This is a genomic window from Paenibacillus sp. PK4536, from assembly GCF_028594455.2.
Lineage (GTDB): Bacteria > Bacillota > Bacilli > Paenibacillales > Paenibacillaceae > Saccharibacillus > Saccharibacillus nuruki.
This window is the reverse complement of record NZ_CP126313.1, coordinates 1,410,760-1,468,430: the sequence shown is the minus strand read 5'-3', so window position 1 is coordinate 1,468,430 and position 57,671 is coordinate 1,410,760. Positions and strand designations below refer to the sequence as shown.

The 57,671-nt window shown below is 39.3% G+C and carries 46 protein-coding genes (2 of these 46 only partly in view); 14 read left to right on the top strand and 32 right to left on the bottom strand.

Annotation, left to right across the window (positions count from 1 at the left end; genetic code table 11):
- Window positions 1–911, top strand: partial view of a pyruvate kinase gene (gene pyk / locus PO903_RS06735; protein ID WP_069329703.1) — the 3' portion only. Its footprint begins 505 nt before the window's first position; the window shows 911 of its 1,416 coding nt (coding positions 506–1,416); its start codon lies beyond the left edge, outside the window; it ends in the stop codon at window positions 909–911.
- 186 nt (window positions 912–1,097) lie between these two features.
- Here pyk and PO903_RS06730 read toward each other — a convergent pair whose 3' ends face one another.
- Complete coding sequence (locus tag PO903_RS06730) at window positions 1,098–2,609, bottom strand: methyl-accepting chemotaxis protein (protein ID WP_502921681.1); 1,512 nt, start codon at window positions 2,607–2,609, stop codon at window positions 1,098–1,100.
- 305 nt (window positions 2,610–2,914) lie between these two features.
- Between PO903_RS06730 and PO903_RS06725 the strand changes: the two genes are divergently transcribed.
- On the top strand, window positions 2,915–3,238 hold the full coding sequence (locus tag PO903_RS06725) for an MGMT family protein (RefSeq protein ID WP_273592949.1): 324 nt from the start codon (window positions 2,915–2,917) through the stop codon (window positions 3,236–3,238).
- A 19-nt stretch (window positions 3,239–3,257) separates the two neighbouring features.
- Here PO903_RS06725 and PO903_RS06720 read toward each other — a convergent pair whose 3' ends face one another.
- A complete protein-coding gene (locus PO903_RS06720; protein WP_273592948.1) occupies window positions 3,258–4,046 on the bottom strand; it encodes an SDR family oxidoreductase in 789 nt (262 codons plus the stop codon).
- 446 nt (window positions 4,047–4,492) lie between these two features.
- Between PO903_RS06720 and PO903_RS06715 the strand changes: the two genes are divergently transcribed.
- Window positions 4,493–5,593, top strand: a complete 1,101-nt coding sequence (locus PO903_RS06715; protein ID WP_069329713.1) for an HD-GYP domain-containing protein — start codon at window positions 4,493–4,495, stop codon at window positions 5,591–5,593.
- 50 nt (window positions 5,594–5,643) lie between these two features.
- Here PO903_RS06715 and PO903_RS06710 read toward each other — a convergent pair whose 3' ends face one another.
- The 9 genes from PO903_RS06710 to PO903_RS06670 form a co-directional block, all read right to left on the bottom strand.
- On the bottom strand, window positions 5,644–9,096 hold the full coding sequence (locus tag PO903_RS06710) for a DEAD/DEAH box helicase (RefSeq protein ID WP_273592947.1): 3,453 nt from the start codon (window positions 9,094–9,096) through the stop codon (window positions 5,644–5,646).
- A 136-nt stretch (window positions 9,097–9,232) separates the two neighbouring features.
- Window positions 9,233–9,781, bottom strand: coding sequence for an MOSC domain-containing protein (locus PO903_RS06705; protein ID WP_273592946.1), 549 nt, complete (start codon window positions 9,779–9,781; stop codon window positions 9,233–9,235).
- Between the two features lie 125 nt (window positions 9,782–9,906).
- Complete coding sequence (locus tag PO903_RS06700; protein WP_273592945.1) at window positions 9,907–10,527, bottom strand: VC0807 family protein; 621 nt, start codon at window positions 10,525–10,527, stop codon at window positions 9,907–9,909.
- 218 nt (window positions 10,528–10,745) lie between these two features.
- A complete protein-coding gene (gene lacZ, locus PO903_RS06695) occupies window positions 10,746–13,829 on the bottom strand; it encodes a beta-galactosidase, LacZ type (protein ID WP_273592944.1) in 3,084 nt (1,027 codons plus the stop codon).
- Window positions 13,830–14,628: 799 nt separating this feature from the next.
- Window positions 14,629–15,453 (bottom strand): carbohydrate ABC transporter permease, encoded by an 825-nt coding sequence (locus tag PO903_RS06690; protein ID WP_069329717.1) that lies wholly within the window; start codon window positions 15,451–15,453, stop codon window positions 14,629–14,631.
- Window positions 15,446–16,348: a carbohydrate ABC transporter permease gene (locus PO903_RS06685; RefSeq protein WP_069329718.1), complete on the bottom strand. Its 903-nt coding sequence runs from the start codon at window positions 16,346–16,348 to the stop codon at window positions 15,446–15,448. The genes PO903_RS06690 and PO903_RS06685 overlap by 8 nt, the downstream gene beginning before the upstream one ends.
- A 192-nt stretch (window positions 16,349–16,540) precedes the next feature.
- Window positions 16,541–17,824 carry an ABC transporter substrate-binding protein gene (locus PO903_RS06680; protein ID WP_069329719.1) on the bottom strand — a complete coding sequence of 428 codons (1,284 nt, stop codon included), beginning with the start codon at window positions 17,822–17,824 and terminating at the stop codon, window positions 16,541–16,543.
- Window positions 17,825–18,376: 552 nt separating this feature from the next.
- Window positions 18,377–20,167 (bottom strand): cache domain-containing sensor histidine kinase, encoded by a 1,791-nt coding sequence (locus PO903_RS06675; RefSeq protein ID WP_273592943.1) that lies wholly within the window; start codon window positions 20,165–20,167, stop codon window positions 18,377–18,379.
- A gap of 182 nt (window positions 20,168–20,349) precedes the next feature.
- Window positions 20,350–21,927, bottom strand: coding sequence for a response regulator transcription factor (locus tag PO903_RS06670; RefSeq protein WP_273592942.1), 1,578 nt, complete (start codon window positions 21,925–21,927; stop codon window positions 20,350–20,352).
- Between the two features lie 222 nt (window positions 21,928–22,149).
- Here PO903_RS06670 and PO903_RS06665 point away from each other — a divergent pair, with 222 nt between their 5' ends.
- Window positions 22,150–22,584, top strand: coding sequence for a DUF6843 domain-containing protein (locus PO903_RS06665; RefSeq protein ID WP_273592941.1), 435 nt, complete (start codon window positions 22,150–22,152; stop codon window positions 22,582–22,584).
- 113 nt (window positions 22,585–22,697) lie between these two features.
- Here the strand turns inward: PO903_RS06665 and PO903_RS06660 are convergent, their stop codons facing one another.
- Window positions 22,698–23,336 carry a LysE family translocator gene (locus PO903_RS06660; RefSeq protein WP_069329723.1) on the bottom strand — a complete coding sequence of 213 codons (639 nt, stop codon included), beginning with the start codon at window positions 23,334–23,336 and terminating at the stop codon, window positions 22,698–22,700.
- A 150-nt stretch (window positions 23,337–23,486) separates the two neighbouring features.
- Here PO903_RS06660 and PO903_RS06655 point away from each other — a divergent pair, with 150 nt between their 5' ends.
- From PO903_RS06655 to PO903_RS06640, 4 genes are all read left to right on the top strand, one after another.
- Window positions 23,487–24,035: a TetR/AcrR family transcriptional regulator gene (locus PO903_RS06655; RefSeq protein ID WP_371748123.1), complete on the top strand. Its 549-nt coding sequence runs from the start codon at window positions 23,487–23,489 to the stop codon at window positions 24,033–24,035.
- Window positions 24,036–24,203: 168 nt separating this feature from the next.
- Window positions 24,204–25,334, top strand: coding sequence for an MFS transporter (locus PO903_RS06650; RefSeq protein WP_069329725.1), 1,131 nt, complete (start codon window positions 24,204–24,206; stop codon window positions 25,332–25,334).
- Between the two features lie 177 nt (window positions 25,335–25,511).
- Window positions 25,512–26,768 carry a hypothetical protein gene (locus PO903_RS06645; protein WP_273592940.1) on the top strand — a complete coding sequence of 419 codons (1,257 nt, stop codon included), beginning with the start codon at window positions 25,512–25,514 and terminating at the stop codon, window positions 26,766–26,768.
- On the top strand, window positions 26,765–29,791 hold the full coding sequence (locus tag PO903_RS06640; protein ID WP_273592939.1) for a DEAD/DEAH box helicase: 3,027 nt from the start codon (window positions 26,765–26,767) through the stop codon (window positions 29,789–29,791). The genes PO903_RS06645 and PO903_RS06640 overlap by 4 nt, the downstream gene beginning before the upstream one ends.
- Window positions 29,792–29,901: 110 nt before the next feature.
- On the opposite strand, the gene PO903_RS06635 is transcribed toward PO903_RS06640, so the two are convergent.
- The 6 genes from PO903_RS06635 to PO903_RS06610 all read right to left on the bottom strand — a co-directional run bounded on the left by PO903_RS06635 (window position 29,902) and on the right by PO903_RS06610 (window position 37,160).
- Window positions 29,902–30,732 (bottom strand): endonuclease/exonuclease/phosphatase family protein, encoded by an 831-nt coding sequence (locus tag PO903_RS06635; RefSeq protein WP_273592938.1) that lies wholly within the window; start codon window positions 30,730–30,732, stop codon window positions 29,902–29,904.
- 263 nt (window positions 30,733–30,995) lie between these two features.
- A complete protein-coding gene (locus tag PO903_RS06630) occupies window positions 30,996–32,204 on the bottom strand; it encodes a family 8 glycosyl hydrolase (RefSeq protein WP_273594627.1) in 1,209 nt (402 codons plus the stop codon).
- Between the two features lie 164 nt (window positions 32,205–32,368).
- Entirely contained in the window at window positions 32,369–33,700 is a 1,332-nt protein-coding gene (locus PO903_RS06625; RefSeq protein ID WP_273592937.1) for a 6-phospho-beta-glucosidase, read from the bottom strand.
- Between the two features lie 66 nt (window positions 33,701–33,766).
- A complete protein-coding gene (locus tag PO903_RS06620) occupies window positions 33,767–34,768 on the bottom strand; it encodes an N-acetylglucosamine kinase (RefSeq protein WP_273592936.1) in 1,002 nt (333 codons plus the stop codon).
- 12 nt (window positions 34,769–34,780) lie between these two features.
- On the bottom strand, window positions 34,781–35,779 hold the full coding sequence (locus PO903_RS06615; RefSeq protein WP_069329734.1) for a LacI family DNA-binding transcriptional regulator: 999 nt from the start codon (window positions 35,777–35,779) through the stop codon (window positions 34,781–34,783).
- A gap of 718 nt (window positions 35,780–36,497) precedes the next feature.
- The gene (locus PO903_RS06610; protein WP_273592935.1) at window positions 36,498–37,160 is read right to left on the bottom strand and encodes a peptide-methionine (S)-S-oxide reductase MsrA; all 663 of its coding nucleotides are present in this window, start codon (window positions 37,158–37,160) and stop codon (window positions 36,498–36,500) included.
- Window positions 37,161–37,308: 148 nt separating this feature from the next.
- On the opposite strand from PO903_RS06610, the gene PO903_RS06605 reads away from it, so the two are divergent.
- On the top strand, window positions 37,309–38,814 hold the full coding sequence (locus PO903_RS06605; RefSeq protein ID WP_273592934.1) for an FAD-dependent oxidoreductase: 1,506 nt from the start codon (window positions 37,309–37,311) through the stop codon (window positions 38,812–38,814).
- A 373-nt stretch (window positions 38,815–39,187) separates the two neighbouring features.
- Here the strand turns inward: PO903_RS06605 and PO903_RS06600 are convergent, their stop codons facing one another.
- Window positions 39,188–40,324: a threonine aldolase family protein gene (locus PO903_RS06600; protein WP_273592933.1), complete on the bottom strand. Its 1,137-nt coding sequence runs from the start codon at window positions 40,322–40,324 to the stop codon at window positions 39,188–39,190.
- A gap of 228 nt (window positions 40,325–40,552) precedes the next feature.
- On the opposite strand from PO903_RS06600, the gene PO903_RS06595 reads away from it, so the two are divergent.
- Window positions 40,553–40,969 (top strand): hypothetical protein, encoded by a 417-nt coding sequence (locus PO903_RS06595; RefSeq protein ID WP_069329737.1) that lies wholly within the window; start codon window positions 40,553–40,555, stop codon window positions 40,967–40,969.
- 110 nt (window positions 40,970–41,079) lie between these two features.
- Here PO903_RS06595 and PO903_RS06590 read toward each other — a convergent pair whose 3' ends face one another.
- The 8 genes from PO903_RS06590 to PO903_RS06555 form a co-directional block, all read right to left on the bottom strand.
- Window positions 41,080–41,307, bottom strand: a complete 228-nt coding sequence (locus PO903_RS06590; RefSeq protein ID WP_069329738.1) for a hypothetical protein — start codon at window positions 41,305–41,307, stop codon at window positions 41,080–41,082.
- 108 nt (window positions 41,308–41,415) lie between these two features.
- Entirely contained in the window at window positions 41,416–41,922 is a 507-nt protein-coding gene (locus PO903_RS06585) for a hypothetical protein (RefSeq protein ID WP_273592932.1), read from the bottom strand.
- Between the two features lie 242 nt (window positions 41,923–42,164).
- Window positions 42,165–42,452 (bottom strand): hypothetical protein, encoded by a 288-nt coding sequence (locus tag PO903_RS06580; protein WP_273592931.1) that lies wholly within the window; start codon window positions 42,450–42,452, stop codon window positions 42,165–42,167.
- 446 nt (window positions 42,453–42,898) lie between these two features.
- A complete protein-coding gene (locus PO903_RS06575; RefSeq protein ID WP_285097369.1) occupies window positions 42,899–43,228 on the bottom strand; it encodes a hypothetical protein in 330 nt (109 codons plus the stop codon).
- Window positions 43,229–43,324: 96 nt separating this feature from the next.
- Window positions 43,325–43,756: a hypothetical protein gene (locus PO903_RS06570; protein ID WP_273592930.1), complete on the bottom strand. Its 432-nt coding sequence runs from the start codon at window positions 43,754–43,756 to the stop codon at window positions 43,325–43,327.
- 71 nt (window positions 43,757–43,827) lie between these two features.
- A complete protein-coding gene (locus PO903_RS06565) occupies window positions 43,828–44,328 on the bottom strand; it encodes a hypothetical protein (RefSeq protein ID WP_273592929.1) in 501 nt (166 codons plus the stop codon).
- 96 nt (window positions 44,329–44,424) lie between these two features.
- A complete protein-coding gene (locus PO903_RS06560; RefSeq protein ID WP_273592928.1) occupies window positions 44,425–44,940 on the bottom strand; it encodes a hypothetical protein in 516 nt (171 codons plus the stop codon).
- 240 nt (window positions 44,941–45,180) lie between these two features.
- Window positions 45,181–46,407, bottom strand: a complete 1,227-nt coding sequence (locus tag PO903_RS06555; protein ID WP_273592927.1) for a Zn-dependent hydrolase — start codon at window positions 46,405–46,407, stop codon at window positions 45,181–45,183.
- A gap of 356 nt (window positions 46,408–46,763) precedes the next feature.
- Here PO903_RS06555 and udk point away from each other — a divergent pair, with 356 nt between their 5' ends.
- On the top strand, window positions 46,764–47,399 hold the full coding sequence (gene udk, locus PO903_RS06550) for a uridine kinase (protein WP_069325792.1): 636 nt from the start codon (window positions 46,764–46,766) through the stop codon (window positions 47,397–47,399).
- 425 nt (window positions 47,400–47,824) lie between these two features.
- Window positions 47,825–47,980 (top strand): hypothetical protein, encoded by a 156-nt coding sequence (locus PO903_RS06545; protein WP_273592926.1) that lies wholly within the window; start codon window positions 47,825–47,827, stop codon window positions 47,978–47,980.
- An 88-nt stretch (window positions 47,981–48,068) separates the two neighbouring features.
- Here PO903_RS06545 and PO903_RS06540 read toward each other — a convergent pair whose 3' ends face one another.
- Window positions 48,069–48,638, bottom strand: coding sequence for a helix-turn-helix domain-containing protein (locus PO903_RS06540; protein ID WP_273592925.1), 570 nt, complete (start codon window positions 48,636–48,638; stop codon window positions 48,069–48,071).
- 189 nt (window positions 48,639–48,827) lie between these two features.
- Here PO903_RS06540 and PO903_RS06535 point away from each other — a divergent pair, with 189 nt between their 5' ends.
- Together PO903_RS06535 and PO903_RS06530 are read left to right on the top strand one after the other, a co-directional pair.
- Complete coding sequence (locus tag PO903_RS06535; protein ID WP_273592924.1) at window positions 48,828–49,520, top strand: AzlC family ABC transporter permease; 693 nt, start codon at window positions 48,828–48,830, stop codon at window positions 49,518–49,520.
- Window positions 49,513–49,833, top strand: a complete 321-nt coding sequence (locus tag PO903_RS06530; RefSeq protein WP_273592923.1) for an AzlD domain-containing protein — start codon at window positions 49,513–49,515, stop codon at window positions 49,831–49,833. Before PO903_RS06535 ends, PO903_RS06530 begins: the two co-directional genes overlap by 8 nt.
- 21 nt (window positions 49,834–49,854) lie before the next feature.
- Here the strand turns inward: PO903_RS06530 and PO903_RS06525 are convergent, their stop codons facing one another.
- From PO903_RS06525 to PO903_RS06510, 4 genes are all read right to left on the bottom strand, one after another.
- Window positions 49,855–51,399 carry a right-handed parallel beta-helix repeat-containing protein gene (locus tag PO903_RS06525; RefSeq protein WP_273592922.1) on the bottom strand — a complete coding sequence of 515 codons (1,545 nt, stop codon included), beginning with the start codon at window positions 51,397–51,399 and terminating at the stop codon, window positions 49,855–49,857.
- 174 nt (window positions 51,400–51,573) lie between these two features.
- Window positions 51,574–52,965, bottom strand: coding sequence for an MATE family efflux transporter (locus tag PO903_RS06520; protein WP_069325798.1), 1,392 nt, complete (start codon window positions 52,963–52,965; stop codon window positions 51,574–51,576).
- A gap of 257 nt (window positions 52,966–53,222) precedes the next feature.
- The gene (locus tag PO903_RS06515; protein WP_273592921.1) at window positions 53,223–55,754 is read right to left on the bottom strand and encodes a LamG-like jellyroll fold domain-containing protein; all 2,532 of its coding nucleotides are present in this window, start codon (window positions 55,752–55,754) and stop codon (window positions 53,223–53,225) included.
- 86 nt (window positions 55,755–55,840) lie between these two features.
- Window positions 55,841–57,671 carry the 3' portion of an alpha-L-arabinofuranosidase family protein gene (locus tag PO903_RS06510; RefSeq protein ID WP_273592920.1) on the bottom strand. It continues 1,910 nt past the right edge of the window, so 1,831 of the gene's 3,741 nt are visible here — the last part of the coding sequence; its start codon lies beyond the right edge, outside the window; its stop codon occupies window positions 55,841–55,843.

Sequence of the window (57,671 nt, the reverse complement as noted above, 5' to 3'; positions counted from 1 at the left end):
CAGAACGTGATGTTATGCATATTCACTTCGGATTAGAGCAAAACATCGAAATGATCGCTGCTTCTTTCGTTCGTAAAGGCGACGATATTCGCGAAATTCGTGGAATCTTAGCTGAAAACAATGCAGAACATGTTCAAATCTACTCTAAAATCGAAAACCAAGAAGGTATGACTAACCTGAATGATATTATCGTTGCTTCTGACGGTATTATGGTTGCTCGTGGTGATCTTGGGGTTGAAGTTCCGATTCAAGACGTACCCATGATGCAAAAAGAAATGATCGATAAATGTAACTTAGCAGGTAAACCTGTTATCGTTGCTACACATATGTTGGAATCTATGCAAGTGAACCCGCGTCCAACTCGCTCTGAAGTCAGTGATGTAGCGAATGCAGTATTGCAAGGCGCAGACGTAGTCATGTTGTCTGGTGAATCCGCAGCAGGTAAGTATCCTGTACAATCGGTTCAAACGATGGCAGCTGTTGCACAACGTGCAGAGACGATGATCGACTACTACGAACAATTTTCTAAAAAAAGAGCAGCACACTCTACCAACATCACAGAAGTGATCAGCCAGAGTGCAGTAAGTGCTTCGCTTGAACTAGCGGCTAAAGCGATCATTATTTCAACAGAGAGTGGATTTACCGCTCGTATGATCTCCAAATACCGTCCACAAGCACCTATCTTTGCAGTCACTCAACATGATTCAGTAATGGCTAAAGTATGTCTATTGTCTGGTGTGATCCCGGTTAAAGGCGATGCTGTAAGCACTACTGATGAGATGTTCGAATCTGCTACACGTAATGCCATCAACACAGGTTACATCAACAAAGGCGATGTTATCGTATTGTCTGCTGGTGTGCCAATTGGACAATCTGGTAATACCAACTTGCTCAAAGTACAACAAGTATAATTTCATCATTTAGTATGATTTGAATAAATATCAAAAAGACCTGTATCCGATACTTTGTGAAAAGTGGTCGGTGTACAGGTCTTTTTGTTTTGAGTATCTTTTGAACATCTATAGAAATAAAAAGAGTACTCTTCTGTTAGTTTATGCTATATACATAGACTAACGTAAAACTCTCTTCATCTACACTTAAATTTGTTTCGCAAAATCAACAAGAGACTCTGCCATATGATTAATCTCATCCATCGACGCATTTACCTGTTGGGTTAACGCGGCTTGGGTCTGTGTCATTGTCGTCATATTACCGATATGCTCTAGAATCTGTTCGATCAATTCTTTCATATCGCTTAAGCTGGTTTCGATATTTTCGGTAGCAGAAGCACTATTTACAGCTAACTTACGAACTTCATCGGCGACTACTGCAAATCCCATACCCAATTCGCCAGCACGTGCGGCTTCGATCGCTGCATTCAGTCCTAACAAATTCGTTTGGTTCGCAATTTCACGAATAAAGGTAGAAATGTTTTTGGTTTCGTCTGCACTGTTTTTCGCTTCATTGGCAGCTTCAGTGGATTTCTCTTGAGCCGAAGCTACTTCTTGCGCTTGTTCGGATACGGATGCCATCGCTGTTGTCATTTCGCTGATCGATTGAGACAATTGTTGCATACGGTTATTCATGCCTTCCACAACGATATCTTTATTTTTTTCAAACGTAATATCGCGAATCGTTCCTGCTACACGTACTGGTAATCCTTTGCTATCTCGAATCGTTGCGCCACCTGCATGGTACCAACGGTATTCTCCATTTTTCAACTGTAAACGGTAATCTACATCGAATGGTGTGCGTCCTGTATGATCATTCAAATGGGCTGCAAAAGCATTCAAAGAATACTCTTTGTCTTCAGGATGTAGACGATCACTCCAACTGCTTAATACGTTAGGGAAATCTTTCTCATCTTGGAAGCCCAGTGTTGAACGAAATTGTGGGGACCACCAGAATGCATTATTGGGATTCACTGGATCGCCTGCAATCACTTCCATATCCCACGGTGCTTCGATCAATGCTTTGTTAATCAGATCATAACGAGTAACAAGCGCTTGTAACTCTTGTTCTTTTAACTTTTTGTCATGAATATCGAATAGAGCTCCAGCCACACGTAAAGGCACACCTTGACGATCACGAATCGTTGTACCTGTAGCTTGGAACCAACGGTATTGTCCATTTTTCAATTTCAGACGATATTCGATATCATAAGGAGTACGACCGGAGTGATCTAGTAAATGCGCTGCAAAAGCATCTAGTACAAATTGTTGTTCTTCAGGATGAAGTAGAGATGCCCAGCTATCTAATACATTCGGGAAATCATTTTCATCACGGTAGCCGATCATATGACGGAATTCATCTGTCCATGTAAATTTGTTACTTGGGTTCACTGGATCACCAGCAACGACATTCATATCCCATAATCCAACTTGAATCGCTTCAGTCACTAGATCCAGACGTAGTGAAATATCTTTTTTCTGATTGTATAGTGTTTCTAACGCTTGATTCATATGGATAACCAATGCTTGTACGTCAGGTGAAGCGTCAGTTACTTTTAACTGTGGTAATTCTTTTTGCTGATCAATTTGGGTTAGAACTTTTTGGCTTTCTTCAACAAGGGAATGAAGCGAAAGACTTGATTTTTTCGGTGAGAAAATAGACATTTTCCGGTCTCCTTTAGATTACATATATATATAATTTGATGAACAATGATAAATATCAGCAAAAACACGACTTTTTTCTTATATCTTATATTCTTTATTTCGTACCTTTGACTCTCTTATTGTATAAGACTTTATACCCATTATATCTAAAAATCAATCTTTTTATTATAAAAAAAGTGTATTTATTACAATTTTCGACATATTATGTAGACAAAAACGACTTTTGGTGTCTGTATTTAGACCTGAGGGAATTTACTTATTTAATAACTATATACAAGAGAATGATATAGGAGGATTATATGCAACCATTTACTGAACGTGTTATTCATATTATTCAAGCTATTCCTTATGGAAAAGTGATGACCTATGGGCAGATTGCGGCAGAAGCAGGAAGTCCACGCGGAGCTAGACAAGTAGTACGCATTTTACATTCGATGAGCGAGAAGCATCATCTTCCGTGGCATAGAGTGGTGAATATTAAAGGAGAGATCGCTATCGCAGACGATGAATCTCGCTTTCTTCAGCAGATGTTACTTGAAGAAGAAGGGATTTCATTTGGTCTCCATCCGATAGTCGATCTCTCCCTATATCGTTACGAATATAAAGAATCTACGGATATCTGATCCATATTTTATATTCTATTTATATAGCTTTGATGGTTCCTCCATCTACAATTAAGGATTGTCCAGTGACATACGTATTGGCAAAAGAACCATAAAAGACAACCATTCGTGCGAACTCTTCCGGTGTACCCATTCGACCAAGTGGAATCTGTGCATTAGTTTGCGTTTGTAGTTCTTCAACAGATATCTGCTGAGATTGGGCACGTTTGCTATCTAGTTCGATAATACGGTCTGTAGCGATACGTCCGGGTGCGACGGTATTGATTAGAATCCCTTTTGACCCGTATTCTGAAGAAAGTGTCTTGGTCAATGCTTGAATACCGGCACGAAATACATTCGATAAAATCAAGCCGTCGATCGGTTGTTTGACAGAGGAAGAAGCAATATTTACGATTCGTCCACCTGTATTTGCTTGTAGTGCAGGTAAAGCGGCACGGATCAAGCGAATAGTACTTAGCAGATTTTGCTCAAAAGCTTGTTGCCATTGCTCATCTTCCATATCTGCAAATGTTCCTCCAGGAGGTCCTCCTGCATTGGTCACTAATACGTCTAAGCGACCTTTGCGTGTAATCGTCTGTTCAATGGCTTCTTTGATTTGTGTAGCATCATTTACATCCATTTGTACAATATCTACTGTTGCGCCTGTTGCTGAAACGATCTCTTCTTTCGCTTGTTGCAACTGTTCAAGATCACGACTAGCAATCGTCACTTCTGCTCCTTCTCTGGCAAATTCTAGTGCGCTGGCTCTGCCTAATCCTTTACTAGCCGCCGCAACAAATACAGATTTCCCCTGCAATCCTAAATCCATGTGTAAACCTCCTAAAATTGTGTGATTGATTTCCATAATCTCTCTGGTTCATTTTAAAAAATCCCTATATAATTCATGTAGCTTGGTGAAAAACTTTTTAGTAGGAATTTAATTTTTTAATAATTCCTCACAAATTCGCTTACATAATTTATTAAATAAGTGTGAAGTGTCGATATAATGAGTATAACCATTTTGTGCGGAATCCGATGTGATTTTCTTTTATCATATTCGGCATATTACGTATCACTTATTGAAATGATAACTCTACCGTATAGACACGAACCGAAATAACAGAAGAAAACTTACCCATCCGGCTGGTTCGAGGTTTTTTTAACCTTGTTTATTATGATTTTCGAACGATTCAATAAGACGCTCCTATAAACTCTCCGCCTAACAAGCTAAGCGGAATTGTTACCTTAAACTATTATAGATGGAAGTGACTACTATTGAGGTTGATACCTGTTACCTCCCTACAGCCGGGAATGCGATTAGCCAAAAAAATATACAATGATGAAGGAGTCGTACTCCTTTCTGTAGATGCTGAATTAACCAACGGAATTATTCGTAAACTACATAATCATGGTCTAGATTATGTCTATATTCAAGATGCTGACACTGATGATATCGTGGTTGAAGATATTATCACTTCGGAGACACGCCGCAAAGCTTTACAAGAAATTCAGGTTGGATTTCGCAGTCTGATTGATCCTCAAGCTCAGAAAAAGAATTATCCTTTAATTGGACGATCGTTCTCAGGAGTGGTCGATTCTATCCTTAATGATATCAGTACCGATCCTGAAGTGATGATCATGTTAATGAATATTCATGTCAAAGATCAATATTTGTATCATCATTCATTGAATGTATGTATTTATACCCTTTTACTTGGCAAAGTTCACGGATACTCCACAGAAGAATTGCATGTTCTCGGTATTGGTTCACTGTTACATGATATCGGCAAAATCAGAATACCTAGCTCTATTTTGTCCAAGCCTGAACGACTCACCGATCTGGAATATGAAGAAATTAAGCTTCATACGGAATACGGATTCAAAATGTTAAAAGACGAACCTGGCATTCCTCTTCTTGCTGCACATTGTGCTTATCAACATCATGAACGATTGAACGGAAGCGGATATCCGCGCGGAATTACAGAACCGGATATTCATGACTATGCGAAATGGATCGCTATTGCAGACTCTTATGATGCATTGACGACAAGTCGTGTGTATCGCTCTGCTCTACTGCCCCATCAAGCATTGGAAGTCTTATATGCAGGCTATGGAACAATGTATGATAAGTACATGATGGAAATTTTCAAAAGTCGTGTTGCGATCTATCCGATCGGTCTTACGGTGGTTTTGAGCAATGGTCTTAAAGGTGTTGTTGTTCATATTCATAAGTCGATTACTCAGCGTCCTATTATTCGGATTCTTTATAACGAAGCAGGCGAGCGGTTAGCTTCTCCGTATGATCTGGATCTACTGGCTCATCATTCGATTGTGATTGCAGGTGTAGAAGGTCTGAACACGCACATGCATACGTAATGATTGCTTATAACTAAAGTTATACACACTTAACTATAAAAAGAGATTCGTCAGATCATTAAGATCTGGCGAATCTCTTTTTCGGTTAACGCTGTTAAGGCTGGTTGATCATTACCAGCTTGGATCACTTCGTCGATTAAATGTTTCTTGGTCTGCTGTAATTCATACATCTTATCTTCGACAGTGCCTTGCGCGATTAAGCGAATGACCTGCACTGTATTTTGCTGACCCATTCGGTGTGCACGATCAGCGGCTTGCTCTTCTACCGCCGGATTCCACCATAGATCATATAGAATCACTGTATCGGCTCCTGTCAGATTCAGCCCTGTGCCTCCTGCTTTGAGCGAAATCAAAAAGATATCTCGCTCTCCTTCATTGTACCGATTGCAGAGTTCTACACGTTCCGCTACAGGTGTACTTCCGTCCAGATTAAAATAAGGAACTTGAGCTTGCTGAAGCTCCCGACCGATAATCCCTAACATCTCGGTAAACTGAGAAAAGATCAATAATCGCTTACCTGCAGACAGACTTTCTTCCACAATCTCTAACAGCTGTTCCAGCTTGGCTGACCCACCTTGATACTGTTGGATAAATAGCGCCGGATGACAACACAACTGACGTAGACGGGTAAGTCCGGCTAGAATTTTGATTTTATTTTGCGGAACTGCTTTGTCATTTAGATGTTTCAGTGCATCTTGTTGTAGCCTAGCTAGATAGGCGGCATATAGTTTTTTCTGTTCCGGTAAAAGTTCAGACACCAGCATATGCTCCTGCTTATCCGGTAATTCTTTCAGCACATCTTTTTTCAATCGTCGCAATACAAAAGGACGGATGCGCTTCGCAACTATTTCTTTGGAGAGATCAGCAAATGTCTTTTTATCGCCTAACAACTGCGGGAATACCACATGCATAATCGCCCATAATTCATAGATCGAATTTTCAATCGGTGTGCCTGTTAATGCAAAGCGATACTGAGCTTGAATCTGCTTCACTGCTCGTGCCACTTGCGTAAGATCATTTTTGAATGTCTGCGCTTCATCCAGGATCAACGTGTGAAAAGAAGAATGATGCACTTGTTCTAGATCACGACGCAGTAGTGGATACGATGTGATAATCACATCAACTACAGGTTGATCACTGGTCTGAGGGTTTAGCGATTGATACCACCGCCGATTACGTTCCGTTTTGGTACCATCGATCAGACAAATATTCATTTCTGGCGCAAACCGCCGAATCTCATGTTGCCAGTTGTACATCAGCGAAGCCGGAGTGACAATCAATGCAGGCTTGCCACTTTGCCGAATATCCGATAAGACTGAAGCTAGAAAAGTAATACTTTGTAACGTCTTCCCAAGCCCCATATCATCCGCCAGAATACCACCGAATCCATAATGAGCTAGTGTTCTCATCCACTGATAACCATACTGCTGATAATCTCGCAAAATAGGAGCTAAATGCGCTGGCACATCTTCTTCACGTAGATCTGGATTACGCATATTTTCCAATAATAATCGCAAAGACTTGCCAAACTGCACACTTTCGTCTTGCGATTCTTGATCCAACCCTGCTAACCCTTGCATCAGTGGCATACGCATCTTCAACTGTCCGGTCTGTTCTTCACTGGACTCAAGGTCGATCAGATACTGATCCATTGGCATCGACTTCGCCATACCCGTTTGCTGAATAAAAGCGATAATTTTGCGAAATTCTTGTTGTTCCAAAGGTAATAGTGAGCCATTAGGTAATCGATGGTAGCGTCGTTGTTCTTTTAAGGAGTTCAACACTTCAATAATCTGAGATTCTGCTATCCCATCTAACTCTAGAGTCAGTTCTAGCCAATCATGACGAGGATCGGTATTTACTTTTAATTTGGGTGCAGACAAAGGATTGTATAATTTGGCTTTGACAGCTGATGTAGCATAGACTTCGACCCACTTTTCTAAACGGGGCAACAGATGATAAAGAAACTCATATTCAGCGTCTTCATCGGTCAAAAAGTACCCGCCTTCTGTCTGTACAAAAGAACCTTCATCTAGCAACATCATAATCTCTTCTTCTTGCTTCCCATCTCGTAACAAAATCTGCCCTTCAGGTAATTGCGTTCCTTGCATATCCAGTGGATTGATGGTGACTTGTCCGTATTGGAATTCTAAGCCTGCTAATAAACGATCACGTACACGATCTAGATACAATCGTGCTTGAAGCGGTGTGCGTACAATATATTCCGAGACTGCACGGGTCATATGAACTTGACCTAATGTCATTAACCCGGGAATCACTTGCTCGATAAAAGGTTCTAATTGTTCCTCAGGGATCGTCATTGTCTGGTGTGTTCGATATTGTGGTGAAGCTTGCAATACCGATTGAAGCTCACTCAGACGCTGACACTCGTTTTCAGGCACATGAATAATCTGACTATAAGAGATTACCGTTTCATACCATTCCATGACGATAAGGTGTTCTAGACCTTCTACATGCAGTTCATAACGAGGTGGCGCACTTAACGACTGCGAAGGGTTGATTGAATCGGCTGATAATGGTTCATGACGATCCAGTTCAAATTGAATCGGCAATGCTTCTTCACTGGGTACAACTGCTCCCCATTGCTGAGCGGTATGTTCCAATACAGTAGAAGAAGCTTGAGACAATTCTTGCAAGATTTCCTGCCAGTGTGATGCAGGAATTAATAACAAACGAGGATTTTGCCTTGCTACAACACCCTGTGATTCCCAGCTTCCATATTGCTGTTCTTCTTGCATAATATCCAGTAGATGCTGAATAAGACGGTCATCTGTACGGGTAAAGCTATGCAATTCAGGATCATACGTAAATGCTTTGGAAAAATAATAACTTTCCCGGCGCTTCACATGTTCCAAAAATTCGATAAACTGTTGCACAATATACAGACGCTTGGGTCCTATTTTCATCTCTATTCCAATACGATATTGTCGATTACCATAAGCAATTGGCTTACAGATCCATTCCACTTGAAGAGTCGTTCGCGTCTCAAAGTAGGCTCGACTGCCACTAGGACGCTGTTTTTTGTCAGCAAATAAAGATAACAAATGCTGTGTTAATTGCGCGGCATCCGCGTGCTGTTGCTGTATAAGCTGTTCTGCTTCCTGCTGATGGTCTATCTTTTGTTGTTGTTCGATCGATAACCCTTGTGGCTTCACCGCTGACTCTATTAAGATCGGCACAATCCCTTGCTGATGCGCATAATAGATATGGATCAATACAGCCGCTATATGCTGACAATAATGATCGTAAGAGGACAAAGAAGGACAAGTACACTGAGCATACACTTCCCCTTCTTCATCTATATTTAAAGAAACCTGCTCGGTCAGTTTCGCTCGAATATGTACAATGGCTTGGTACACAGAAGATGATTGATCATACTGAATAAAGGATACTTTACCATTACGGTAATACGATTTCCCTTTAGCAAAAGCAGTTTTTCCACACCATAATTCGATAGTTGGCAAATGAAGTTCGGTACTCACGTTGGCATCCTCCTTGCTGAAAGTAGTACAGGTCTATCGTTGTTATTTCTATAGTATACCGTAAGCGCTTAGTAGTATAAGAGTGCTTCTGTCCAATCAAAAGTAATGTTTACATAGCACAATCAGTTATGTTTTTTTATAAATGAGCAGTAATAATCTGCACAGTATCGCCTTGAGCAATCCTACCTTCTCGTTCTACCGAACAGACAATACCTCTTGCTTTGCGGGCAGCAGGTACAAATTTGGAACGTAACTTGGGAATATCATATACCTCTTCAATCACTTTACCCGGAAAAATACATGGTAGATTCTCCCCTTCACAGATTAGACCTGTACCATCAGGGAAAATTAATCGTGCTCCTGCTGGCAAATGAGTCAACTGATCGAAGCCACGGATCATTAGATTAGCTCCTAACCACTCGGGTTTTATTTCTGGTAATTTCATACGTATCGCAATCTGTTCACAATCTTCATAAGATACAATACTAATCTGTCTACGATTAGCAATCATTGTGCCTTTTTTATATATTTTCTGTCTGGAATCGGCAGGACGTAACAATCCATAATGGCGATCTTCCGGAATACCTGCCAGTTCAACAGCGATCGAAGGTAATTCTCTAGTGATAAAGCTTTTAGCCGTATCTGCTATTAAGACTTGTTGTACTGTGATAATCTGCTCGGTCATAGTCGTTCTCCTTTAAGTAGATCATGTCATGCGATCTTTGTTGTATATACAATGTGAATATCATAGAGGAAATACACCTAAAAAAGAAGCCCTTCAACGATGAAGGACTTCTTTATAGGGATCATTTAAGACATCGATTGTTGTAGATGCTTCATATGAACTGCTGATCTACGGCGATAAAGTATCGTTGCTCCAATCGCTACACCAATAAAGCTATAAGATACGATACTGGATAAGGCAAGCACCTGCATGACACTAAGTTCGTTGACCATGACTATTTTAGTACAAGCTTCTAGCACCAGAAGAACTCCCCAGATCAACGTTATATTTCGAATGACTTTGCGAAAATAAGCATATTCCCATTTTTGTTCGAAATGAGTAATAGTCGCAAAACGACTAGCGATATAATAAATAAGCGGTTTGCCTGCACATAATGAACCTAGAAAGACCATACCTACCACACCTGTAATCATCGACTCTCGCAAAAGAAGAATCTTCTCACTGCCACCCAACAAGATCATCACAAAGGAAAGAATAAAGGTCATTAACATTAAACCTCCAAACACATCGAGTGTTCGGTGCTTGGCAAAATGAAAGATATTATCCACTAAAGGAATCAAGGTCGCAATCGACAACGCAGCCAAACCTCCTACATACGGGGAAAGCCACACATATACGCCCCACGGAATTAAACCGTTAATAACAAGTGTGAATATAATATAACTGCGCGATGACATATTAAGCATGATTACCACTCCTCTGATCATATGATGTTGAGTTGTACAGATGATATTTCGGTCTGTTCTACGCTTCATCTCTTCATTAAATCTTAGCATGATTGCCAAAAAATAAACTCTATCGCAAGGTTAGTTTTGACGTATACCTCTAGATAGACAAAAAAGACTTTCCTGATCCAGAACATGTGCGTTCGGATAGGAAAGTCTTGTGATTATACTCTATTCATTTATACCAGTGGATGAATTGTAAATTCAAAGGCTAACGGTTGATCCGCAGGAATCTGATACTCATCTAATACAGGAGCACCCCAGCTATCATCGCCACCTACACCCATTTGCTTACCAGCGACTGTAACGACTGTGTAATACACATTTGGCAATTCATATTGATGGTATGCACTTTCTAATTCAAACGCCGTATACGGTGAAATATTACATTCTACCGGTGCAGTTGATGGCGCTGTAATTCGAATACCCTGTTTGCGTTGATCGGTAATATCTACACGACGCACACCCGTACGGTTACCCGATTCTTGTGGAACAACATAACCGGATACATTATCTGATGCTTGATTCTGGAAATGAGTTAAGCGAGCTCCAAAAGCACGGTCACTGTAATTCTCATCCGGTCCCATAGCATACCAGTCTAATTGATCATAATCTGCCGGTACTTTAAACGATAATGCAAAGATCGGTAGATTCGCAAGTCCTGTAGCACCATTGTATGTGGATTGTACTTTAACACTTCCATCTCCATATACGGTGTATGTTGTCGTTACTTTCAAATCAGCATGAATACTGAATCCATAATGGAAAGTTACCGTCACATGATCGGCTTGCTCATTCACATCAATACCTACGCATTGGCGAGCAAGACTAGCTGCGAACCAGTTGCCTGCATGGAACCCTCTAGCTGTTCCTTTATCGTTATCTGTTGTTGCACGCCAGAACAACGGTGCTGGTGGTGTAGAGATCATTTCACGTTGACCGTAACGTAGAGAAGTTAAGCTACCTGCTCCTTTAGAAAACATCACGCTAAATCCTGTACCGTGTACACCGATATTCACATCACCATGTGCTACTCGTAATGTACCTGTAGGCAAGACGGCTACTTCTTGTGGTTCCACGTGGAAAATATGTTGTCCAAATGCGATTTCATACCCAGCATCTGCCCATAATTCGGCTTCTTTCAATACAAGAGATGCATGAATCACATATTCGCCGGAAGCTGTATGCATATCTGGCAATACCCATTCAATACGTGCTTGGGATTGAGCATCCACTTGAACTGGCATTGTATGGCTGTACACTTCTACACCTTCATGGTGCAAGCTGTAGACAAGGTTATATGCATCTGTACCTACAAATACATTTTCGTTCACAATTGTAATCGCACTTGGATCAGGTAAAAGCTTGATATTTTGGTAAAGGAATTTAACTTCTTGCATTTTAGGTGAAACTTTACGATCTGCGTAGACAATACCATCGGTACAGAAGTTATAGTCTGTTGCACGATCATCATAATCGCCACCAAATGCTAAATATTCTTTACCATAGCGATCTTCTTTCATCACCGCTTGATCGATATAATCCCAGATAAATCCACCTTGATACATTTCGTATTTCTGTTCCAAATCCGTATATTTAGACATACCACCGACCGAGTTACCCATAGCGTGCATATACTCGCAACTGATATACGGCTTTTGTGGATTGTCATTCAAGTATTCTTCAACATCGGCTACTTTAGCATACATCCGGCTTTCCATATCACTGGTTGCATCATAATCACGGTTGTGGAATACACCTTCATAATGAACAAGACGTGTAGGATCTGTTTCACGGAAGTAATTAGATACATTCAAAATGACTTCTCCTGCATAGGCTTCATTCCCACAAGACCAGATCAGAATCGAAGGATGGTTTTTATCGCGTTCCACCATCGAAATCGCACGATCCATTACGATATTTTGCCACTCTGGCAAATTACCAGGAACGTTCCAAGACGGCTCAACAGCGCCCATCTTCTGCCATGAACCATGACTTTCTAGATTCATCTCATCGATCACATACAGACCATACTCATCACATAGCTCATACCAGAGCGTCTGGTTCGGATAATGTGAAGTACGTACAGCATTCATATTATTTTGCTTGATCGTGCTCACATCCCACAACATATCTTCTGCTGTAATCGCACGTCCTGTACGAGCATTGAATTCATGACGATTTACACCTTTGAACACAATACGCTTACCATTTAAGCACATGACTTTGTTGATCATTTCAAAGCGGCGGAAGCCTGATTTTTGCGGAATCACTTCTACCAAGTTACCTGCTTCATTATAAATAGAAATCAATAACGTATACAGATAAGGATGTTCTGCACTCCATGTATGTACACTATCGATCGTTGTTGTAAGGTTGGCTTTGCCATCTACAAATTGCGCTTCAAGTGAAGTTACATTTGTACCGGTAGCATCTTGCACTTCAATAATTGCTTTCGCTCCAACGCTTTGTTCTAACGTTAATTGTACCGACAACTGACCTTGCGTATAAGCATCATCTAATCCAGCATTCACATGCAGATCACGTACATGTACAGAAGGTACAGTATACAAATACACATCACGGAAAATACCGGAGAAGCGCCAGAAATCCTGATCTTCTAACCAAGAACCAGTACTGCGTTGGTAGACTTCTACTGCTAATTTATTTTCACCCGCTTGTAGATAAGGTGTAAGATCAAAGTCTGCTGGCGTAAAACTATCTTCGCTATATCCAACAAATTGTCCATTTAACCACACGTAAAATGCAGACTCGACACCTTGAAATGAAATATAAACAGGTGACTTGTCTCCTGAGGAGCGCTCTAGCAAATGTTGAGGCACTGTAAAGTACTTCACATAACTGCCTACAGGATTGGATTGTGTGGAAAGGCTATTTTCAACTGTAGCCGTCTCAGACGTGAATAATGGACGCAGATCTTCGTGACCATCCCACGGGTACATCGTATTTACATATTGCATTTGTCCATACCCTTGTAACTGGATATGACCGGGAACTGTAATATCTCCCCAACCGTCACAAGCAAAGTCTGTTTCTTGAAATCCTTGTGGACGAGTACTTGGATTCGTTGCATAGTTGAATTTCCAATTTCCATTTAAAGAAGAACGAAGCTTCATCTCGCCACGTTTCTGTGCTTCTTCTAACGTTGCATAATATTTATGATCTGAGTACGCTTTCAAGCGATTTACAGCAAATACACTGACATCTGTTAACCAGTCTAAACTAGGCTTTTGTTGGTTCATGTCCATACCCCCGACTTTTCTTTGTTTTAGAGTGACTAGCGCTGCGGGGAATGGTTATTCTTGCCGTCGCTGGTAAGACTGGGATGTCTTGATTGGACCACTGAGTGGTCGATATCCTTGTCTTAAAGGCGACTTTCAGAATAACCATTCCCCTCCGCTAGAGGTAACTGCTACTCCATTTGAATGCGTCTCCGCAGAAAGATTACACCTTACATCGTCCTTTAGAGTACATTATCATTTTGAAGTACATTGTCGCTTTGGAATTTTAATCTCGTATGCGCTTTGGCTATATGGTTTCTTCATTACATAAATAATGATATTTAGTCTCGCTCTAGCATTGTTATTCGCTTTAGCATCGATATCACAATGCCTTTGATCTCAAACTAGTTCATTTCAAGCTACTCCCAAAATCGAATAAGCTTAAAGCGCTACTAAATCGGAATCTTAAAATCTTATCAAACCCTAATTCTTAAAATCCCTACATTCTAAATTCTAAACTCTAGATTTTAAACCAAAATTATAAGTCCTAAATTCTCGAACCTAAAAATTCAAATCTCTTATTCCTACCCTGCCCACCTACTCGAAGTAAAACTAAATCTCTTTTTTGTGGACATGGCAAAGTGGCTGTGATGCGGCAGAGCGGAGTCTAAGGAAATTGTCCTGAACGTCGCCTTTAAAGATAAATGCGACTGCTTGGCAGTCATTCAAAGCATTTATCTTTACCAGCGGCGGCAAGGACAATTCCTTAGACGAAGCGGTCCCCATCAACAACCACAGCCACTCTCCACAACTCGGAGATTTATTTTACCGATCCAACCATTCCTGCTACGAAGTGCTTCTGCATAACGAAGAAGACGATAGCTGTAGGTAATGTAGAGAACACGATAGCGATCATGATCATACCGAAATCTGGTGCATAACTGGATCCCATGTTAGAAATAAGTAACGGAATCGTTTGATTTTCTGGCGATTGTAAAACAACCAAAGGCCATAGGTAGTTATTCCAGCTCGACATAAATGTAATAATTGCTGCTGCTGCATAACTTGTTTTCATCGTTGGCATGTATACACGGAAGAACAATCCCAATTCGGTTAGTCCATCCATACGACCTGCTTCAAGCAAGTCTTTCGGAAACATTTTGGTACTTTGACGGAAGAAGAAAATAAGGAATGCTGTAGTAACGGTTGGAATCACAACTGATGCTAATGTATCGATCCCAATCACTGGTACCACATTACTGATTTTACCGAACATACGATATAACGGAACCATCATCGCTGCAAAAGGAATCATCATCGACAATAGTAAAATGTTAAATACGATATCTTTGGCTTTACTGCGATAGACTTCAAATCCATAACCTGCAAGCGAAGCGATTAACAATGCCAAAATCGTTGTACTGATCGAAATTTTAGCAGAGTTGCCTAATGCGCCTATAATATCTACAGAACTCGTTAATTTTTGGAAGTTTTCGATCAAATGAGAACCGGGAAGCAATCGACCCTGTGTAACGTCTACCGAAAGGTTAGTTGCGCTGACGAGCATCCAGAAAAACGGGAAAATCGAAATAAATGCAGCGATACTCAAGAAAATATAAGTGAAAAACGTTTTGGATTTATTCATTGCGATCACCTGCCACTCTGAACTGGATAAATGCTAATATGATGATCATAATTACGATAGAATACGATACGGTTGCTGCATAACCAAAGTCTGCTGAATATTTGAACGACAGATTGTAGATATATTGCGAAATGGATGTTGTCGCATTACCGGGTCCACCTTTGGTAATATTGACGACTTCATCAAACAGTTGCAATGTACCAATTGTCGATGTGATCGATGTAAACAAAATAATAGGTTTTAGCATAGGAATAGTAATACTGAAAAATTGACGAATAGCGGAAGCACCATCAATACGTGCTGCTTCATAAATAGAGTTGTCGATATTTTGTAGTCCAGATAGATAGAAAATCATGTTGTAACCTGTCCAGCGCCATGTAATAGCGAGAATAATCGTTACTTTTGCCCAGAACGGATCAGCAATCCACTCAATCGGAGCACCAATCAAATGCACTTTAAGCAATAACGCATTAACCAAACCATCCGAAGAGAAAAGGTATTTAAATACAACAGAATAAGCAACTAGAGATGTAATACAAGGTAAGAAAATAGCTGTACGGAAAAATCCTTTAAATTTCAAACGAGGATTATTCAATAATACAGAGATGAACAAAGCAAGCACAACCATTAAAGGTACTTGGAAAATCAAATAAATAAATGTGTTTTTTACTGCTGTAAGGAACATATCATCTGTAAACAGACGAGCATAGTTATCAATACCATTGAATGATAGATTCGAGCCTGTTCCCGTTTGGAACGAAAGAATAAGTGCTTGAATCATTGGATAAAAGTAAAATGCACATATCATCAAAACGGCTAATGCAATAAATAACCATCCTGTTAAGCCAGCTTTGAAACGAGGGCCGAACTTGGATTGAGGTTGAGCTGCTTTCATTTCTTTCATCTCCTTTATATCGCTTGTGGTCGTTTTATTTTTTTATTTATGGCTTAGATACGGCAATAAAACCTTGAACGGCAAAGCCCAAGGTTTCATTGCTGTTTCTATTGCCTTACGCCCAGCAAGCTTTCTCTATCCACTTTTTGAGCAGATCGGGTACAGTATGATTTTTTAATGAATCAAAATGTTTTATTTCAGTTGAGCTTCTGCTTGAGCTTGAACATCGTTCAATACAGAGTCAATGTCTTTACCAGCAAGGTAGTTCTGTACTTCTACAGCCATGATATCTTCGATAGCATACGTGTGTAGACCGTAGTTTACGTTAGGAACTTCTGTAGTCCATTTTGCAAAGTCAGCATAGATTTTTTGTCCGCCAAAGAAATCGTCTGCTTTGTCATAAGCTGAACCTGTAGAAGCTGCTTTGAACGTACCGATGATACCAATTTTGTTCAACATATCTTGATACAATTCTTTATCAGAACCGAATGTTTCTTTCATGAAATCAGCAGCAGTATCTTGTCCGTCTACGTTCATGACATACCATGAGCTACCACCAATGTTAGATGCGTGAACAGAGTTTGGTGTGTTTTTCAATGTTGGGAATGGAACAACAGCCCATTTACCAGATTGAGAAGCTTCTGCTTTAACAGAAGGTGTGATCCAGTTACCTGTAGGAACAGATGCTACAGCACCACTGTTGAATGCAGCCAAGAATTGACTCCAGTCAGAGTTCGTTTTTACGATATTTGCATCAAACATTGCTTTGTAATCTTCCATAGCTTCTTTCAAAGCTGCGTTTCCTGCAATGTTAGGTGTTTTACCGTCTTCTTTAAGATACCAAGTACCTGCAGATTGGATCATTGCACGAATCAATCCCAAGTCATTTGGATCTTGAGTTAACATATCTTTACCAGTTTTAGCTTTTACTGCTTTACCGATTTCGATAAATTTATCCCAGTCGATATCTTGCATATCTTCAGGTGTGTAACCTGCTTCTTTAAGATAATCCGTTCTTACATACATACCAGTTACGCCGGAATCAAATGGAACACCATATTGTTTGCCGTTGTAGTTAGTAGGACCTGCTTTGTAATCTGCAAAGTCTGCTGATTTAATCGAATCAGACATATCACGGAATGAATCTGGATACGCTTGCAAGAAGTTTTGTGAACGGTAATCTTCGATCAACACAATGTTTGGAAGACCTTTAGTTGTACCAGAGTTCAAACCTGTGTTTAATTTTTGTACAATATCCGCTTGAGCGTTTTCAATGATGTTAATCGTAACATCAGGATGCTTAGCCATATATCTCTCTTTAGCTAAATTCAATGCTGCTATGTTAAATTTAGCGTCCCATGCCCATACTGTGATTTCTTTTTTAGCTGGATCAGAACTTGCACCGCTACCAGCATTACCGGAACATGCAGACAACATGAAAACGGTTGCTAGTAAAAGAAACATCATTTTTTTCATTTTTGTTCAACCCCTGTTCTTTTTTTGAAAGCGTTTACCATTTGGTATATTTATCTTAACACCTCTTGATTTGAAGACGGTATGACTATCTTTGTAAGGATTTGTGATTTTCTTATATTTCAAATTTTTGATAGCGTTATCATTAGTAATATATTTGGATAATGGTATAAATTTGATATGGAAATTGGGTGCAGTGGGTTAGTATTGGGGAAATTTAGGGAAACCGCTTCGGGGATAGCTTATTTAGAGCACCAATTTGAATGTTGGGGAGCGGGGGGCAGGAAAGAATGAGGATTAGAATAGATTGGAATGGCTTGGTGAATATATAGCTATCTTGAATTTGTGCCTACTATATATAGAAAGATCGAGTTAAGTTTATGGATTAAATACTTGGTGTTTTTAAAATAGGAATATTTATAGATTGTTTCATTATAAATAGAAGAAAGGTAGGCGTTTATTTCTAAGTGTCTACCTTTCTTCTATTTACAAAAGACATCTCTTATACCGTTTAGAACACGGGATATGGTAGATGTCTTTTGTATTTTTTATAGGTTATTGTTGTTCTAAAATTAACGGCATGGTGATTTTAACTTTGGTGCCTTCGCCTTTGGTACTGGAAATGGTCACGCCGTATTGTTCGCCGTAAAGCAGTGTGATGCGGTTGTGGACATTTTGGATGCCGATGCCGGTGAATAATTGACGTTTGCTTTTCGGATTCGGTAGCGGGTTCTGTTCGCCTACCTCAGAAAGACCGTCCATGCCGTCTCCATTGTCGACCACTTCGCAGGTCAGTACACCATCGGATTGAGACACCATAATATAGATGATACCGTTTTGTTTTTCATTAAATGCATGGAAAAACGCATTTTCGATAAACGGTTGAATAATCAATTTGGGCACATGGTATTCCAGACAATCTGGAGAAACGAAATAATTTACTTGTACGCGTTGTCCATACCGCACATGGTTGATAAATACGTAGTTTTTCATATTACCCAGCTCTTGTTCAATCGTGATCGTTTCACTGACATTACTGATTGTATTTTGCAATAATGAAATCAGTGCATTGATCGTCTCCGCAGCTGTTTCTTTGTTTCCTTTTTGCACTAGGATTTTGATCGAAGCAAGCGTATTATACAGGAAATGCGGATTGATCTGTCGTTGTAATGCAGCTAACTCTGCATTCCGTTGATCTTTTTGCGTCTGAATTAAACGTTCGATATAATCATTCAGTTCATCCAGCATATAGTTATACGCTCGGCCCAACTCCTGAACTTCATAACTTCCACTCACTTGAATATAATTATCAAAATTTTTCTCCGTAATCGTAGACATCTGCTTCACCAGACGGGTCAATGATTGGGTCAATCGACGTGAAATTAAAAATACAATCAACAACGCTCCGCTGACAATCGCAATACAGATCAGTGCCACCGAACGCACATTGATAATCTGTCCAACGGCAAATTCCCGATCAACCAAATTAACCAGATAGAAATCATATTCAGGTACATAATTCGATAAAATAATATGATCTTTACCCATGACATCCGCATCCATATAATCCAGATGTTTTTTGTTAATCTGGGTCGCATAATTGAGGAGCTCCGGTGAAAAAGAACCAATCAGATCATCTCGATTACTCGATACAATCTGCCCACTCGCATTCAGAATCAGAACATCGTTTCCTGTACTAGTAAAATTACTATAAAAACGTTTGAATTCTCGCTCTTGAATGGCTATATAGATGGTTCCATACAGAAAGTTACTTGTACGCTCCATCAAAGCTTTGGAAGCAATAATATAATGCTCTGCCGGCTGATCAATAGCTGTTGATTCTTCATCATACTGATACATCAGCCGTCTCGGTTCAGCGATCGTATTCTTGGTAATCATACTTTCAGACAACGTATGCATTGGAATAGGCCAGTATCCATAATCGGAAGCATAACTTCTGCCATTCACTCCTATGACCGTTACGCCTACTTCATAAGCGTCTACATTTGATTTAATTTGCTTCATCTGTTGACCCATACTGAAATAAGAACTACCTGTAGCGATCGAATCGCCTTCACCGCTCGTTAAAAAGCTTTTGACGGTAGCCGTCTGAGAGGCATGGCTAACTGCATTTACAATCGAATCGTTAAACGACTCAAAGCTTGTTTTGATCTGATTCAACACTTTCGAGTTGGTGATACTGAATGTCTCGGCAAATAATCGCTCTGACATTCGAATCGTTACTAGCGAAGTCAACAAACAAACAGCAATGATACTGACCACCATAACAATAAACAATTTAAAAAACAGACCTTGCTGTTTGAAATTGTCGATACTTTTCTTCATACTCATTCCCTTTTCTTTAACCCATTCATTACATACTATAATAGTAAGATATTTTGCTACGCAAAAATCACTTTCTTATTGAACTGGGTCGCGCTTATATTGCCAAGCGCTTGATGTAAGATATTTTGCTTTGCAAAAATCACTTTTTCATTGAACTGGGTCGCGCTTATGGTGCCAAGCGCTTAACGCAAGTGTTTACGTCGGTATTGGCTTGGGGATAGTCCGGTTAGTTTTTTGAATACTTTGGTGAAATAACTAGGGTCGGAATAGCCTACTTTGCTACTGATATCTGCAATCGTGAACTCGTCTTCTTTTAACATGGCGGCGGCTTTTTCGACGCGGATTTTGTTCAAATACTCACTAAATCCTTCTTTATTATGCGTTGTGAAATAGCTGGATAAATAAGAAGGGTTAAAATGAAAATATTGGCCTAGCCCGGTCAGACTGAGCGACTCTGCAAAATGAATATCGATATACTCTAATAACTTTTTCATATTTGAGTTACTGTTCGGCTGTGTACGTGCTGCAATCTGCTGATCAACTACTAATAAAAAGCGATTTAGCAAATCGATTGCTTCATTAATGTGTTCGGCTTCGTTAATCTGTTTGAAATAGTTATATTTCTCAGCATCCAGTTGTTCAACATCATAATCCAGATTACCAAGCAGTGTAATAATATTGAATACAACATTACCTAGAAATGATTTCAACTCAAACGGAGTCGAGACATAGTTCCCCGACATCGCTGTGACATACTGGCGCAATTCTTGGAAAGCAAATTCAAAATGCTCTCGCTTCATCTCTTCAGCAAATTGCTTTAGGTTGAAAGCACCTTGTACTGCAACCGGTGGCGGAAGTTCAGATTCTAACATGAGTCTGCGATCCGGGAAATAAAAGCGATAGTCTAACAATTTCAAAATCTGTTGATGATACACTGGATCGATCTGCTCAAATGTATGAAAAGGACTACTCATCACCCAACCGATTTGTGGAGACTGAGCATGAATATCATCGGCTAATTGCTGAATAACGGTCACTAACGTTGAATATTGAGACTCTTCCAGATTCACCAGAAATACAATTAGACCGGAATCACTGACCGGTGCAGGTCGAAATACAATCGATGTTCCTAGCGATTCAAGCACTTCTGCCAGTCTCATTCCTAGAGTAGATAAGTGACTTTGTACAGCCGCAGACGTATGGTTGTTCGCAATATAACCGGAAGGCTGAACGCCGATCAGACAATAATGCTCATACGGGAAAGCTTGCTTGATCAGTTCTTGTCCATAATTCACTTCATACCCGGAGATCACTTTTTCTATAATATGATCAATCGACAATAACTCTTGATCATTATCTTCATTATATTGAAGAGAAGGAATACGACGTGCTGTCTTTTGTAGAACTTGCAACAACTCTTGCGTTTCTAACTTTGGCTTCAAAATATAATCAGCTACCCCACTTTGAAAAGTGGAACGTACGTAGCTAAATTCACCATAGCTGCTTAGTACAATGACTTCAATATGAGGATACCTTTGCTTCACAATTCGTGTGAATTCTTCGCCATCCATAATTGGCATGACGATATCGGTAATCACAATATGAGGTTGCAATTGATCTACCAGTTCGAGCGCTTCTTTTCCATTAGATGCTTCACCAACAATCTGAAATCCAAATTGTTCCCAGACCATATAGTGTTTAATTCCTTGTCTTACCAGAATTTCATCATCTACGATCAAAATTCTACACAGTTCTTTCATTATGACACTCCCTATATAACTCTACTGAAGACTACAAGAATCTTACAGAATACCATTTATGGTAGCGTTTTCAAACCTATAGTTTATTATTTATCTATTAGTATTTTTATGCTAACACAGAATAGAGAATCATGGGACAAAATATTTGAATATGATAATGATCAAGTCAGATAGCTATGACAATAAAGATATTATAAAAATAAATATAGAAAGAGGAAAACAATGAATAAAAAAATGGTATTTGGAGTTCTAGGTGTTATTGTTTTAATAGGTGCCAGTCTGTTCTTAATATTTAAAGAAGATCGTCAACAGTATATATTTTTGATTCCTGAAGGATATAAAGGCAAAGTAACTGTTACTTTTGATCAACCTGATGCAAGTCCGTTGGTATATGAAGGTAAATGGATTTTTTTTCAAGTTCCTTCTTCTGGGAATATTACGACTTCTGGCTCAAATGTAACAGGAACAATCGATTACTATTATGTAGATCAAGCAGGAAATCGTACAAAAATAGAAGATATTCCTAACGCAATTCAATATCTACACACTGAATCTGGTGGAAGTAAAAATAGTGCTAATCAGACTACCGAAATACCTGAGACCCTTTCTTTTTTTGTAGGCACTCCGCAAGAATATGATAATGATCGCAAATCCTAGAACTCCTCTTCCAAATCATCAAAACAGCCTAACGTGTTGGATGCACATTAGGCTGTTTCGAGAATTTCTGTATTGGATGATGTGAATTTCTTTTCAATACTGCTACATCTTATTTATTTGCGATCGAATGCCATTCTTGCTGCAAGTGCTGTTAGCACACTTGCCATGACCCAGCGCTGGATACTCATCCAAATCGGACGTTTACCGAACCATGATACCACTTGACTCGCTACCAGTATAATCAATAGATTAACGATAAAGCTGATGCTAATCTGAAGCAGGCCTAGAGTGGCACTCTGCATCAATACCGATCCCCGTGCAGGATCTATAAATTGTGGTAACAATGATACATACAATACGGCTGCTTTGGGGTTAAGTAAATTTGTCATAAATCCCATTATAAATAGCTTTTTAGGCGATTCGATCGCTAATGATTGAGGTTCCAGTATATTACGATCACTTCCACTTCCAGGACGAATCGCTTTCCACGCTAACCACAGCAAGTACACTGCTCCTGCCCATTTAATCATACTGTAGAGTATAGGAACTGTCAGAAATAACGCAGATAATCCCATCATGGTCGCTACAATATACACGACAAATGCGAGCATCACGCCGAACAAAGAAATCATGCCTGCTAACTTTCCTTGTGTTACCGAACGCGAAATCAAATAGATCATATTCGGTCCTGGCGCACATACCATCCCTAAAGCGACAGCGGCAAAAGCAATCATCGTTCCAAAACTAATCATGTCCGTCTCTCCTTTTTTTATAGTTTTGTGTATGTAAGATTGTTATACAGTATACGCTTTTGTAGTCAATTCGTTAACCTTTATGTAAGTGGTTTGACAATATCCTTCTTTTCCTTCACAATAAATATAATGATCGTTCTATATAAAGGAGTGTACCAATTGAGTAAAAAAAGAGAAACGTTACTGATTGTAGCTGAAAAGCTTTTTTATGAACATGGATTTCATGCGATTGGTCTGAAGCAGATTATTACAGAAGCAGATATTGCGATTATGACGCTCTACAACCATTTTGCTTCCAAAGATGAATTGATCGTAGAAGTGTTGAAGCGACGTGAGCAACAATATATGGAGTATCTGCATCGTTTTCTGACGGATGATCGTGAAGCTATTTTATTGAATTTGGCTAAAGGTCATGCGCAACGTTTAATGGATATTCAATCACGTGGATGTATGTTTTTACGGGCAAAAGAAGAATTTGCTGGTGATCCAACGCATCCAGTCGTACAGACTGTGAATCGTCATAAAGAAAATGTGATGAAATTTATCGAGCAATTGGACTCCTCCCTGACTTCGCAACAAATTTTACAATTTTCGCTGTTGTTAGAAGGATCTACTGCTCTGGCTGAGACAGAAGATACAGCCACCGTATGCGCCCAATTAATTGATATGACCGAAAAACTATTTGTACGTGCGGCTTAAACAAGTAAGTATTCTGTTATAGTCATACTATTGGCACCCAAGATCAATCATTTCTATCGGTTCAAAAGTATATCTGATCGCAGTGAGTATATAGATACTCACTTTTTATTTGAGCAAAAGTATAATGATCGTTCTATATATTTATAATACATAAAGGAGTGTTACCCTATGAACGCTAAAAAAATTATATTTCCCGGTATAGCGATGATCGCTGTTTGCTACACATTAGGCAGATACAGCTTTGGACTATTTCTACCTGAGATTTCTGCTTCTCTTTCTTTATCCACTACTGATGCAGGCTGGATCAGTTCAGTGATGTATATTGCATATTGTCTGGCATTATTAACGGCACCCTTTCTTATTCACAAATGGGGACATTATCAGGTAATCCGCTTATCTGGAATCAGTGTAGTGGTTGGGATTGCCGGTGTGGCTTTGGCGCCAAATACATTAATATTAACGATCAGTCTGTTCTTTGCTGGATTAAGTACAGGTTGGATATCCCCTGCTCTAGGCAATGCGGCTTCTACTGAACTTCCTGTTGCCGATCGGGATCGTGGAAATGTTTGGATCAATAGTGGAACAAGCTTTGGGATGGTGTTATCCGGTCCCATCGCTTTATTATTTACCGAATACTGGCGCTTAAGTTATGGACTATTCGCTATCATTGCTCTGATCACCCTATATTGGAATAGCAAAAATATACCGCATCGGCATCCTATTGCGTCTAGTACTAAAGATCAGCACCAATTCCAATTATTTCAGCCACACAGTCTAGCATTGTGTGTAGGTTCATTACTTATTGGAAGCAGTTCTGCAATATATTGGACGTTCTCGCGTAGCTTTTTGACGGTAGAACAAGGATTATCTTATACGACAGCGATCTGGTTTTGGATTGTGATGGGGATATCAGGTATGATTGCCGGTAGTTCTGGAAAATGGATCAATCGGCTTGGACTTTCTGCTTCGTATCGTCTGGGTATGTTTATGATGAGTATTGGAATCATAGTCCTTATTATCCCGTCTGTTGGATTTAACTTTGCTTCAGCTATCTTATTTGGAATTTCGTTTATCTTTTTAAGCTGTATCTGTATTGTGTGGTCTACTCGTGTCTATACCAAGCAACCTTCTATGGGGATCAGCCTTTCTTTTCTGATGATTGGTGCAGGGCAATTTGTAGGTGCTTTGATTGCGGGGAATGTGATTGATCTATTTTCATATTCGGTAGGATTTGTGATCTTTGCCGGACTCGGACTGGTCGGACTGTTGATTAAAATCAAAACAAATACCACTGCATAGTCAATCTCTTTATAGGAGTAAATACTTTATTTCTATAGAAGCAACGCATAATATAAAGACACTGAATAGTGTCTTTTTTTGTTGTGCAAGTTCTAGTTAGACTGTCTAGCTTTCTCTAGATCATGGTATAATAAAGAGATTCGTGAATAGAGAACCACGCTTAGGAGAATAGAGGATATGACGTTGATATTGGATATAAAGCAAGATATAGATCGTTCTGTACAACAGTGGCATGAGCAGTTTGCTGAAGATATCGTTCCACTGGGACAAGGGATTCGGAATGTGCAATATACGACAGAAGCGCTCGCTCTTATTTTCCAAAAAGGGTTGCCCGATGATGCGGTAGAACAGGCGTTATTTAAGCTTAATGCCTATCTGTATATGCTACAGATTGTTGTCCAACCTGTGCAAAATAAGCTGAGTCGCACAATGTCGTCACTTGGGTATCATACTCATCTGGCAGTAGCTGAATTGCAAAAATCTATCGAATCTCTTTTCGCAGAACCTTTACCTCTCACATCTGCTATGTCTACAGAACAACGTGAATGGTTAAGCGGTACACTCTCTTATATTCGTATCGAGATGCTTAGCGAATCACGCGATTCTTTTACATTTTTCAATAGCTATATACGGCTATGGATTAACTGGATCTTGCCAGTGTTAACTCATTCTATTGCAGATGATACCGAGCAACTATTACAAGCTGAAATGGAGCTACTTGAACGATTAGAACCGCGTTCCGGTCATTCGGCACTCAAGCAAGCATGGTGGTTAGCGCAAAGTTATGTTCAGTTTGAACGTGGCGCAGAGCAAGATGCAATATCTCTTGCTCTCATTCATACCGCAGCGACCAAGCAAGATTTTTATCCAGATCGTCTACCCGATTATTTGGAGCGTCTAACCAATCAATCGAATTGGACACGATTAGCGTATTGGCTGACTGAGCTTGCTGATGTATTACGCCAGCAACAATCTAATTTACAAGATTATGCACTTTATTGGGAACAAGTGATCACCCAACTACCAGAAGCCGAACCTCAAATGTGGACAGCACTGGAAAAATTATTACCTGTCGGCGGACGCATTTACGAGCAAAAATTGTTATCGTACGGGAAATGGCAATTATGGATGGATTATCAGTTGTCTGCGGGTAATGATCCTGCCAATTATAAAGTCACCGAACTGCAACCGCTCGAAAATAATGCACCAGAAATGTTACTTCCTTTTTACCATCAAGCGGTGGAACGACATATGGCACACAAAAACAGACAGGGCTATAAAGCCGCTGTCAAATTACTCAAACGTCTAGCTAAATTATACAAAAAAATAAAGCAAGAACCACGTTGGAATGACTTTATCGAGCAATTTGCTCAGCGAAATAGTCGTCTACGTGCGCTTCAAGAAGAATTGCGGAAAGGGAAGCTGATACCATGAGTCATTATCTTCAACACATCACTGTCCAAATGGGACTCAGCGAGTATGGCGATGCTCTAATCTATGGCTCCAAAGAAGCTTATGGATTCGTGCCTGCAACCTATCTCAAACATCTACTATTTGCATGGCATGAAGATTCTTTTTACGGAACAGAGTTAGAAGTAGAAGAAACACCCGAAGTGGAACTAATTGTGCTCCCTGCTGAACAGGTGATTCCGTATTTTGCATCAGCTCCTCTGCTTCATCATGTGCAGTGGAATTGGGAAGGCGAGACCGCTCAGATTCGGAAGTTGGCTCCCTATCTGGAACGTTGTCTGGAAGAACGTAAATATCTTCCCAGTCTAGCTTCATATCGGAAAGGGAAATTGCAATGGAGCTGGGATCAAGATGTGCTCTTAGAGTGGGCGCAAGAAGATGGGGCCGAACGTGAGATACGATCTTTGCTCAAAAATGCGTCTCAACTCCAATTTGTACAAGGATTACAAGCGGCATTCTCCGCTACTGTGTTCCGCCAATATTACAACAGCGAAGCAGAAGCCGCTGATCTAAGACGTGAATATCCGCAATTATTTGATCGCAATCAGAGTACAGCAGGGCTAGATGAAGAAACATGGCTGGTGTCGATCGGTTGGAAAAGCGATACAGCTCCTTTTCGCCCGGCACTTCAATTGCTGGAACCGGAAGATTCTAACAGTGGTTGGCGACTCCAATTTGTACTACAAGACAAAGCCGATGAAACGGTTCTTGTCCCTGTACAATTGGGAATTGACGGACATGTGACTGGTAAATGGCCTGAGCCATGGAATATTCATGTGCAAGATCGGGCTTCGGGCTGGCTCGAACATCTACGAGCCACTTTACCACGAGCCCAATTCGCCGAAACGTCTGATATTTTACAGCGTCCGATGAACAATGAAACCGCATGGCGCTTTTTGACTACAGAAAGTAATCGACTGCTTCAAGCAGGTTGGTTAGTGTTACTTCCTGCATGGTGGGAAGCGGCAAGGCGCAAAAAGCCTAAATTGCGTGCTAAAGTTAGCGAAGATAAAGAAAAACGGGACGGCAAATCCTTTTTCGGCTTAGATGCACTGATCGACTTTGATTGGCGGGTATCGATTGGAGATACAGATCTTTCGGAAGAAGAGTTTCTGGAACTAGCGGCTCGTAATGAACGATTGGTACTTTTCCGTGGACAATGGATTGCGCTTGATCCTGAGTTATTGGAACAGATCCGGCGAGCGATGAACGGGATCGATAAGCGACGTGGATTATCTTTTCAAGATGTATTGCAACTCCATCTGATGCGCCAGCATCGTGCGGCTCAAGTTGCCGAAGAAGAAGCGGTTGAGGAAGAAAGTACACGTGTAGAACTGGAAGTCGAATTGAATGAACATCTGACTTCTTTAATCGAAAAGATCAATCAGCAAGTGGATCTTCCACTCACTCCGATTCCAGCAGGACTACAGGCGCAATTGCGTCCTTATCAGCATGAAGGATATTCATGGTTATCTTTTCTAAGAAAATTCGGTCTGGGTGCTTGTCTGGCAGATGATATGGGGCTCGGTAAAACGGTGCAATTAATCACGTATTTACTGCATATTAAAGAACATGCAGGGATTGCTATTCATCAATTAGCCGAACAATTTCATCAGACCGAAGAAATGCAACAGATGCATCAAGAAACTATTTTCAGCCCAACTTCCCTTGTCATCTGTCCGACTTCTGTACTGGGGAACTGGCAAAAAGAAATCAGTCGCTTTGCACCTTCACTTACAGTAGCGCTCCATTATGGCAGTAAGCGCCGTTCAGGAGAAGAGTTCCAGCAGTTGATTGATCAGGCTGATGTTATTCTAACGTCATATGCAACAGCATCACTCGATCAAGAACTGCTTCAAAGTTATACATGGGCAACGATCTGTCTGGATGAAGCACAAAATATTAAAAATGCACAAACAAGGCAATCGCAAACGGTTCGTAGTCTATCCGCTATGCATCGAGTTGCGCTAACTGGTACACCGATCGAAAATAGATTGGCTGAATTATGGTCGATATATGACTTTATTACGCCAGGTTATCTAGGAACTGCTAAAGGATTTCAAGAACGGTTTAGCAATGCGATTGAAAAAGATCATGATGAAGAACGAACATTACATTTACAGCGTCTGGTTAAGCCATTTATGTTACGTCGTACCAAAAAAGATCCTAATATTCAATTGAATTTGCCTGAGAAAAATGAAATGAAAACCTATATTCATCTTACAGCTGAACAAGGAGTATTGTATGATCAAGCGGTCAATAGCTTAATGCAACAGATGAACGATCTGGATGGTATTAAGCGTAAAGGTGCCATCCTGTCTGCACTCACTCAGCTCAAACAACTGTGTGACCATCCGATTCTTGTGACCAAAGAAGCGTTGCCTGAACCGGAAAAAGGCAAACGGTTTAATACCGAAGCATGGGTCAGTCGGTCTGCCAAATTAGAGCGATTGCTGGCGATGGTCAAAGAATTACGTGAAGAAGGCGAACAATGTCTGATTTTCACCCAGTATATTGGGATGGGTCAGTTGATGCAAAAGATTTTGGAAGAAGAGTTACAGGAAAATGTATTATATCTAAATGGAAGTACATCCAAAACAGCGCGTGATCGGATGATCGAGCAGTTCCAAGCACCTGCTGTAGAAGGCGATTCCACCAAGCCGTCTGTGTTTATTTTATCGCTCAAAGCTGGTGGAGTCGGCCTAAATTTAACAGCTGCCAATCATGTGTTCCATGTGGATCGCTGGTGGAATCCTGCGGTCGAAAATCAAGCTACTGACCGTGCTTATCGTATGGGACAGACACGCGATGTCCAAGTGCACAAATTTATCTCACTCGGTACACTAGAAGAACGAATCGATGAAATGCTGGAAAGTAAGCAACAGCTAAGCGACAATGTGATTTCCAATTCAGAAGGCTGGATCACTGAACTGTCTAACGATGCGTTAAAAGACTTATTTGCGTTACGACGCGAATGGGCGGAATAATATCAGAAATAAAATAAGTACATCAAAAAAGAGACCTGCTAGTTGAGGTCTCTTTTTCTTACTATCTGAATGAACTATATTTTGGGGAATGTTCTATTATACTCATAGAATTACTCCAATTCTAACTCTACAGCCACTCCCAAATGATCCGATACTATCGCTCCGTTTACCCCATTCAATGCTACCGTAGAAGAATGAACAGGCAACGAGCGATTCGTTAAAATGTAATCGATCCGCAGATGGGTCGCATTATTTTCCCAACCAGCGATTGCTTTGACAACGGTATGCCCATCGTCTTTTACTTTGGCTAACGTATACGTATCGAACCAGCCTTTGCTCATTACATAGTCATAACCTTCATCTCGAATCTCGGCTACATTGTTCAGATCTCCCAACATGAAGATTAATTGATCTTGATACGGCGCTAATAACTCTTCTGTACGATCCCATTGTCCTCTGAAATGTTCTTCATCATGCCACCATCCATAATGTCCATCAGCTATCCATACTGGCTGTCCATTGATCTCCGTCTGCACCATTAACAAACGACGTGTACGGTAATTGTTATAGTCTTGTAGTTGCGAAACGAAATCATAACTGGCTTGTACGATCGGTGTACGGGTTAATATCGCTAATCCTTCATCATACGTATGTCTTGTCTGATGAGTGGGAACCCATGTCCAGTGATAGTCTGACGATAATTGTTGTAACAAGACATAGGCGAAATTATTTTGCCGAATCATCACATGAGCATCAGTAGCGTAATAACGTGACTCTCCTAAGATCACTTCATCTACAGCTGATTCACTCATGGATTGATTGACTTCTTGTAATGCAATAATATCGAACTGTTGTTGATTGATATAGTCTGCTAATTGACTGATTTTTTCTAATTGATTGGTCTCATGCCATGAGTGTGTGTTCAGTGTTAAACATTTCAATGATTGTCACCTGCTCCATCTATTCTCATTATATTGCTCCGGTTAATACTTTATCTCACTATACCATAATCCCAAATAGACATCTTAATGAGATACAGAAGTCATGATTTAGAAAAATACAAAATACAGCAAAAAACTCCAACCGATGCTTATTTAGCAAGGACTGAAGTTTTTTATGATGAACCTATCTCAATCAATCGTTAACTTGCATTTACGCTTGAACCCATCTTTGATGAGCTATCATCTAAGACTATCATCCAAGATCATACTCCTGCTGGCTTCCACCAGTTACCCGAAATAAATAACATACTAAGTAGGTTATACGAATCGCTAAAGTAACTTTCCTTGCTATTTTTCATCCAATCCCATCCTGTATTGACCCATGCTTGATGAGCATTATCAGTCACCCCTGCTGCGATAAATGGAGCCACAAAAACAGCCGTCGCATACGTACCTCGTGCTGTACCATTTAACTGATATCCATCTTTGATACTGGAAGGCTTGCCACTTGTTTTACCTTTGATCCAGACCGCCATTTTATTAGCTATCGTTTTGCCGCGAGTATCTCCATACATCGCATAATCCATTACGATCCGAAGCGGTACCCGAGAAGCGTTGTAATTGTATTCGTTGGTTTCTTTAAATTCATCCAAAAACCACTGTGGTGCAGGCTTGGCTGGATTGCCGACAACAAAGTCTGAAATCAACCCTGTACTAGGCGAATAGGCACTACTAAACTGAGTATATTTGCTATACAAATTGTTGATCACATTTAGCCATGTCTGATCTCCAGTCGCATCGTAAAAAGCATGAAAATGACTGAGCATCCAATCCGATGGCCGGGTGTCATAACTATTTTTGCTATCCCAATCGCCTAGATTAATTCCATTGTTAGAGGTGACATAACTGGACTTGATCGCACCAATCATTTTTTTCGCTTCAGCCAAGTAATTTACAGTTCCTGAAGAGCCCCACTGATCATGTGCTAGTAATAAAGAGTACGCAATATCCAGATCTCCATCGGTGGCTGAACCAAAATGACCTTGAGCAGCTACATCATCTGCTACTACCCAGCCCATCAGTGCAGGATTGCCTGAACTTTTATACGCTCTAGCTGTTTTGAATAGTCCATTGTAGATGGTTTGTGCATTCGTATCCTGTCCTGCCATAAGAGCCGTGATGACCATGCCATATCCTTGACCTTCTGATGTTCCTAGCGGTTCAAACCCTTCCGCATCGCCTGTAATATCACCTTGTACATAATAACCACCCGGCAAAGAAGATAAGTTGTTTTTGATATACGTAGATTTCCAGTAACTATAATAAGAAGCGACCGATTGATTCATCGAGGCTTGGGTCACATGATTGGGCTTGATGACCCCTGTATAATTGACTTGCTGTGGAAAAGGTTTCTTTTCATTCGCAGCATAAGCAGAAGTGGATACTCCAAACATTCCCAAGAACGAGATCATGAATAATACAACCACAAGGGAAAGACTTATTAAACGTGTTGCAATAGATACAGGCAATAGAGTACGCATGATAGTAATTCCTCCTTATCATAGGGTAGACTTTCATATTCTGAACTGGGTAAAGCTATCTAACATTTTTGATATTTAGATATTTTGAAATTTCCTTAAATCGTCTCTGCTACAGCTATATTCTCTTTTTGAAAAAATAAAGGTAGATAGGCTCGATTGGCTTCTAACATTTCATCGAGCATGTCTTTGGCAATCGCAATCGAAGGCACCAAAGGATGATGCACCATTGCTTGCAAAGCGACTTGACGATCTCCTGTCATCGCAGCTTGGATCGTTAATTGTTCATAGGTTTTGACGGCATGCATTAAGCCTTTAATAGGCTCGGGTACAGTTGACAATTGAATTGGTAACGGGCCATTTTGAGTCACGATACAGTTGACTTCAATACAAGCATCATGCGGTAAAAAATCTATCGTTCCTCGATTAGGAACATTCAGTGTCTGTATATCTCCTGTGCCATTGTGCAGAGAGCGCATCAGATTGACTGCCGCTTCTGAGTAGTAAGCGCCTCCACGTTGCTCCAATTGTTTTGGTTTTTCTTTCAACTCAGGATCTCGATACAGCTGGAATAATTCCTGTTCGACTTGCTGTACCACTTGAGCACGTGATCCTTCATTTTCAAAAGAAAGCAATTGATCTTCTAGCATTTGAGGTGTCATATAGAAATACTTGAGGTAATACGAAGGTAAAGCTTGTAAAGATAACAGGAAATCAGCATCCCAACCTTGCTGTGGAACATTAGCAGCTGCATATTGTTCGCGTTGTTCTAATAATTCTGTTAATTTCGGTTGCCCATCGACATCAATTCGGGTCACCCAGTGTAGATGATTCAGTCCTACAAATTCAGCATAGATCCGATCTGCTTCTACTTGATAGTGTGCTGTTAACCATTTGATTAGACCGATCGGTGCATTACATAAGCCAATACTGCGTACTTTACTATACTTATGGATCGCCTCAGTGACCATACCTGCTGGATTAGTAAAATTCAGCAACCATGCTTGTGGCGCTAACTCCTCGATATCCCGGCAAATCTCAAGCAATACTGGAATCGTTCGTAGCGCTTTCATCATTCCACCAGGGCCAGTCGTCTCCTGTCCGATCACTCCATATTGCAATGGAATACGTTCATCTACACTTCTCGCTTCTAACATACCTACTCGCATTTGTGTACTTACATAATCAGCATCTTTGATAGCTTCTCTTCGATTCGTTGTTAAATGTATCGTGATCGGCAATCCTGAAGCTTTAACCATGCGTTTAGCCAGTTCGCCAACGATATTTAACTTATGAAGTCCTTCTTCAATATCGACTAACCACAATTCACGAATCGGTAGATCATGATAATAGCGAATAAATCCTTCGACCAACTCTGGCGTATACGAAGAACCCCCGCCGATTACAGCTACCTTTAACCCTTTACTCATTCATGATCACATCCTGTATTTATAAAATAGTAGACATTGACGTGTGGTATCCTATGATGGTTGTAATTAAGATTGGATCGATCGCTCTGTGCCAGGCGCTGTATTCAAGCGTCCAATATCATGCAACTGCATATATACTTGTGGTGTAATATAACGTCCTGCTTGCTCCATAGCTCGTAATATCGCTCCGATCACAGGTTCAACTTCTAACTTAACTAATGAGGCATGTGGAGCAGATTGTTGTAGGGCTTGCTCGATCTGAGGGCGAATCCAACCCCGATCTCCACGTGTTAATAGGCTTCCAGCCATCACGACATCGAATGTTAACGTGTGCATAGCGAGTCGATGTATAATCGCTGTGATCGACTTTCCGATTTCCTGTCCTTGTTTGGTTAAAATGTCTAAAGCAACTCCATCTCCCCATGCAGCAGCGGTAAATAATAATTCTGCCGCACGTAAAGGCACGTCATAATCATGATCCAAATAATCGTGAAACAGTGTCTCTACATCTCTATAATTCAACATATCTAATAACAATTCTGTTAGCACCGTAGGATGCTCTCTTCCATCCCATGCTCGAATCACAGAACGAAAGACTTCGATACATAATGAGCCACCACCGCCGAAGTCTCCATACTTGTAATCGAATCCACCACACTGATAACTTTCGCCTGATGGATGAATACCCGCACTGTTCGTTCCTGTACCGCAGATCACAGCAATACCATATGGTTGCGTTGTTCCAGCACGAAGCCCTATCAGCGTATCCCCAACTAGATCATACTTTGCAAATCCAAGGCTACGAATCATCGGATGTAAAATAGCATAATCGGCTGGTCGATCGGCACCTGCTAAGCCAAAACAACTGGATGTTAATTGTTCACGTTGAATACCCGTTTGTTGTAATGCTTGTTCAATCGCAGATCCAATCTGTTCTCCAGCCAGTAATCCTGCTGTCTGATGATTCCCACCGCTAGCAAGTCCTTGTCCAAGCAACTGTCCTTGTTCATTGGTAATATAAGCAAGCGTTTTACTACCCCCTGCATCTATACCAAGGTAATAATCCAATATGAGTCACCTCTAATCCTGGTTACATTGTGCTGTAGATTGCCTTATAATCAATTCTGATTTTAATTTGAGTCCTGTCGTACGCTTACTCTGATTACTAATCTTACGCAAAATCATATCCGCCGCCGCCAGTCCAATCCGATCAGCCGGTTGTCTCATCGTCGTCAAAAAAGGACGCAATTGCGAAGCGATATTTTGATCGTCATATCCGACTACAGATATCTGCTCAGGTATACGAATACCTTCTTCCATGAGGGCATTGATCAGACCAATCGCAATATAATCATCCCCTGCAAAAACAGCTGTAGGCAGATTATTTTCTGCTAACCATTTTTTTGCAGTCTGATAACCGAAATCCATACTGTAATCCCCTTCGACAATCGCAAACGGTTCTAATTCTGCTTCTTGTAGAGCATCGATAAATCCTTGTCGGCGCTCTTTGGTACTCGTAAATACATCTAATCCACACAAATGAGCGATCTTTGTATGCCCCAATTCCAGAAGATGACGAGTCGCTTCATAACCACCGTTGTAATTGTCGACAGTGATCGCAGAAGCATTATTTTCAGACAACTGATTATCAATAAGTACATACGGAATATTACGCTTTTTCAATTCCGATACGAAACGTTCTTCTTCTACGGGAGATAATAGAATCAATCCATCTACCCGATCTTCTTGAATCAAATAATGACTTTCTTGATTGCCAAAGCTACGGGATACAGATACCGCTAAAAAATAACCTTGCAGAGCTAAAGCATCATTGATCTCTTTAGCAACAGCATCGAAAAAGGAATCTTGTAGCGTGGTAACAATCAACCCGATAATTCCTGTACGTCCACGAGCGAGTGAACGAGCCGCAGCACTTGGACGGTAATCTAACTCTTTAATCGCATCCATCACTTTTTGACGATTATTTTCTCGTACGGTTCCTGCACCATTGAGCACACGTGAAACGGTAACAACCGATAATCCTGATCTTTTAGCAACATCAAATATACTGGCTTTCATTTTGTATTCTCCTAATTGATGCCGTTTTTCGAAAGTAGGACATAGATATGCCAACTATTTAAAAAACGAACATCCTGTTTTTGCTCATTATACAGGATGATATAGGATAGGGACTACACTGCAATGCGCTAAATCGTTATTTCTTGTATGAATAAGCGTTTTTATTATATTGCACTGAACGACTAGATATAGATTTCTTTTCAACAATAGGAGCATCATGCTTGCGATCAGAAGACGGCTGTAGATGCTATCTTTCTTTTGAAGAGAGTCTATCTTTTCTGCTTCAACAAAAGTTATAACGCTTTAACTTTCGAAATAATAAACAATACACGCTAGATTAATATCTGGAATAAATCGTATTATTTTCACCTCCTATAGTTAATATCATTCTCCTATCACTTTTTACATTGAAGAATATAAATTCATAATTATGCATAACGATTGTGAAGGTATTCAAGAGATAAATAGTATTTCTCCACTTCTATGTTTCCACGAAACAAAACGATTTTATATAAGTTATAGCGCTTTAACTTTTTATATTGGAACTATCATAGATGATTTCAGACCTGATTACAAGCTTATTTTGACCACTTTATAAGCAAAATCGGTTAAAAATAAGCTCATTTCTGCCTTTTTATTATATATTTACCTTATTATGAGCGAAAAAGTTATCCATAATATCATAGCGATCGTTATCTAATATACGGTTTAGCAGTAATTATTGTTTTGATGAATATTGCTGAATCGATTCTAATATTTCATATTGTTGCCTTTTGGTAATATAGTTATATTCATTCTTTTGCACTTCTTGTATAAGTTCTACCTCAGATAAGTATCCTTTAACCCATGCATTTAATCGTGCACCTATCATTGAATGAAAAAGATTTTCTTGTGAATCTAAATGTTTTATCCCTTGCTTCAATAGCTCTGGTTTTCGTTGCAAATAATATTTCTGGTGGCGCTCTTCTGCTCGTGTGAAATCGGTATACGCTAAGATTTCTGTATGAAGCGATTGGGGTGCATATTGTTGTTGAACATGTACCATCATTTCATACTGCTCTATATTGCGATAAAAAAGAATCGACATATACTGTCTTCCTTTATATCCATTGATCGCTTCAGGACGATGATGAGTCCAAAAAGTATGAAGTAATTGTTCTAAAGATATCTGTTGCGGATGAAATGTAATCTCTATACTTTCCGAATGGTCTCCTAGATTACGGTATGTTGGATGCGTTGTAGTTCCTCCTGCATATCCGGTTGCCGTCTGGATCACACCGTTGAATTGTCCGAACAAAGCTTCAGGGCTCCAAAAGCATCCCATTGCTAACGTTAATTGCTCAGAGGATAAAGATAGATTGTCTGTTGATGTTGGATTCATTATGCTGTGCTCCTTTGCTCTATAGGTAGATATTTATATTTTGTAACCTTGCTGGCTCTCTTTTACAGTACACTAGAATAGATACGGCATTTTGCTTCAAGCCTTAATCCGTACAATGAAAATTATACATAAGGTGGTTATATCAACAGTGAAAAGACAGAAATCTTTACTTTTGTGGGGTCTATTACTTATCGTTATTATTGCACTTATTCCTGTAGGAATGAATCTATTCTCCGCATCTAATCCTACTCAGCAAGCATCTCCACCCGGTGAAACGACAACAGATTCTACATATGATTCAGCAGATATACCGACACCCCAACCTGCTACACCTACCATTTCCCAGACATACGATCTTGTAGTGATCGGTAGTGAAGTCGAAGGAATCTTAATGGCAAAAGCTGCACATGATGAAGGTCAAAAGGTGCTGATTATCGATCCACGGGAAAAGCCAGGGGGACAATTAATTCAAGGACAAATGCTTGTACTGGATGAACCCAATACAAACAAAAAGAAAAGTCTGGTACAAGGCGAAATGAAAAAGCTGTATAACGCTTATAATGCAGGCGATATCCGTACGGAAGAACAATTTACAGACTATTATAACAGCTTAATTCAAGGGATTCCGCTAGAAAGTGGGATTCAAATTGATCAGATTCAGCAAAGCGATACCGATGCTAACTATGCGATCACTTCATTAACGTACAAAACAAAAGATCAACAATCTCATACGATCGCAGCAAAATATTGGGTCGAAAATAGCGATTATAACGCATTAACGTCTAAGCTTCATGTCACTCGTATTCCAGGTGTAGAATCTATTTTCGGTGGCGATAAGCCTGAATATATGGCGGCGACTTATATGTTACGGTTCAAAGGGGTCGATTGGCTGAAGCTGCATAGTGCCACATTGTTAGATTATCCTTTGACTAATCTAGAAGCGAAATATGGAACAAATACGTATGTCGATTATGATTTTGGAACAGGCTTTAACAAAATCACAGAAAACTTCAAATCACTAGATCCACAGCTCAAATTGCGTGGCATCAACTCGACGTATCAGAAAGATGGTGATGTCATTATCAATGCGCTACTAATCTATGATGTCGATCCTGCGAATCCAGAATCTGTCCAAGCCGCTATAGCCAAAGGCAAAGCAGAAGCACCACGTGTATTAACGTTTCTCAAAGAAAATATTCCGGGTTATGAACATGCAGAGTTAAACGGGTTCCCGGATTACTTGTATATTCGAGACTACAATCGATTTGAAACAGATTATGTATTGCCTTACGAAGATGTGGTTGCTAGTAAAATGTTCTGGGATAATGTCAGTATTGGTGGGTATCCGATGGACATTCAAGGCACACGTTCTGTCCCAACCGGTAAAGGATACGGTAAACCTGATTTCTATGGGATTCCACTGCGTTCATTTGAGTTAAAGTCTTACGACAACGTTCTAGTCGCTGGTAAAAATATCGGTGCTTCGATCAAAGCTTATGGTAGCGCACGTATTACACCCACCACTGCACTTGCAGCCGAGACGATCGGCATTATTTTAGGGCATGAAACGAAAAAATTACGTGATCTAAATGAAGAAGATTTCAAACGGATTCATCAGTATTTGAGCGAAGATTATAATATTAAATTAGACTGAGTTAGGTTGGTTTTACACAAGGAAAATGTTCTGAGGGAAACCGCTTCAGCAAAAATATTGTTCTTGCCGTCGCTGTGTGGAGAGAATATTCTCAATATTGAAAACTGTTCTTGTAAAGAGGGTGGCATTGGCAACGTTGCTAATGTGGCTCTCTTTTTTTATTTTGGTAGTGGAGCTAAGCTTTTGAGGTAAGGATTGGTGAGTTTGAACAGGATTAGAGAAGTATTGGCATCATTAAAAAAAGCTAAGTCGTTGAAAGATGTGTAGGATCAACGACTTAGCTTTTTTGTTTTTCTATTAAAATGATGACTATCACTCGATGTAGATTACTCTATCTCTTCCATTCAACTAGAATTGACGGGGCACTCTCTTTCTATTGGTTTGCTGAGACTTCTTTCAAGCGTTGATCTAGCCAGTGTAGAGCTTGTTGGATGTGCTCCAAAGGAATCTGTCCATAGCGGTCGCCGATGCTAAGTTCGGTAGAGCACTGTGTTCCATCCTTTTTGTCAGTGAGATAAGGAGCTAATCCAACATTAGTAGCCTGACACATTTCGATCAAGCTCGGTTCGATTTGTTCTTTGGGTAGTTCAAAATAGATATGGAACATGTTGGAGACAGGTACTTCTGGTAGCGTGTGAACCGCTGTACACTGGTTAATTTCATGAGCCAGTTGCACTGCTTCTTTGTAGTATTGTTCCATTTTGCCAACACGTTGTTCGTAGTAATATTTGGAGCTCAGGATATAAGGATACAAGCTGATCAGATCGCCACCGTGTCTTCTTTTCCAGACTTTAGATTCTGCGGTAAAGTCACTTGGCCCTGCTAGGATAGCCCCTGCAATACCACCGATACCTTTGTAAAAGGATATGTAGACACTATCGAATAACGCGCATACTTCAGCAGCCGTTTTTTGGTAATACGGTAAAATTTCAAACAATCTAGCTCCATCTAAATGCAGTAAAATTCCTTGTTCTCGGCAATATGCTGAAATGGCTTGTAGTTCACTATAGGCTGGTAATTGTCCTCCGATTTCGCGTTGAGGTAGTTCCAGTAACAGACAAGCAACCTTTTGATCCATTTGCTGTACATCTGCAAGTGTAATCAGGCGATCTTGATCTGCTAGTAAAATCGACTGGATATGATGCAATTCTTTCAATCCGTCTTCTTCATGAATCTCTAAATGGCACAAAGGATGGTACGCAACGTTATGGTTATTCTGGCGATCACACCAGATACGTAAAGCAATCTGTTGTGCCATCGTACCTGTTGGGAAAAACACTGCGCTTTCTTTGCCTAACACATCTGCCATCTGTTTCTGGAAATCTTCGATCACTGGTCCCCGACCATACATATCACTTGCAAGGTCTCCATTGATATCTGCAAATGCTTGTTGCAACACATGTATATTCCGATCACCATTCCCTGCTAAAATGTAATTTGTTTGCGCAAACGCTTCTCGTAATGTTAAAGAAGGTTGCTGGGCTGAAGTCGATTCAGGATTATTGTACATAGATATAAGCTCCTTTGATAGAAATAAAATCAATGCTTAACTATAGCTTTGAATTAACGTTACCATATCTGAATCCGAATGCGTAATCTATGCTAGGAAAAAGTAATACGTCTTCTAAATAAACAGTAATTAACCCAATATAAAATACAATTTAGGGTATATTTGGAAATTAAGTATACCTGTGTTATAATGACATTGGTTGTAAACTAATCACAAAGGAGAATGATGATGAAAAAACAGAAACTGATTTTAATTCCAGCCCTGTCGCTCGCCGCTTCTCTCGCCCTTGCACCTATTGGATTTGCTAGTGAGGTCTCTAGCACTCCAAACACACTAAACGCAACTAGTTCCAACCAAAGTGTAGCTCCATCGTTTACTGCTTCTCCCGTTTATAATGTAGGTACTAGTTCAGAACAGCTATTTTTACATGGCGAATTTGAAGTGAAAATCAACCCGAGTAAATATGCTAACTTTAATATTAAAATTTACGATAGTGCAGGTCGCCAAGTATCTGCAATGAGTTATAGTGGAAGTAGCCCTACAACACTACTTAAATCCGACGAAAAACTAGTAGGTCCACATAAAATAGCAGTCACTACTATTCCAGTCGTTGCAAATGCAGGAACCTTTCAAGTGAATTATTAATCTACTACTTACAATGAAATCGATTTTAAAATAATTATTAAAGAAAAAGCCTTTCTCTGTTTTTTGGAGAAAGGCTTTTTCTTATTACACTACATAATTTATTGAGCATTCTAATCGTCTAATTCATAATCATCCAAAGACCAAGGTTCTATTTTTTTGATAGCAGTCATAGGAATAAGCATTCTTGTATCATCATGAGCTTCTTCAGGACAAATCACAATAACATTATTGGAGTAATAATAATTAACATACAATCCGATTACAAACAAATTATCCAGAAAAGTTATTTTGATACCTTTATCTCTATAAGCTGGCATAAATATTTCTTGCTGATCCATGATCATTCCTCCTAAGTTCTTATTGTGTGATATGTATCTTTACTAATATAGCATCAATATACAAACATATACTGTTATATCTTTTTTCAATATCAGATGTGTTCGTTCTCACCCTTTTTTCCAATCATTTAGTAAAATGTGATCCGCTAGATTAGGGCATAAGATTTGACTATATTCTAAAAAATGATCATAAAAATGTTCAAACATCATTAAAAGCTCGTCTTTTTCTATACAAATAGCTTCATCAGGTGTCCAATTGGTATAACTTACACAACTTACTCTGACCTGATTATTCTCTTCTTCAAAAATAAGCAATCGTTCAATCCCTTGTTCATAAAAATCCAATTGAAATGAGAAATCTTTTTTACTTATTTTCTTTAAAATAAATGGAATTTGTTCGATTACTGTTAACAGATCAGTTCTACAATCGACAGACCATTGCTCTTGTCCGAAACCAGAAACAAGAAATAAAATCGATTCTGAAATTTCAAAAACTTCACATATGTCAATCAAAATGGCTAATGGACCATCTAGTTCCATTTCAAATGATGAATCCGTTATTGATACTCTATTTATAGAAGGTACGCTTTTCAAAATTAGCTGAATATTAAACATTTTAATTCCTCTTCTCTTACATCGAATTACCAATAAAAGCTATGCCTATTTTTGTATGTCATTTTTTCTTAAATACTGTTAATTAATAACGATCTCTATTAGTTAAATTCCTTTAAATACTTATGTAATTATTTTAGCTGTTACACTATTTTAGTGACTATTTTTTTAAAAGAACTACTATTATAATCTAATGATATGAAATGTTGTAATCCTTTATCTCTTAAATAACCAGTTTAATCAAATTATTCATTAACCTTAAACGCATTTCCCCATTCCATAAAGTTATCCCAAAATTTCTCGTCAAAAATAGATTCCTTATCTAATCCAAAAGCCAATGCAAGTTCTTTCCATTCTGTAAAATCGAACTTTACAGTATACATTTTACTTGTATAAAGTTCTATCACTAAACCTTCAAATGACATTTCGTATTCATCATGTTCAAAATAATGTGTTACAGTTTCTAATCCTTCCAAAGACAAAATACTTTCAGACATATGTATAAATCTTTTTAATTTTTCTTCTTCAAACACCGAATCACCTCTTAGATTATTATTTATCTAATACCTATCTTCAAATACCACAGACTATACAATTGGCTCGTGAGTATACCAGGATATTCCCCACTACCTGTATCCCATTTTTTTAACAGCTTACTATAATCTTTATACTCTTTTAGAACTTTACTTTTTAAATTGTAGTCATAATAAATGTTACAGTGAAAACATTGTAGTTTATCTGATCGACTTCCAAATCCTACTCCGTAAAGTTCTTTATGGCATTTAGAACATAGGATGCTATATTTTTTTCTTGAATTGGATAATAACAAGAGTACTCACCTTCAACTATTGAATTTTTATAGGCTATTTTCCAAATTCGAATATAAGGTAATAATCATTTTATTAGAATACTATATTTCAATCCATTTCTTTTAGGTATAAAGAAAACTCTTAAATATTGCCTACTCAAAATCTCAAACTTATTGGATCACTATATAACATAAGAACGCTTTTTTGCTATCCATTGAAGAAAGTAAATAGTATACAAATGAATCTTTCTTATCTTCTCTTACATAAAATGTTGAATTATACTCTATAAATTGTACTAATAATGTAAATAAAGTTTTTGCCGCGTGTAAGTTAAGATCTTGTAGTTTAATTATGATATTATACTGACCCTCAGCATATTTAATAGAAAAGTCTGTGATATTATCCTGTCTTTCAAGTAAGTCCCTTGTCTCTGACCAAATTCCTATCTCATATTCAGTATCTAGATTTTTGGATAATTCTAATAAGTTATCTTTATTCATTCTATCACCTTTTCAATAACGTAATGGATACCTCAAATGTTTATTTTAAGGGGTGAACTTCAATTTTTCTCTAAGGTTGTAACATCGAAATATCTATTATTTTATTTGCTTTCTCAACTCTTCTATATCATCAGTCATCCATTGTTTAGCATCTACTTCTCCCATCACTTTTTTTGAAGCCTTTGTAATTGATTTTTTAAAAAAAATAATCTCTGTATCTAGTGATGCAATGACTTCCAAGCCAACTTGTTTTCTTTTTATAAAATCTAATGTGATATGTGAGCTATCTTTTTTTACTCCATGCATATAGAACGGACCATCCATAAAATCAAAATTTTGTGATGTTCCAACAGACGAAGTTTCAAGTAATTTTATAGATTTATTCCACCATGTCAAAATAACTATAATGAAATCATTCCAATGGCAATCAGGGAAAAATGTATCTCCTATTTGAAAATAAACTCCACCCGTAATTGATTTGTGACTGCTAAGTTCAAGTGTATATTCTTCAATGACTACACCTACCAATTTGCACCCTCCTACTTTATAACAAGATATGATGTTTCAATCGTTTATAATTTTGCTACGTTTTACTATTCTTATTGAGAAAGAATCGAATCAGCACTTCCTTCATCTGTATTTATTTTAAATGATTGGATAGGAACACCTAACTCTTTAACATATAACTGTTGGCGTACATTTTTTTGTCCTCTATTAATAATTTCCAGACGATAATCATATTTCCCATCTGTTGTAGACTTAATAGGATCTTGATCTACAGAGTCACGAAACCATTCTTTATCGACCACACCCTCTTGATTCATGGAGGAGCAACCCAGTAAGAATAACGAGAAAACAAGAGCTACAGCACAACCTGAAACACCTATACTCTGCTTCTTTGTTTTCCACAAATAAAAGATAGATAGAGAGATCAGAATAATGGAGAAAATGCCGACAGAAAATAATGTGTATCTCGCTACAATATACATAGAACTTTGAAAATTAGCTGTTGAACCTACCACTAACCATAGAATTGATAATACATTTATAGTTATAGCTATTATCCAGATTCCTTTACATACAGCTGTAAGTATTCTCAATGTGTGCTCCTATCTTGGTTATTATTTTATTCAAAAAATTTATGTAAGTTTTATATAAGTTATATATTCAATAGATTCTTTCTTTTATTATTAGGATCAGTTAGAAATAATGAAGCTCTTTCCAGATAACATTAGTTTCAATTTATTATTCTTATGCTCAAATACTAAGTTTGAAGATATTTGTCTTACTTTCTCATTCAAAATATTTATATCAGGCATTTCGTATAAAATAAGTTCAAATGTTTGAATATATTCTGTCTCTGGATCAAGTGTCATCTGAATTTCTTTAATTTTAGGAACGGTTAATTTATTCTCATCTGTAACATTATTATTTACCATTACATATTTACCATTCAATACATATATAAAATCCTTGTTAAATACAATTTCTAATACTTGATAATCTGGCTCTATACTCCAAAACATTTCTACAAATTCGAACATAGAATCTTCGATTAAATCTTGATTTATATGGTTTTGGACTATTTCCTCCTGACTATAATTCATCCATAACTCAATGTCATTCTCGCCATCAATAATCATGCCAGGTTGACTAGGTCTTTTATCTAAAAACTCCCACTTTTTTTGGTAGTTCATTTTATCTCTTTCCATATTACTTCCCCCTAGTTAGAAGCTATTCTGGTAAATAATATATCTTATATGTACATCATCATACTATACATTCAAATAACAAAGTCTCTTTCACGATTCTAATATTCTCAGGTGTCTTGGGATAAAGTTAATATTTTCACTGATTTTGTTATTAAATGACCTAATTACTATTATAAAAAAACCACCTAACGATATTTATCGAAAGGCGGTACGTATGATTTATAAAATTCTGAATCCCATTCAACTCTCCAACATCCCCAACACGGTATCCAACAACACATTAATTCCTTTCTCACAATCTTCATACGAAGTCAGTTCTTCCTCACAGTGACTTTTTCCATTCACACTAGGTACAAATACCATCGCAGATGGTAAAAAAGAAGCGACAAATTGGGCATCGTGTCCGGCTCCGCTTGCCATTGTTTTATACGAATATCCTAATGTCTGAACCGATGTTTCCAGTCTTTCGCAAATCGTCGGATCAAACCAGACGGTATCGCGTCCCCACAACTTGGTGCTAGTCACTTCACAATCTCCCTGTACCGCAGGTAACCCTTGAATAATTCGCTCCACTTCACGTACAATCTCTTCATTCTTGTGTCTAGCTTCTAATGTAAAAGTCACTTTATTGGGAATGACCGTATGAATATTTGGAAATACATTCGCTCGTCCCATTGTATACACTAACTCCGAATCAAACGTACTTAATTGCGTGCGCAACATCGTCACTAGATCATTCATAGCAAAAAAAGCATCTTTCCGCATATCCATAGGAGTCGTGCCCGCATGATCTGATTCACCCGTGACTTCAATCTCGTAACAGACCATACCGACCACACAATCGACTAGTCCAATCTGTAATTCTTCTCGTTCTAATACAGGTCCTTGCTCAATATGTAATTCTAAATAAGCTGTAGCTTCTTGAATTCGGTGACTGACTTCTCCAGCATATCCGCTTTGAGCTAATGCATCGCCAAATGTAATGCCATCGCTATCTTTTTTGTTTAACATATCGGCTTTGGCAAATTTCCCAGATAATACTCCGGAAGCCATCATCGAAGGTTCAAAACGTGCACCTTCTTCGTTCGTAAAATTCACGATAGTAATCGGAATACGAGGCTTAATTCCATGATCGACTAGAGTACGGACGATTTCTAGCCCGGCGATGACACCTAATATACCATCAAAGCGACCTCCTTTTTTTACCGTATCCATATGAGAACCTATAACAATCGGAGGTACATCTTCTACACCTGCTAGTGTTGCATACATACATCCCATATCATCCACAACAACCGTCATTCCTAATGATTCACAACAGGAGCGAAAATATCCACGTACAGCGATATCCTGTTCACTCAATGCCAATCGTGTCACACCATTATTGTCTGTACGTCCAAAATCGGCAAAGTGTTCGATCGTTTCTGCTAACCTCTGACCATTAATAAATAGTTTTTGTTGTTGCATCTCGATCTCTCCATTCTGTTATGCGTTATTTGGGTGACACTTATATTTTAAATGCATATTAAAAATTAGTTCATATTTCTCCATACTAAATAAAACAAATAAGATTATCTATCTTACATCTTACCGTAATTTGAAGAAAAGTCATTTGACATTATGTCATATTTTATCTAATTTCAAAGTTACTTTATGCTACATTTTGGTTTGAATACTTCCTTTTGTCTATTTTCCTTTACACACCGTTAATATCATCATGGATTTGTCACTGTATTTTGATGAAATATAATGAAAAAACGTTGCTGCTATGCTACAATATTAGAATTGTATTGGGAACATTTAGGGAGGGTAAAGTAATCACTATGCTGATTATTGGTATTGCCGGAGGAACCGGATCAGGAAAAACAACTGTTGCTCGTTCAGTGATTGAACGTCTTGGCACAGACAAAGTCACTTTTATATCTCAGGATAATTATTATAAAGAGCACTCCCGACTGACTGCGGAAGAACGCCGATTGATTAATTATGATCATCCGTTTGCCTTTGATAATGAACTAATGATCGAACATCTCAATTTGCTCAAACAAGGACAGGCGGCTTTTGCTCCTGTATACGATTTTACAACCGACTCACGATTTGTGGATCAGACGCTCGAATTGCATCCCAATCATATTGCGATTGTGGAAGGTTTGCATGTATTATCTGATGAGAAATTGCGTGCAGAACTCGATATCAAAGTATTTGTGGATACCGACCCAGATGTGCGGATTTTACGTCGTGTATTGCGAGATATCGAAGAACGTGGACGTAGTATTCAATCGATTCACCAGCAGTACTTAACCACAGTCAAACCGATGCATGAAGCTTTTATTGAACCTTCCAAAAAATATGCAGACCTGATTATTCCTGAAGGCGGACAAAATGAAGTGGGTATTCAACTGCTTTCCATTTTGACGGAAAAGTATTTAACCGGTGATCGTGCATGGGGCGAAGCGTAAATTTAACCCTCTATATATGTAGATAAAAAGAACAGGATACGCACCCTTTTATGGTGTTATTCTGCGACTGTGTTACTATAAAAGCTGTTGGATAATTAATCCAGCAGCTTTATTTTTTGTATACACTTATTTTATTGATGCTATAGATAAGGAGGTAAAGACAGTAATGAACTATTCTCGGTTGATCATTGGATCTGTTTTCTTGATTGCAGGTACTCTTTTGTTTGGATTTGTACATGTAGCCGTAGCCAATATGTTTACCCATACTAGAGGACCTATTGATATGCCTGAACAATTCAATAATTTTTTAGACGTTCTCAGATTAAAAACACCTTATATTATTAGTATTATCTTCATGTGTATAGGTCTAATCTTATTGATTACTACTTTAATTCAAAGTCATTTTAGAAAGGAATAGTATAATTATGAGCAAATTAATTGTCTTTATAGGAGCTATCATGTTCATTTCAGGGACTCTATTGCTAGGCATGACACAAATCGCGGTTGCTAATTTTGTCCCTAATGTACCCGGTTGGTCTACACCACCAGGAAGATTTTTTACTGCAATGGAAGAACAATAATTCTCATATTACATATTAATAGGGTGGATTCACATAATCGATGAATCCATTTTTCTTTACTATTAGCTTTAAAATAGAACTCGCAATCCTAATGATAGGTAATCACAAAATGTAAAATAGCCATAGATTCAGATGAATTACTATACGTATGCTGACGATCAGCTTTGAAACGAATACATTCTTCCTCCATCAGATCATACCGTTCTTGATTCACTTCTACTGTAAGTTGACCTGACATTACGGTTACAAATTCAGTCACTCCAGCTTGATGCGCTTCAGATGTGTATGAACGATTGGGCTGTAAATATCCTCGATATAACTCAAATCCATTCGAGCGAAATAAAGGTTCGACTACAAAAGCATCGTCTGAACTTTTTAACTGCATCCCTTCTTGTTTGCGAATAATAGACACATCTGACTCTCCAGATAACAATGCTGCAATCGGAATATGTAAACCATCTGCAATTTTCCAGATCACAGATAACGTAGGGTTTGCTTCTCCCTGTTCAATCTTAATCAATGTTAATTTACTCACTCCTATTTGCTTGGCAAAGGCTTCGATTGTAATCCCTTTAGCTGTCCGAAATTGTCGTAAGTTAATTCCGATCTGCTTACCCACTTCTTCTTCTTTTCCTTGAAATTCAGCAGTTGTATCCATAATAAGCTCCTTTTATATTCAGTTCTTTCTTATTTATTCTACACGAGAGTATATTTAATTTTATAAAAAGTTAATTTTATTTTACTTTCAATTATAATCTATACTATAATCATACAAAAGTTAATTATAATATACTAATTAGTTATTACTTTATACTTTCACAAAATAGAATACAAGGAGAATTGGTATATGCTCACTAAACAACAAACCGTTAGAACCGCTTTACTTGAAGCTTTACCTTTAGCATTAGCGATAGCCGCTTATGGATTATCTTATGGAGTACTGGCTACACAAGCACATTGGAGTCTGTGGAGTACGATACTTATGTCTTTGCTCGTCTTTTCCGGTTCTGTGCAATTGGTGATCGTGGCTATGTTTATATCAGGGGCTGCTTTGCCAAGTATGCTGATCACTGCGGTATTGCTTAATTTGCGTAACTTGTTATATGGAGCTGCACTGGCAGATAATCTAGCACCTGCTTCTCGAAAATATCGCTGGTTATTAGCATTTGGTGTATCAGATGAATCATTTGTTCTGGGAAATATACGTTATCAGAAGTATGGAGCAGATCCTTTGTATTTTGGAGTGGTGGCAGGAACATTTTATAGTGCATGGGTTGTTGCTTCTTATATCGGCGCCTACCTTGGTGATCTTATTGATCCTGTACGTTGGGGGTTGGACTTGGCTTTTCCAATTACATTTGTAGCTTTACTTATTCCTGCTCTGACTCACAAACCGATTATTGCTACTGCTATCACAGCGCTAGGTATGGCTAGTCTATTGCATCATATGATGCCAAATAGTGAATTTAATCTTATTTTAACAGGTATTATCGCTCCATTGGTTGGACTCTATATTGCAAGGAGGTCACATCATGGCTGAACCGTGGGTTTTGATTATTGTTCTATGTATCGTGACTTTTCTGTCACGTCTGATGGGCGTCGAAATGATGGCAGGGCGAGTATTGAATCCCACCCTGCGCTTGTATTTCAACTTTGTTCCGATTGCGATCATGGTGGCGCTTATTGTAGATCAAATATTTACGACTAACCATGGATCATCTTCTATCTCATTGCCTATTCTCGGTGGCTCTATAGTAGCTGCATTAATGATTAAAGTCACCCGTTCATTTCTGCTTACTGTTGTCATCGGTATACTGGTTGGACTTGGAATACGGTACTGGCTCCATATTTAAAATGTAACTGCATTATGATTATTATTGATCAGCACCTATAGTAATCGGCGAATGGCTTTTGCGAGGTTGTCCATCGATATCCAGTGTACCTACTATAGATGGATCAGCAATCCCTTGATGAATGGCTGGTGAGCTTTGTTGTACATGGAAATTTTGCTTCGCAGGATCTACTAATTTGGGATTAGCAAATAGTGAATGGGCATCGTTACCACTACGTTTACGATAATCTGGAAAGCCTGCATACTCTTTATTTTTCCAAATCCATGTGGCTTCTGCGCTACCATCCGGTGCATCGTACAGATTGTAATCAATAATATTGCCACTATTTTTGGTATATTCATTGTAGATAAGCACATTGGATGCACCAGCGACCATAATATTATTTTTGATCACATTGTTGCGTGTATCGTATTGCACATACAACTGTCCGTTACCACGATTGAGGGTATCGTTCTTATACAGCGTATTGTTCATAATATGACTATTGATCGTTGAACCCCGCTCGGTATCATATCCGCCCATCGCAATGCCTGTAAGTCGATTGCTGAAAATAATATTGCTACGCACTGTAATATTGTCGGTTGATTTGCCGGCATGCTCTGAAGCGATCTCAATCCCAATATCGTTGTCATACACTTTATTTTGTTCGATCACTGTATCTTTGCCACCATCTACGTAGATAGCGCCTGCCGAGTTGCTGTTATTGGGTATCTTTTTCCCGTAAAAAGGATTGCGATTAGATGAGATATTGTAGATGGTATTGCCTTTGATCACGCCTTGACGGGCAACATCGTACTTCACATTAGGCGCTGTTCCTTCATATCCGATCACATCAATCCCTATATTATCGTTATCATGTAAACGATTATGACTGATCGTAAATTTCTCTACATTCCCATTGACGACTAGCGATTCGCTTGAGCCCAATACAAGATTGTATAACTCATTATGATCGATCGTAATATCATGTAGCGACTCTGGTGCTTTGTTGCCATACACTGCTATACCATGTGCATCTCGACCTGTTGCATGATTACCTGATAATGAGACCGTACTTTTAATATCATGAATTTTATTTCCTGTAATTTGAATATGACTACCTGCTCCTTGTATACTGATGCCTGTTGGTACTTCATCCGCATGAATAGTCGTATAATTACGAATTTCTAATCCTTTGATCGTAATATAACTAGCATTTTGAATATCGATCATTCCTTGCAGTCCATCAACAGCTTGACCTGTTCCATCTAAGACTGCTTTTTCCGAAGAATAAGGAGTAAAAGTAATATTGCCTTTGCTTGCTGATCCTGAGCGAGTAATCGCTAGCTGTTGCTTATAGACACCTTCTCGCAGATAGACCGTACTGCCTGCGGGCACTGTATCTGCTGCATGTTGGAGCGTTTTCCAGGGAGAAGTGATTGTTCCTTTCTGACTATCTTTACCTGTAGGCGAGACATAATATGTGTTCGTTGCTGCTTCTGCTGAAGGTTGGCTACAAGAAATCAATAATCCGATACATAATACACAACCCAGACGAAGCAGACGATATATTTGAGACTTTTGCAATTCATACTCATCCTTTCTTGATTAAAGATCTGAACATGTCCCATTATAAACGTAATCTGATGACTGTCTAGCATTCTATTCGTAATGCCCCTATTCACTATACTTTAAAATAACGTAAAAAAAGCCCTGACTACAGACGTCTTGCATCTGCAATCAAGGCTTATTGATATTTGTCTAAATGACTCGATGTTGAAGCCATTTATTTCCTCGGAATCGTTTCATAAAGATCAATCCTCTGACGGCCCATTCACAATCCATCGCGATCCAGATCCCGAGAATACCCCAACCTAGCGTAATCCCAAGGATATAACCCAGTACAACCCGGAATAACCACATAGATAACATTGACACCAGTGAAGTAAACTTGGAATCTCCTGCTGCACGTAACGAAGAAGGAGTAATAAACGCAATCGCCCACAAAGGAACTTGAGCAATCGTATTGATTAAAAGAACTAAGAAAATATCGTCTACAATCTCTGCTGGCGGATTAAAGATCGAGATTAATGGATAGAAGAATGGGAAGATCAATAATCCCATCACGACAAATGAAAGCGACGATAAAATGAGAAATGACTTGGTAAATTTGCGAGCATCTTGGATATGTCCGCTACCAATACACTGACCAACTACTGTAATAATCGTAAGCGCTAATGCATTGGCTGGAATCTGCATCACGCCTGCTAATGAAGAACAGATCGCATTCGTAGCGATGGCATACGTTCCCATACCTACAATAAAAATCTGGGTTAAAATTTTACCCCCATTGAAAAACATTTGTTCAGCGGCAAAAGGAAGACCGATAAATAGCACTCTTTTCAACATCGAGAACTTGATAATCAAAATCTCACGCAATTGAACTTTCAGGTTAACATCCATTTTGAACAGATAATAGATTGCACAAGCAGCGCCCAAATATCTTGCAATATTCACCGACAAGGTCATTCCGAATACGCCCATATGTAACCCGTTAATAAAGACAAAATTCAACAACACATAAATTAAATTCATAATCAGCGATAACATCAATGAAGCTCGTGTACTACCTACCCCACGTAATGCTCCACATACGGCTTCCACGATCGCTATGCCCAGAAAAGAAGTACAACTTCCGATTAAATACGTTCGTGCTAGATTCATCACATCCGCTTCAGCCGATCCAAAAAGGATATTCAAAATCGGTGCATGAAAAATAATCCCGAATAAAGCTACGGCTATCGCCAGTAAAGAGACCGAAGAAACGGCTCCTGCACTCGCTTCAGAGACTCCACGCTCATCTTCGCGTCCTTTGTACTGCGCAACAACTACGGTTCCGCCTGTCGCAACAGCAATAAATACACTCAGTAGAAAAATATTGATCGAATCGATCATATTGACAGCACTGACTGCGGCTACGCCTGCTGAACTGATCATTGCAGTATTGATTAAGTTCAATCCCATAATAAAAATCTGATCGATCAAAATCGGTACAAACAGCGCAATCATCTGACGATAATGAATCGTTGATCCTGAAAAGTACTTATCCAGTAGTCGATGACTTCGCTTAAACTTAAGTTCAAATGGTTGCATCATAATTCACTTCTTTTACATTAGAATGGGCATACCTGAGAAATAGACCGACATTAGTGTATCAAAAGGGCTTTATTACAATATAACTAGAAAAAAATAGTATAAAAAAAGCTCTTCAGGTCAAAAGCAACTGAAGAGCATGATTGATAGTGTCAATATAATAAGCTTGTTGTCCAAGCTCATGTTCGTCGATTGCGTACATGAATATATCATTCTTTACATGAAAGAACAATACTTTGGCGCAATCTTGGATGTTTTTATGATTTCGCTAATTGAGAAAGCTGAGCAGGTGTTAGACTACCTTTGTAAATACGTAACTCATCCATCTGCCCTTTGAAAGGAGTATCCCAGTAGTTCACACCTAGACCGAAGCTAGCGTTACCACCTGTAAAAATATCCGGGAAGTTCGTCCCGCTAAACTGCTGAACTCCATTCACATAGATCGTTAAGCTACCTTCATCGACAGAGAAAGCCAGATGCGTCCATTGATTCGCTGGAATCGTCACGCCCGTCACTCCGTCATACCACGCTGTGCCAGACCAGACCATCGCCTTGTCTGCTGTTGCACCACGCGGGATTAAGCTTACCCAGTGATCGGTATCTTTTGCCCCGAAAAAGGCAGGTGAATAGGTTGTCAATTGATCTGGCTTCACCCATACCGCAACCGAATACGAATTGTTAGAGATCAATCCTTGTGGCAAACGAATACCAGATGTCCCGTTGAAAACAGCTGATTGTCCACTGACTCCAGTACCATACGTAATCGTTCCCACTGTAGAGTCTAAGCGATCTCCAGTCACTGTTCCTTGTCCAAATGTTGCTGTTGTATCTTTTAAATTATGTTCAAAACTGTATTGCGCTGTTAATGTAGCTTCTACAAAAGGTTGTACGGTTACCTGAAATACTTTGGTTTGTTTGATGCTACCTTTGCTAATAGAAGCAGTCAGTGTAACATTTGCTGGTGCTTGTCCTGCTTGTGAACGAGTGACTACACCTGTATTACTAACAACTGCTGGATTGGAACTTGTCCAGACTACCGATGTGCCACGACTTGCTACAGTCGGCAATTGTACATTGCTGATTATATTGGATACATCACCTAGACTTAGATCACTATACACATCTGCGACCACTTGCTTATCCGATTCCTCAACGAGACGACTACCCCAACCCATTGTTCCATTGGTCGATAAGGCTGTGAATGTCATATTATACTGCTTGGTCACTGGATTCCAATCTTTCACAAATACACCTGTATACTTCACACCATCAATCGTGAGTATAGCATCTGCTGTGCCTTTTTTCTGCCATGTTCCTTGCAGTTCGCCCGAGATCGTACGATCTTTGTTGAGACGAATATATTGTGTATTTTTGATCGCCGCAGAAGAATCATTCCCATGATCGATAAATTGATAATCGCCTACAACCATCTCTTCACTTACTTTAGCTAACGTCTCACCTGCATACCGGTAAGGAGATAAAACAGGCCAGCCTTCTTTATTGATATACATCTGGTGAATACGAAGTTCATGCTCTTCACCTCTCGCCGGGAAACGAGTATGGAAGACAAGGAATGTCTGCCCTGTTTTATCATCCGTGTAGACCGAGTTATGACCTGGAGAAACATAGCCGAAGTTTTCTCCATACCCGGGATCGCCTACTTTGCTATCCCATAAATAATTACCGATTAGCTTATTACCATAGGTCACATTAGACGTTTGCGCAGGCCATGTGGCTTGTTGCCCTTTCGCATCTTGATAGGGACCATCTGGCTTGGTCGCGCGGAAGACACGCATATTGTATCCACCATTTGCAGCCAATCCACCATACGTCATATACAGATAGTAGTATCCACTTTCTTTGTTGTATTGAATATAAGGCCCTTCACCAGACTGACCGTAACCGCCAGCAACTTTGGTGCCGAAATAACGATCAATCAAGCGTCCATCTTTGGTTTGACCATCTTTGCCCGGATAGATGGGTTTGCCTGTTTTGGCATCGATTTCTAAAACAAAAATACCGCCAGACCATGAACCATAAGTCATCCATAGCTTACCTTTCGTATCCGAAAATATCGTTGGATCTATCGCATTAGGATAGTTCTGATTCGCATAAGTTCCGTCTGCATTGAACCATGCTGAACTTTCACCACTTAATTTCTTCTGATTGATCAACGTCTGGATATTGGTGTTCGTCCATTTTTTATCAACTGTACTGTTGTTGTCGAATGCTTTATCTTTGGTAAATCCAGAATAGATCATTGTATCGACATACGTATAAGGTCCTTCTATTTTTTGAGATACCGCCATACCGATGGCAGAGCGAATATAGGTAGAAGATGTGCAGTAATAGATAGTATATGCACCTTTGGTGCCATCCGCATTCACATATTTAGGATTCCAGATCACATCTGGCGCCCAGACCGAGAATCCGCCTTTGCTATCTGCATCATTTTCGCCTGCCCATTTGAATGAACCGGCTAGGTTTTTGGAAAGATCGCCATAGATCGTATTTCCCGGAGTAGTGTAACCGTTTGCAAATGAAGTCCAATTCATCAAGTCTTGCGATTTAGCAGCCGAAATATGGGAACCGAATACATAGAACGTTCCACCTGCTTTGATAATCGAAGGATCATGTACCGATACATTGGAAAATGTAGGGGTAGTGACGGCTTGCTTCAACTCATATTCTTCTGCATGAGATGTAGCTCCTCCAAAACCAATCGCAGGAATCGTTAATGAGATCATCAATGTCAGTGCAGTTGCTTTTTGAATCCAACCTTTATTCATTACTTGTGCCCCTTCCGCATAATAAAGATGAGAGCGGACCATAGTCATCCGCTCTTTGTGACTAAAATAAGAATAGAAATGAATGATTACGACTGTATATCCAATACCAGCACATTCACAGAATTTGCAGACAATGGAACGACTAACGATTGATCCTCGATCTGTAGCTGTTGTTCTTGAGGTACCACTTTTTCGTCGTTCTTTTTGTTTACATTGGGAACATGTACAAGTTCAGCATCACCAGTTAATGTGATGAATTGGGCTGTTGGTGAGACGTTTAATGCTTGCAGGTTGATGCGTGTAGCTTTGTCAGCATCATCGGCATTTACTAATTTGATATAGATATGCTTCTCGTCTTTGGTAACGGAGTGGAATACTTCACGGTTGTAGGCTTCTAGCTTGTAATCGTGTACTTTACTTGTTGTCTGACCGTCTGTATAGAAGCAGATTAAGCGATTGCCTGTATCCCCACCATAATTAACTGTAATCGTATACGGTGTATGATTAGTGATCGGTTCATAGCTAGCTGCTCTTAGATTACCTGCGGCTGTACTGGTCGAATAATCACCTAATGTATAGCTTTCTACGCCTTGCTTATGCACTTTAACACCTGTAGCCTGACCGTCATAACCAATCGCATACTCGATCACATCTTTGTTCTCCGCAGAGATATCAGTCAGACCTGCACCAATGTAAAATCCATCTGTACCGGATACTCTAGAAGCCACCACCTCCACTGTGTAATCTGTCCACTCTTCATTGATAATATAAAGACCATTAAGCCCACTTGCTTGTGCTTTCAAAATTAATCCTTGTGCTGGATCGATCGTATAGCCTACAGAACCCGGAATGTCTTGCCAGATCGGTTGTAACTCTTGTGTGAAATCTTGTTCCAGCAGTACAGAATGATCTTTATTCGATATCACTTTGACACGGCTAACGATCATCTCAGCATTGCCAGTCGCAATCTCGATCCCACCACGCGGAATCCATTCGATCGCTTTTCCATTTTTATAAGTTGAAAAGGAAGTTCCCAGTACTTTCGTTCCCAGATATTTCGCATACAAATGCTGTACATAATAGTTCGGAGTAAACCAGACACTTTCATCATCGAACCAGATACAATCCGGTGTCCATCGGTATGTTCCATCGGTTAATACTTTGTTAAATAGTGGTGCATAAGCGGCTAGACGAACCACATCTGCATTATTTTCAAAACCAGTGATCACGGCGGCTTCGGCTACAGCGCCTGCAAGTGTATTTTTATCGGTAGATGCATATTCACCGACAAATACTTTGGACGATTGTTGCCAGTCGATACTGCCATCTGGATGATACGCTCGATAGTAATAGTTGTAACGGTCTGCATTACTGAGTAAGTATTCATTGGAACGGTAATAATGCTCATCGGCAATCGTATCCATATAATTGGATTGATCTTTATACCATGTGACAGTTTCTTCGGTTACTTTCTCCCCATCGGCAAAAGCCACTTCTGCTGACCCTTCCATATTGCCACTCAAAAATTTCCAGCCTTGTTGGTAGGCATCATCATCTGCTTGCGCTCCAACGGTTGAGATAATATGCAGTTCATGATTCGGATAATGCTTCTCCATGTACTGATCAATCGCGACCTTAAACACTTCAAAGTTAGCAAAAAACTCTACACCCCAGTTTTCATTACCAACGCCTAGATAACGAAGATCGAATGGTGCTTCATGTCCCATATGGCGACGCATGGCTGCCCATTCATTATTTTCAAAATCCATACTAATCGCAAAGTCGATCAGATCGGTAAAGTTCTTAATAAAGTAATCCCGTAATTCTCCACCTGCTGGATGCGCATAATCGGAGCGTGCCTGACACAATACACCACATGCCATTACAGGAAGAGGCACAGCATTCAAGTCTTCAGCT

Bases quoted from the DNA above. Each gene is read 5' to 3' on its own strand.
- PO903_RS06705 (WP_273592946.1), bottom strand. From the start codon at position 9,781: ATGACCGAGCAGATTATCACAGTACAACAAGTCTTAATAGCAGATACG.
- lacZ (WP_273592944.1), bottom strand. From the start codon at position 13,829: ATGAACCAACAAAAGCCTAGTTTAGACTGGTTAACAGATGTCAGTGTA.
- PO903_RS06615 (WP_069329734.1), bottom strand. From the start codon at position 35,779: ATGAAAGCCAGTATATTTGATGTTGCTAAAAGATCAGGATTATCGGTT.
- PO903_RS06630 (WP_273594627.1), bottom strand. From the start codon at position 32,204: ATGATCTCGTTCTTGGGAATGTTTGGAGTATCCACTTCTGCTTATGCT.
- PO903_RS06515 (WP_273592921.1), bottom strand. From the start codon at position 55,754: ATGAATAAAGGTTGGATTCAAAAAGCAACTGCACTGACATTGATGATC.
- PO903_RS06610 (WP_273592935.1), bottom strand. From the start codon at position 37,160: ATGAATCCAACATCAACAGACAATCTATCTTTATCCTCTGAGCAATTA.
- PO903_RS06680 (WP_069329719.1), bottom strand. From the start codon at position 17,824: ATGAAAAAAATGATGTTTCTTTTACTAGCAACCGTTTTCATGTTGTCT.
- PO903_RS06590 (WP_069329738.1), bottom strand. From the start codon at position 41,307: ATGGATCAGCAAGAAATATTTATGCCAGCTTATAGAGATAAAGGTATC.
- PO903_RS06690 (WP_069329717.1), bottom strand. From the start codon at position 15,453: ATGAATAAATCCAAAACGTTTTTCACTTATATTTTCTTGAGTATCGCT.
- PO903_RS06645 (WP_273592940.1), top strand. From the start codon at position 25,512: ATGACGTTGATATTGGATATAAAGCAAGATATAGATCGTTCTGTACAA.
- PO903_RS06625 (WP_273592937.1), bottom strand. From the start codon at position 33,700: ATGAGTAAAGGGTTAAAGGTAGCTGTAATCGGCGGGGGTTCTTCGTAT.
- PO903_RS06640 (WP_273592939.1), top strand. From the start codon at position 26,765: ATGAGTCATTATCTTCAACACATCACTGTCCAAATGGGACTCAGCGAG.
- PO903_RS06555 (WP_273592927.1), bottom strand. From the start codon at position 46,407: ATGCAACAACAAAAACTATTTATTAATGGTCAGAGGTTAGCAGAAACG.
- PO903_RS06700 (WP_273592945.1), bottom strand. From the start codon at position 10,527: ATGCTTAATATGTCATCGCGCAGTTATATTATATTCACACTTGTTATT.
- PO903_RS06665 (WP_273592941.1), top strand. From the start codon at position 22,150: ATGAATAAAAAAATGGTATTTGGAGTTCTAGGTGTTATTGTTTTAATA.
- PO903_RS06650 (WP_069329725.1), top strand. From the start codon at position 24,204: ATGAACGCTAAAAAAATTATATTTCCCGGTATAGCGATGATCGCTGTT.
- PO903_RS06530 (WP_273592923.1), top strand. From the start codon at position 49,513: ATGGCTGAACCGTGGGTTTTGATTATTGTTCTATGTATCGTGACTTTT.
- udk (WP_069325792.1), top strand. From the start codon at position 46,764: ATGCTGATTATTGGTATTGCCGGAGGAACCGGATCAGGAAAAACAACT.
- PO903_RS06660 (WP_069329723.1), bottom strand. From the start codon at position 23,336: ATGATTAGTTTTGGAACGATGATTGCTTTTGCCGCTGTCGCTTTAGGG.
- PO903_RS06520 (WP_069325798.1), bottom strand. From the start codon at position 52,965: ATGCAACCATTTGAACTTAAGTTTAAGCGAAGTCATCGACTACTGGAT.
- PO903_RS06575 (WP_285097369.1), bottom strand. From the start codon at position 43,228: ATGAATAAAGATAACTTATTAGAATTATCCAAAAATCTAGATACTGAA.
- PO903_RS06720 (WP_273592948.1), bottom strand. From the start codon at position 4,046: ATGGATTTAGGATTGCAGGGGAAATCTGTATTTGTTGCGGCGGCTAGT.
- PO903_RS06585 (WP_273592932.1), bottom strand. From the start codon at position 41,922: ATGTTTAATATTCAGCTAATTTTGAAAAGCGTACCTTCTATAAATAGA.
- PO903_RS06595 (WP_069329737.1), top strand. From the start codon at position 40,553: ATGAAAAAACAGAAACTGATTTTAATTCCAGCCCTGTCGCTCGCCGCT.
- PO903_RS06560 (WP_273592928.1), bottom strand. From the start codon at position 44,940: ATGGAAAGAGATAAAATGAACTACCAAAAAAAGTGGGAGTTTTTAGAT.
- PO903_RS06675 (WP_273592943.1), bottom strand. From the start codon at position 20,167: ATGAAGAAAAGTATCGACAATTTCAAACAGCAAGGTCTGTTTTTTAAA.
- PO903_RS06725 (WP_273592949.1), top strand. From the start codon at position 2,915: ATGCAACCATTTACTGAACGTGTTATTCATATTATTCAAGCTATTCCT.
- PO903_RS06600 (WP_273592933.1), bottom strand. From the start codon at position 40,324: ATGTACAATAATCCTGAATCGACTTCAGCCCAGCAACCTTCTTTAACA.
- PO903_RS06670 (WP_273592942.1), bottom strand. From the start codon at position 21,927: ATGAAAGAACTGTGTAGAATTTTGATCGTAGATGATGAAATTCTGGTA.
- PO903_RS06540 (WP_273592925.1), bottom strand. From the start codon at position 48,638: ATGGATACAACTGCTGAATTTCAAGGAAAAGAAGAAGAAGTGGGTAAG.
- PO903_RS06685 (WP_069329718.1), bottom strand. From the start codon at position 16,348: ATGAAAGCAGCTCAACCTCAATCCAAGTTCGGCCCTCGTTTCAAAGCT.
- PO903_RS06535 (WP_273592924.1), top strand. From the start codon at position 48,828: ATGCTCACTAAACAACAAACCGTTAGAACCGCTTTACTTGAAGCTTTA.
- PO903_RS06545 (WP_273592926.1), top strand. From the start codon at position 47,825: ATGAGCAAATTAATTGTCTTTATAGGAGCTATCATGTTCATTTCAGGG.